Source organism: Neobacillus sp. NRS-1170, from assembly GCF_050468025.1.
In genome coordinates this window covers 57,672-115,342 of record NZ_JBITPF010000039.1, presented here as the reverse complement: position 1 = coordinate 115,342, position 57,671 = coordinate 57,672, and the positions used below count along the sequence as shown (strand labels likewise).

General features: G+C 39.6%; 54 protein-coding genes, 1 riboswitch and 2 other annotated features (2 of these 57 cut by a window edge). Of the genes, 48 read left to right on the top strand and 6 right to left on the bottom strand.

All coding sequences use genetic code 11. The features are described 5' to 3' along the window. A protein-coding gene (gene pyk, locus ACIFOT_RS18225; protein ID WP_430066761.1) for a pyruvate kinase crosses the window boundary here: on the top strand, window positions 1-1,264 show its 3' portion. 500 nt of this gene lie to the left of the window's left edge; the window shows 1,264 of its 1,764 coding nt (coding positions 501-1,764); its start codon lies off the left edge, out of view; it ends in the stop codon at window positions 1,262-1,264. A gap of 40 nt (window positions 1,265-1,304) precedes the next feature. Here pyk and ytvI read toward each other — a convergent pair whose 3' ends face one another. After that, window positions 1,305-2,420, bottom strand: a complete 1,116-nt coding sequence (gene ytvI / locus ACIFOT_RS18220) for a sporulation integral membrane protein YtvI (protein ID WP_430066760.1) — start codon at window positions 2,418-2,420, stop codon at window positions 1,305-1,307. Between the two features lie 211 nt (window positions 2,421-2,631). Here ytvI and ACIFOT_RS18215 point away from each other — a divergent pair, with 211 nt between their 5' ends. The 5 genes from ACIFOT_RS18215 to ACIFOT_RS18195 all read left to right on the top strand — a co-directional run bounded on the left by ACIFOT_RS18215 (window position 2,632) and on the right by ACIFOT_RS18195 (window position 7,438). Beyond that, on the top strand, window positions 2,632-3,093 hold the full coding sequence (locus tag ACIFOT_RS18215; RefSeq protein ID WP_430066759.1) for a DUF441 domain-containing protein: 462 nt from the start codon (window positions 2,632-2,634) through the stop codon (window positions 3,091-3,093). A 264-nt stretch (window positions 3,094-3,357) separates the two neighbouring features. Then, on the top strand, window positions 3,358-4,476 hold the full coding sequence (citZ, locus tag ACIFOT_RS18210; protein ID WP_430066758.1) for a citrate synthase: 1,119 nt from the start codon (window positions 3,358-3,360) through the stop codon (window positions 4,474-4,476). A gap of 127 nt (window positions 4,477-4,603) precedes the next feature. Then, complete coding sequence (gene icd, locus ACIFOT_RS18205; RefSeq protein WP_430066757.1) at window positions 4,604-5,872, top strand: NADP-dependent isocitrate dehydrogenase; 1,269 nt, start codon at window positions 4,604-4,606, stop codon at window positions 5,870-5,872. A 67-nt stretch (window positions 5,873-5,939) separates the two neighbouring features. Then, a complete protein-coding gene (gene mdh, locus ACIFOT_RS18200; protein WP_335442090.1) occupies window positions 5,940-6,878 on the top strand; it encodes a malate dehydrogenase in 939 nt (312 codons plus the stop codon). Between the two features lie 83 nt (window positions 6,879-6,961). Beyond that, window positions 6,962-7,438, top strand: coding sequence for a MaoC/PaaZ C-terminal domain-containing protein (locus ACIFOT_RS18195; RefSeq protein WP_430066756.1), 477 nt, complete (start codon window positions 6,962-6,964; stop codon window positions 7,436-7,438). Between the two features lie 939 nt (window positions 7,439-8,377). Here ACIFOT_RS18195 and ACIFOT_RS18190 read toward each other — a convergent pair. Next, window positions 8,378-8,737: a nuclease-related domain-containing protein gene (locus ACIFOT_RS18190; RefSeq protein WP_430066755.1), complete on the bottom strand. Its 360-nt coding sequence runs from the start codon at window positions 8,735-8,737 to the stop codon at window positions 8,378-8,380. Between the two features lie 376 nt (window positions 8,738-9,113). On the opposite strand from ACIFOT_RS18190, the gene ACIFOT_RS18185 reads away from it, so the two are divergent. From ACIFOT_RS18185 to ACIFOT_RS18075, 23 genes are all read left to right on the top strand, one after another. Then, window positions 9,114-10,658 (top strand): spore germination protein, encoded by a 1,545-nt coding sequence (locus ACIFOT_RS18185; RefSeq protein ID WP_430066754.1) that lies wholly within the window; start codon window positions 9,114-9,116, stop codon window positions 10,656-10,658. Between the two features lie 28 nt (window positions 10,659-10,686). Continuing rightward, window positions 10,687-11,778: a spore germination protein gene (locus ACIFOT_RS18180; RefSeq protein ID WP_430066753.1), complete on the top strand. Its 1,092-nt coding sequence runs from the start codon at window positions 10,687-10,689 to the stop codon at window positions 11,776-11,778. Next, on the top strand, window positions 11,775-12,980 hold the full coding sequence (locus ACIFOT_RS18175) for a Ger(x)C family spore germination protein (protein WP_430066752.1): 1,206 nt from the start codon (window positions 11,775-11,777) through the stop codon (window positions 12,978-12,980). The genes ACIFOT_RS18180 and ACIFOT_RS18175 overlap by 4 nt, the downstream gene beginning before the upstream one ends. Window positions 12,981-13,214: 234 nt before the next feature. Continuing rightward, window positions 13,215-13,931 carry a winged helix-turn-helix domain-containing protein gene (locus ACIFOT_RS18170; RefSeq protein ID WP_430066751.1) on the top strand — a complete coding sequence of 239 codons (717 nt, stop codon included), beginning with the start codon at window positions 13,215-13,217 and terminating at the stop codon, window positions 13,929-13,931. Next, the gene (gene pnpS, locus ACIFOT_RS18165) at window positions 13,928-15,340 is read left to right on the top strand and encodes a two-component system histidine kinase PnpS (protein WP_430066750.1); all 1,413 of its coding nucleotides are present in this window, start codon (window positions 13,928-13,930) and stop codon (window positions 15,338-15,340) included. Before ACIFOT_RS18170 ends, pnpS begins: the two co-directional genes overlap by 4 nt. A gap of 9 nt (window positions 15,341-15,349) precedes the next feature. After that, the gene (polA, locus tag ACIFOT_RS18160) at window positions 15,350-17,989 is read left to right on the top strand and encodes a DNA polymerase I (protein WP_430066749.1); all 2,640 of its coding nucleotides are present in this window, start codon (window positions 15,350-15,352) and stop codon (window positions 17,987-17,989) included. Window positions 17,990-18,006: 17 nt separating this feature from the next. Next, window positions 18,007-18,834 carry a DNA-formamidopyrimidine glycosylase gene (mutM, locus tag ACIFOT_RS18155; RefSeq protein WP_430066748.1) on the top strand — a complete coding sequence of 276 codons (828 nt, stop codon included), beginning with the start codon at window positions 18,007-18,009 and terminating at the stop codon, window positions 18,832-18,834. Window positions 18,835-18,925: 91 nt separating this feature from the next. Beyond that, the gene (gene ytaF / locus ACIFOT_RS18150) at window positions 18,926-19,561 is read left to right on the top strand and encodes a sporulation membrane protein YtaF (RefSeq protein ID WP_430066747.1); all 636 of its coding nucleotides are present in this window, start codon (window positions 18,926-18,928) and stop codon (window positions 19,559-19,561) included. 21 nt (window positions 19,562-19,582) lie between these two features. Next, window positions 19,583-20,188 (top strand): dephospho-CoA kinase, encoded by a 606-nt coding sequence (gene coaE / locus ACIFOT_RS18145; protein ID WP_430066746.1) that lies wholly within the window; start codon window positions 19,583-19,585, stop codon window positions 20,186-20,188. A gap of 163 nt (window positions 20,189-20,351) precedes the next feature. Then, window positions 20,352-21,383 (top strand): glyceraldehyde-3-phosphate dehydrogenase, encoded by a 1,032-nt coding sequence (locus ACIFOT_RS18140; protein ID WP_430066745.1) that lies wholly within the window; start codon window positions 20,352-20,354, stop codon window positions 21,381-21,383. Between the two features lie 281 nt (window positions 21,384-21,664). Beyond that, window positions 21,665-22,039: an adenosylmethionine decarboxylase gene (gene speD, locus ACIFOT_RS18135; protein ID WP_430066744.1), complete on the top strand. Its 375-nt coding sequence runs from the start codon at window positions 21,665-21,667 to the stop codon at window positions 22,037-22,039. A 108-nt stretch (window positions 22,040-22,147) separates the two neighbouring features. Next, complete coding sequence (locus ACIFOT_RS18130; protein WP_430066743.1) at window positions 22,148-22,528, top strand: hypothetical protein; 381 nt, start codon at window positions 22,148-22,150, stop codon at window positions 22,526-22,528. A 91-nt stretch (window positions 22,529-22,619) separates the two neighbouring features. Further along, the gene (gene nrdR / locus ACIFOT_RS18125) at window positions 22,620-23,081 is read left to right on the top strand and encodes a transcriptional regulator NrdR (RefSeq protein WP_430066742.1); all 462 of its coding nucleotides are present in this window, start codon (window positions 22,620-22,622) and stop codon (window positions 23,079-23,081) included. Window positions 23,082-23,127: 46 nt separating this feature from the next. Continuing rightward, the gene (locus ACIFOT_RS18120) at window positions 23,128-24,531 is read left to right on the top strand and encodes a replication initiation and membrane attachment family protein (RefSeq protein WP_430066741.1); all 1,404 of its coding nucleotides are present in this window, start codon (window positions 23,128-23,130) and stop codon (window positions 24,529-24,531) included. Window positions 24,532-24,544: 13 nt separating this feature from the next. After that, window positions 24,545-25,471, top strand: coding sequence for a primosomal protein DnaI (gene dnaI, locus ACIFOT_RS18115; protein ID WP_430066740.1), 927 nt, complete (start codon window positions 24,545-24,547; stop codon window positions 25,469-25,471). A gap of 139 nt (window positions 25,472-25,610) precedes the next feature. Then, complete coding sequence (gene ytxC / locus ACIFOT_RS18110) at window positions 25,611-26,489, top strand: putative sporulation protein YtxC (RefSeq protein ID WP_430066739.1); 879 nt, start codon at window positions 25,611-25,613, stop codon at window positions 26,487-26,489. A 405-nt stretch (window positions 26,490-26,894) separates the two neighbouring features. Beyond that, on the top strand, window positions 26,895-28,829 hold the full coding sequence (gene thrS, locus ACIFOT_RS18105; protein WP_430066738.1) for a threonine--tRNA ligase: 1,935 nt from the start codon (window positions 26,895-26,897) through the stop codon (window positions 28,827-28,829). A 164-nt stretch (window positions 28,830-28,993) separates the two neighbouring features. Continuing rightward, window positions 28,994-29,128, top strand: a sequence feature (ribosomal protein L20 leader region). Between the two features lie 146 nt (window positions 29,129-29,274). After that, window positions 29,275-29,778 carry a translation initiation factor IF-3 gene (infC, locus tag ACIFOT_RS18100; RefSeq protein WP_430066814.1) on the top strand — a complete coding sequence of 168 codons (504 nt, stop codon included), beginning with the start codon at window positions 29,275-29,277 and terminating at the stop codon, window positions 29,776-29,778. A 16-nt stretch (window positions 29,779-29,794) separates the two neighbouring features. After that, window positions 29,795-29,995, top strand: coding sequence for a 50S ribosomal protein L35 (rpmI, locus tag ACIFOT_RS18095; RefSeq protein ID WP_101649425.1), 201 nt, complete (start codon window positions 29,795-29,797; stop codon window positions 29,993-29,995). Window positions 29,996-30,032: 37 nt separating this feature from the next. Then, window positions 30,033-30,392, top strand: coding sequence for a 50S ribosomal protein L20 (gene rplT / locus ACIFOT_RS18090; RefSeq protein WP_289987911.1), 360 nt, complete (start codon window positions 30,033-30,035; stop codon window positions 30,390-30,392). Between the two features lie 62 nt (window positions 30,393-30,454). Then, complete coding sequence (locus tag ACIFOT_RS18085; RefSeq protein ID WP_430066737.1) at window positions 30,455-30,724, top strand: DUF1294 domain-containing protein; 270 nt, start codon at window positions 30,455-30,457, stop codon at window positions 30,722-30,724. Next, window positions 30,724-31,215 carry a dUTP diphosphatase gene (locus tag ACIFOT_RS18080; protein ID WP_430066736.1) on the top strand — a complete coding sequence of 164 codons (492 nt, stop codon included), beginning with the start codon at window positions 30,724-30,726 and terminating at the stop codon, window positions 31,213-31,215. The genes ACIFOT_RS18085 and ACIFOT_RS18080 overlap by 1 nt, the downstream gene beginning before the upstream one ends. Window positions 31,216-31,290: 75 nt before the next feature. Continuing rightward, window positions 31,291-32,376, top strand: a complete 1,086-nt coding sequence (locus ACIFOT_RS18075) for a M42 family metallopeptidase (protein WP_430066735.1) — start codon at window positions 31,291-31,293, stop codon at window positions 32,374-32,376. A 213-nt stretch (window positions 32,377-32,589) separates the two neighbouring features. On the opposite strand, the gene sspI is transcribed toward ACIFOT_RS18075, so the two are convergent. Further along, window positions 32,590-32,796 (bottom strand): small acid-soluble spore protein SspI, encoded by a 207-nt coding sequence (gene sspI / locus ACIFOT_RS18070; RefSeq protein WP_430066734.1) that lies wholly within the window; start codon window positions 32,794-32,796, stop codon window positions 32,590-32,592. A 116-nt stretch (window positions 32,797-32,912) separates the two neighbouring features. On the opposite strand from sspI, the gene ACIFOT_RS18065 reads away from it, so the two are divergent. The 4 genes from ACIFOT_RS18065 to ACIFOT_RS18050 all read left to right on the top strand — a co-directional run bounded on the left by ACIFOT_RS18065 (window position 32,913) and on the right by ACIFOT_RS18050 (window position 38,811). Continuing rightward, window positions 32,913-33,662, top strand: coding sequence for a TrmH family RNA methyltransferase (locus ACIFOT_RS18065; protein WP_430066733.1), 750 nt, complete (start codon window positions 32,913-32,915; stop codon window positions 33,660-33,662). Between the two features lie 60 nt (window positions 33,663-33,722). Next, window positions 33,723-33,968, top strand: a binding site (T-box leader). A 75-nt stretch (window positions 33,969-34,043) separates the two neighbouring features. Next, window positions 34,044-35,081: a phenylalanine--tRNA ligase subunit alpha gene (gene pheS / locus ACIFOT_RS18060; protein ID WP_430066732.1), complete on the top strand. Its 1,038-nt coding sequence runs from the start codon at window positions 34,044-34,046 to the stop codon at window positions 35,079-35,081. Between the two features lie 81 nt (window positions 35,082-35,162). Then, window positions 35,163-37,577: a phenylalanine--tRNA ligase subunit beta gene (gene pheT / locus ACIFOT_RS18055; protein WP_430066731.1), complete on the top strand. Its 2,415-nt coding sequence runs from the start codon at window positions 35,163-35,165 to the stop codon at window positions 37,575-37,577. Between the two features lie 349 nt (window positions 37,578-37,926). Then, a complete protein-coding gene (locus ACIFOT_RS18050) occupies window positions 37,927-38,811 on the top strand; it encodes an NERD domain-containing protein (protein WP_430066813.1) in 885 nt (294 codons plus the stop codon). Window positions 38,812-39,088: 277 nt separating this feature from the next. Here ACIFOT_RS18050 and ACIFOT_RS18045 read toward each other — a convergent pair whose 3' ends face one another. Both ACIFOT_RS18045 and rnhC read right to left on the bottom strand, forming a co-directional pair. Then, window positions 39,089-39,379, bottom strand: a complete 291-nt coding sequence (locus tag ACIFOT_RS18045; RefSeq protein ID WP_430066730.1) for a 4a-hydroxytetrahydrobiopterin dehydratase — start codon at window positions 39,377-39,379, stop codon at window positions 39,089-39,091. A 51-nt stretch (window positions 39,380-39,430) separates the two neighbouring features. Further along, a complete protein-coding gene (gene rnhC / locus ACIFOT_RS18040; protein ID WP_430066729.1) occupies window positions 39,431-40,354 on the bottom strand; it encodes a ribonuclease HIII in 924 nt (307 codons plus the stop codon). 115 nt (window positions 40,355-40,469) lie between these two features. On the opposite strand from rnhC, the gene zapA reads away from it, so the two are divergent. From zapA to ACIFOT_RS17975, 13 genes are all read left to right on the top strand, one after another. Beyond that, entirely contained in the window at window positions 40,470-40,730 is a 261-nt protein-coding gene (zapA, locus tag ACIFOT_RS18035) for a cell division protein ZapA (protein ID WP_430066728.1), read from the top strand. Window positions 40,731-40,735: 5 nt separating this feature from the next. Next, on the top strand, window positions 40,736-41,257 hold the full coding sequence (locus ACIFOT_RS18030) for a CvpA family protein (protein ID WP_430066727.1): 522 nt from the start codon (window positions 40,736-40,738) through the stop codon (window positions 41,255-41,257). A 94-nt stretch (window positions 41,258-41,351) separates the two neighbouring features. Next, window positions 41,352-43,070, top strand: coding sequence for a DNA polymerase/3'-5' exonuclease PolX (gene polX / locus ACIFOT_RS18025; protein ID WP_430066726.1), 1,719 nt, complete (start codon window positions 41,352-41,354; stop codon window positions 43,068-43,070). A 17-nt stretch (window positions 43,071-43,087) separates the two neighbouring features. After that, entirely contained in the window at window positions 43,088-45,445 is a 2,358-nt protein-coding gene (locus ACIFOT_RS18020; protein ID WP_430066725.1) for an endonuclease MutS2, read from the top strand. Window positions 45,446-45,463: 18 nt separating this feature from the next. Then, window positions 45,464-45,871 carry a DUF350 domain-containing protein gene (locus tag ACIFOT_RS18015; protein ID WP_430066724.1) on the top strand — a complete coding sequence of 136 codons (408 nt, stop codon included), beginning with the start codon at window positions 45,464-45,466 and terminating at the stop codon, window positions 45,869-45,871. Between the two features lie 232 nt (window positions 45,872-46,103). Beyond that, window positions 46,104-47,810, top strand: a complete 1,707-nt coding sequence (locus ACIFOT_RS18010; protein WP_430066812.1) for an AMP-binding protein — start codon at window positions 46,104-46,106, stop codon at window positions 47,808-47,810. A gap of 176 nt (window positions 47,811-47,986) precedes the next feature. Then, complete coding sequence (locus tag ACIFOT_RS18005) at window positions 47,987-48,571, top strand: TetR/AcrR family transcriptional regulator (protein ID WP_430066723.1); 585 nt, start codon at window positions 47,987-47,989, stop codon at window positions 48,569-48,571. A gap of 21 nt (window positions 48,572-48,592) precedes the next feature. Beyond that, a complete protein-coding gene (locus ACIFOT_RS18000) occupies window positions 48,593-49,366 on the top strand; it encodes an enoyl-CoA hydratase (protein WP_430066722.1) in 774 nt (257 codons plus the stop codon). A 114-nt stretch (window positions 49,367-49,480) separates the two neighbouring features. Further along, window positions 49,481-50,254 (top strand): electron transfer flavoprotein subunit beta/FixA family protein, encoded by a 774-nt coding sequence (locus ACIFOT_RS17995; protein WP_430066721.1) that lies wholly within the window; start codon window positions 49,481-49,483, stop codon window positions 50,252-50,254. 39 nt (window positions 50,255-50,293) lie between these two features. Continuing rightward, window positions 50,294-51,271: an electron transfer flavoprotein subunit alpha/FixB family protein gene (locus ACIFOT_RS17990; protein WP_430066720.1), complete on the top strand. Its 978-nt coding sequence runs from the start codon at window positions 50,294-50,296 to the stop codon at window positions 51,269-51,271. Between the two features lie 121 nt (window positions 51,272-51,392). After that, on the top strand, window positions 51,393-51,707 hold the full coding sequence (trxA, locus tag ACIFOT_RS17985) for a thioredoxin (RefSeq protein WP_430066719.1): 315 nt from the start codon (window positions 51,393-51,395) through the stop codon (window positions 51,705-51,707). Window positions 51,708-51,804: 97 nt separating this feature from the next. Further along, the gene (uvrC, locus tag ACIFOT_RS17980) at window positions 51,805-53,577 is read left to right on the top strand and encodes an excinuclease ABC subunit UvrC (RefSeq protein WP_430066718.1); all 1,773 of its coding nucleotides are present in this window, start codon (window positions 51,805-51,807) and stop codon (window positions 53,575-53,577) included. A gap of 70 nt (window positions 53,578-53,647) precedes the next feature. Next, a riboswitch (Lysine riboswitch) is annotated at window positions 53,648-53,825 on the top strand. Window positions 53,826-54,130: 305 nt separating this feature from the next. After that, the gene (locus ACIFOT_RS17975) at window positions 54,131-55,348 is read left to right on the top strand and encodes an aspartate kinase (protein WP_430066717.1); all 1,218 of its coding nucleotides are present in this window, start codon (window positions 54,131-54,133) and stop codon (window positions 55,346-55,348) included. A 39-nt stretch (window positions 55,349-55,387) separates the two neighbouring features. Here ACIFOT_RS17975 and ACIFOT_RS17970 read toward each other — a convergent pair whose 3' ends face one another. Then, window positions 55,388-55,840: a YslB family protein gene (locus ACIFOT_RS17970; protein ID WP_430066716.1), complete on the bottom strand. Its 453-nt coding sequence runs from the start codon at window positions 55,838-55,840 to the stop codon at window positions 55,388-55,390. A 448-nt stretch (window positions 55,841-56,288) separates the two neighbouring features. Here ACIFOT_RS17970 and ACIFOT_RS17965 point away from each other — a divergent pair, with 448 nt between their 5' ends. Both ACIFOT_RS17965 and sdhA read left to right on the top strand, forming a co-directional pair. Then, complete coding sequence (locus ACIFOT_RS17965; RefSeq protein WP_430066715.1) at window positions 56,289-56,897, top strand: succinate dehydrogenase cytochrome b558 subunit; 609 nt, start codon at window positions 56,289-56,291, stop codon at window positions 56,895-56,897. Between the two features lie 62 nt (window positions 56,898-56,959). Next, on the top strand, window positions 56,960-57,671 hold the beginning of the coding sequence (gene sdhA / locus ACIFOT_RS17960; protein WP_430066714.1) for a succinate dehydrogenase flavoprotein subunit. 1,040 nt of this gene lie beyond the right edge of the window; 712 of the gene's 1,752 nt are visible here — the first part of the coding sequence; it begins with the start codon at window positions 56,960-56,962; the stop codon falls past the right edge of the window.

The window sequence follows — 57,671 nt, the reverse complement described above, 5'->3', positions numbered from 1 at the left end:
ACTGCCGGGAATTACGGAAAAGGATCGACAAGATATCCTTTTTGGAATCGAACAAGGAATTGATTTTATTGCCGCTTCATTTGTTCGTACGGCCAAAGACGTGTTAGAAATCCGTCAGCTTTTAGAAGAAAATAATGCTGCACATATCCATATTATCCCTAAGATCGAAAACCATGAGGGTGTCGATAACATCGATGAAATTCTAGAGATTTCTGATGGTTTGATGGTGGCCCGTGGAGACCTTGGCGTCGAAATTCCTGCAGAAGAGGTTCCGCTTGTTCAAAAAATGCTCATTAAGAAATGTAATGCTCAAGGAAAGCCTGTCATTACAGCTACACAGATGCTGGACTCAATGCAGCGAAATCCAAGACCAACAAGAGCAGAAGCAAGCGACGTAGCCAATGCTATTTTTGATGGAACAGATGCCATTATGCTATCGGGAGAAACCGCTGCAGGACTTTATCCGGTGGAAGCAGTTCAAACCATGCACAATATTGCTTCAAGAGCAGAACAAGCTTTGGATCATAAGGAAATTCTCTCAAGCCGCAGTAAAGACACTGAGCACAATCTTACCGATGCGATTGGCCAGTCTGTAGCTCATACAGCTTTAAATTTAGAGGTAAATGCGATTATTACTCCGACAGAAAGCGGACATACTGCAAGAATGATTTCTAAATATCGTCCAAAAGCTCCGATTGTTGCGGTTGCTGCTGATGATTCTGTTTCCCGCCGTTTATCTCTTGTTTGGGGCGTTTATCCGCGTGTTGGAATAATGTGCGCAACAACTGATGAAATGCTTGATATTGCTGTTCAAGAAAGTTTAAACAGCGGGATTGTTAAAAGTGGTGATTTAGTAGTCATTACTGCAGGTGTACCAGTCGGTGAAGCTGGAACAACGAATCTGATGAAAATTCATGTTGTCGGCGATATTATCACTAAAGCTCAAGGAATTGGCCGAAAGTCTGCATTCGGTAAAGTGGTTATTGCTCATAATGCACATGAAGCTTTAGAAAAAGTAAAGCCAGGTTCGATTCTTGTGACAATTGGTTCGGATCGTGATATGGTTCCTGCGATTGAAAAATGTGCCGCTCTCATTACCCAGGAAGGCGGATTAACAAGCCATGCAGCTGTGGTGGGATTAAACCTAGGCATTCCAGTAATTGTCGGCGTAGACAATGTGATGGAATTATTGAGAGAAGGCCAAGAGATAACCGTCGATGCAACAAGCGGAGTTATTTATAACGGGCATGCAAGCGTCTTATAATAAGAAAGTCAGCTTCCTATAGGGAGCTGACTTTTTTATGCTATGCTTGCTTTCCTTTTATAAAGGACCATACATCATGAAAAACATTTGCACGATAAAGCGTGCTAATGATGACGAGAGTAACCGGCCCAACAATCAAGCCTAGAAAACCAATCAATTTAAAACCAACAAAAAGTGCAATCAAAGTGGCTAATGGGTCGAGGCCAATACTGGAAGAAAGAATTTTCGGCTCCATAATTTGCCTTTGAACTAAGACAATGATATAGAGGACGCCAAGTCCAATCGCAAGGCCCATATCACCGCCGATTGCTTCATAAATAATCCACGGTACAAACACAGCACCTGTTCCCAGGTATGGGATGATGTCAACGATTCCCGTAACTAATGCAATCGTAATCGCATAATCAACCCTTAAGACAAGCAGACCAATAAGAATAATAACAGTTGTAATAGAGATAAGTGTTAATTGTGCTCTTATAAAGCCAAATAAGGCCCTCTTTAAGTCAGCGAAAACCGTTCTGCCGCTCCTTTTTGCTTTTTCAGGTAAAAGCCTTCCTCCCATGGCTGATAAACGATACCAATCTTTGCTGATAAAGAAAGTAGCCAATAGCGAAAAAATGAGCACGGTTGCCACATTTGGAAACCAGGAAATGATATTTGGTATTTTTAAAAATAAATTTTGGATGAACGAGCCAACCGTAGAGCCGATTTTCTGTCCGACATTTTGAATATTGGTAATGATCGTATCCTGCTGTCCGGTTTCAAGCTTATTAAAAACACTCGTTAATTGATTGTAAAGCGGGAGAATTTGGCCTGTAAAATAATCCTCAAGATAGTTAATAAGTGTATCAAGATGTTCTGGAACTACCTTAGCTAAATAAGTGGCTCCAGACACAATCTCAGCTACCAATAGTGTAATTAAGCCGGCAAATAGGGCAAATATAATAATTAGGGCAAGGAAGACAGAAAGTACACGGGGCATTTTTGCCTTTTTTTCAAAAATATTGACGAGAGGGTTAATCATAAGAGCAATAATAAGGCCGATAATAAAGGGATAAGCCACCTTTGATACAAAATAAAAAGAAAAGAGTGCCAATACCACGACACCAATTACAATTAAAAATCTTAATGACTGATATATGTATTTAGGATTCAAGCATAGACCTCCTATTCATTACGAAATATTGGTTTTAGTTTACCATTTTATAAGCATTTGTGCATAATTTTCCAAACCTTAAACATTAATACGAAAGTAATGAATAAAAGTTTCAAAAATTTAGAGAACAAATCTTTCTTGTCAATTCAGGATTCTGCCCTTTTTTAAATATTATGGTACAATAATTTGTATGTGGAAATGGTGTGACAAAATGATAAGCAAGCCTGTTTTATTCCTTATTTTATTACTGGTAATTGGATTTCTTGCTAAAAATAGTTCATTAATGTTGGCTATAGCAGTCCTGCTCTTTTTAAAGCTAATCGGCATGGATTCTAAATCTTTCTCTTTTCTGCAAGCGAAGGGAATTAATTGGGGAGTCACCGTGATTACCATCGCAGTGTTAGCACCGATTGCATCGGGTGAAATTGGCTTTCGAGACTTAACAGGCGCTTTTAAAACTCCATATGCATGGATTGCGCTTGTCTCAGGGATGTTAGTAGCTTTGCTGGCAAAGGGCGGCGTAATCTTATTAGCAAATGATCCACAGATTACTACAGCCTTGGTTTTAGGTACCATTCTTTCTGTTTCCATCTTCAAAGGTGTGGCGGTAGGTCCATTGATTGGCGCCGGAATAGCCTATGCCTCGATGAAAATTTTCAGTTTTTTTACTTAGATTTTTTGTGAAATAATATTTTTTTTTCAAATTCAGGTCCTTTTCATTCACAAAGTTCTGATAATTGTTTATAATAGGCTTGTAAGCGTCACCTTTTTTACATAAACCATATATGTATACGGTATTACTTGTGAAAATTTTTTTACCATTTTGAATGAAAAGGCATTCAAATTTTTTATTCTTATCCTGAGCAGTCGCTCAATCAAATTTTTTTGTTAACAAAATGGGTAATGGGGAAAATAATATGTGAAGGAGAGATTAACTATGTCAGTAACACGTGGTCTTGAAGGGGTAGTGGCAACAACTTCATCAATTAGTTCAATTATTGATGACACACTAACATATGTTGGCTATGACATTGATGATTTAGCTAAAAATGCTAGCTTTGAAGAAGTCATTTATTTATTATGGCACCGCAAGCTTCCTAATTCCGAACAATTAGCGGAATTAAAACAGCAGCTTGCAGAAAGCGCTGCACTTCCAAAAGAAGTGATCGAGCATTTTAAAATGTACCCAATTCAAAAAGTACATCCGATGGCAGCACTTCGTTCAGCTGTATCTTTATTAGGCTTATACGATGAGGAAGCAGATGTTATGGATGCAGAAGCGAATTATCGAAAAGCTGTCCGCCTGCAGGCAAAAATGCCAGCAATTGTAACTACGTTTGCCCGCGTTAGAAAAGGTCTTGACCCAATCGCTCCAAGACAAGATTTAAGCTTTGCAGCAAATTTCCTTTATATGTTAACAGGCAATGTACCAGATGCAATTGCGGTAGAAGCAATTGATAAAGCATTGGTATTACATGCTGACCATGAATTAAATGCATCTACATTCACTGCACGTGTATGTGTGGCTACATTATCGGACGTTTATTCAGGTGTAACCGCAGCTATTGGTGCTTTAAAAGGCCCTCTTCACGGTGGTGCCAATGAAGCCGTAATGAAAATGCTGACGGAAATCGGTACATTGGAAAATGTTGAGCCATATGTACGCGGTAAGCTTGAAAACAAAGAAAAAATCATGGGCTTTGGCCACAGGGTATATCGTCAAGGCGACCCGCGTGCCAAGCACTTAAAAGAAATGTCAAAAAAATTAACAGAGTTAACAGGCGAACCGCATTGGTACGATATGTCAGTTAAAATTGAAGGCATCGTTACTGGAGAAAAGAAACTTCCACCTAACGTCGACTTCTATTCTGCATCTGTCTATCACAGCTTAGGAATTGATCATGACTTAATGACACCAATCTTTGCCGTAAGTCGTGTTTCCGGCTGGCTTGCTCATATTTTAGAGCAATATGAAAACAATCGTCTGATTCGTCCTCGTGCTGAATACACAGGTCCAGGAATGCAGAAATATATTCCAATTGAACAAAGAGGATAATATTTTTCATTTTTTTAAAAATTGTTGTAAAATAGGAGAGTATGAAAAGGTTAGGGACCTTGGTTCTCTAACCTTTGATTCAGTCCAACATTTTTAGTTTTCATACATAATAGGAGGGAGAACATCTATGCAAGGCGAAAAAATTACTGTAACAAATGGAGTATTAAATGTACCAAACAATCCAATTATCCCATTTATTGAGGGAGACGGTATTGGTCCTGATATCTGGGCTGCTTCCGAACGAGTTTTAAATGCAGCTGTAGAAAAAGCCTATAAAGGCGAGCGCAAATTGGTGTGGAAAGAAGTTCTTGCTGGAGAAAAAGCATTCAATCAAACTGGCGAATGGCTTCCAAAAGAAACTTTAGATTTAATTAGTGAATATCTAATTGCCATCAAAGGCCCACTTACAACTCCTGTAGGTGGTGGAATTCGTTCGTTAAACGTTGCTCTACGTCAAGAGCTAGATTTATTTGTATGCTTACGTCCCGTAAGATGGTTTGAAGGTGTTCCTTCGCCAGTTAAGCGTCCTCAAGATACGGATATGGTTATCTTCCGTGAAAACACAGAAGATATTTATGCTGGTATTGAGTATGAAAAAGGAACTGAAGCAGTTAAAAAGGTCATCGAATTCCTTCAAAACGAAATGGGTGTAAATAAAATCAGATTCCCAGAAACGTCTGGTATCGGTATTAAACCTATTTCTGAAGAAGGTACAACTCGTCTTGTCCGTGCTGCTATTAACTATGCTATTAAAGAAGGCCGTAAATCAGTTACCCTCGTGCATAAAGGAAATATCATGAAATTCACTGAAGGCGCGTTTAAAAACTGGGGTTATGAGCTAGCTGAAAAAGAATTCGGCGATAAAGTCTTTACATGGGCTCAATATGATAGCATTAAAGCTGAGCAAGGTACAGATGCTGCTAACAAGGCACAAGCTGATGCTGAAGCTGCAGGCAAAATCATTGTTAAAGATGCGATTGCTGATATCTTCTTACAACAAATCCTAACTCGTCCTCGTGAGTTCGATGTTGTTGCAACAATGAACCTAAACGGTGACTTCATTTCCGATGCACTTGCAGCACAAGTTGGTGGTATCGGTATTGCTCCTGGAGCTAATATCAACTATGAAACTGGACATGCCATTTTTGAAGCAACTCACGGAACTGCTCCAAAGTACGCAGGTCTTGATAAGGTAAACCCTTCATCAGTTATTTTATCTGGTGTATTATTGCTTGAGCACTTAGGCTGGAACGAAGCGGCTACAATGGTCATTAAATCAGTGGAAAAAACTATTGCATCTAAAGTTGTAACTTATGACTTTGCCCGCTTAATGGACGGAGCAACTGAAGTGAAAACTTCTGAGTTTGCTGACGAGCTAATCAAAAACATGGAGTAATTTTTCGAGGGCTGTTTTTAACAGCCCTTTGATTAAATATTTATAACGGAAAAAGGGGAGAGCTAATATGTCATTAAAGCGTAAAAAGGTTTCTGTAATCGGTGGCGGATTTACTGGTGCAACTACTGCATTTTTACTTGCACAAAAAGAACTTGCTGACGTTGTTTTAGTTGATATCCCGCAAATGGAAAACCCAACCAAAGGTAAAGCATTAGATATGCTTGAAGCTAGTCCAGTTCAAGGCTTTGATGCTAATATCACAGGTACTTCCAATTATGAAGATACAAAGGATTCTGATATCGTTGTTATCACAGCAGGGATTGCCCGTAAACCAGGCATGAGCCGAGACGATTTAGTGCAAACCAACCAAAAAGTAATGAAGAGTGTAACACAGGAGATTGCAAAGTATTCTCCAAACTGCACAATTCTTGTATTAACAAACCCGGTTGATGCAATGACGTATACAGTATTCAAAGAATCTGGCTTCCCTAAGAACCGTGTAATCGGTCAATCAGGTGTTCTTGATACAGCTCGTTTCCGTACATTTATTTCACAAGAATTAAACCTTTCCGTAAAAGATATTACCGGTTTCGTATTAGGCGGACATGGTGACGACATGGTTCCTCTTGTTCGTTACTCTTATGCCGGCGGTATCCCGCTCGAAACTTTAATTCCGAAAGATCGTCTTGATTCAATCGTTGAACGCACCCGTAAAGGCGGTGGCGAAATCGTAAACCTTCTTGGAAACGGAAGCGCTTACTATGCTCCTGCAGCCTCTTTAGTGGAAATGTGTGAAGCGATACTTAAAGACCAACGCCGCGTTCTTCCTTCAATCGCTTATCTTGAAGGCGAATATGGTTACGATGGAATTTACCTTGGTGTACCAACGATCCTTGGTGCAAACGGTATTGAAAAGATAATCGAGCTTGAGTTAACTGCAGACGAAAAAGCAGCATTAGACAAATCTGTTGATTCTGTTCGCAACGTAATGAACGTATTAGCTTAATAGATTGTTGTCGAATTCGGGGTTTTGGACCCCGAATTTTCTCTATATTTTTTTGGAATCGCTTACAAAGGGGTGTGTTTTAGATGCTTTTAGGGAAAAAAAGAAAACTAGGGAGAAGAATTGAAGAAATAACCGTTGGGGAAAAATTAACTTTAACTGAAAAGATTGAAGATAAAGATTTACTTCTTTATTTAGGTTTAACCGATGACGCCAACCCGCTCTATATTCAACATGACTACGCATCGCAAACACCATTTGAAAAACCAATTGTTCCAAGTATTATGCTGACCGGCATGATCACTTCGGCCATTTCAAAATATTTACCTGGTCCGGGGAGCCATATTTTAAGCCAAAATCTTGAGTTCCCTAAGCCTGTTTATCATTACGGAACCGTCGAGTTTTTATTCGAGATTATTAATGTGGACAGGGATGACCATACTGTTTTAATTCAAGTGGCAGCTGTCAACGAAAAAAATGAAACTGTCATAAATGGTACCGTAAAAGTTTGCCCGCCGCATCGATTGCAGGAAATTCATGGGACTGCTTTAGATAATTTTTAAGAAATATTTACTTATTATAAATTCATTGCCCGTTACTTTCAAAAAAAGAGTTCCGCGGTCAATAAAAGAGCATTTCATTGCCCGTACCAGGTAAAAAGGTGTCTTCAAGGTAAATGAAAGAGCATTTCATTGCCCGCAACCGGTAAAAAGAGGTCTTCATGGTAAATGAAAGAGCGTTTCATTGCCCGTACCAGGTAAAAAGGTGTCATCAAGGTAAATGAAAGAGCATTTCATTGCCCGTAACCGGTAAAAAGAGGTCTTCAAGGTAAATGAAAGAGCGTTTCATTGCCCGCAACCGGTAAAAAGAGGTTTTCAAGGTAAATGAAAGAGCGTTTCATTGCCCGCAACCGGTAAAAAGAGGTCTTCAAGGTAAATGAAAGAGCATTTCATTGCCCGTAACCCTTTAAAAAGGGATATTACGGGCAATGAATATACAATAATCACAGCTTAGCAATCACGACTTTATTAATAAATATTGTAAATTTATATTTACTCAAAATAACGATCCTTTTTCTCACCCAAAGCCTTAAAATTCCTCTTAAGTATTCGCCTAATTACCTTCTTTGACACAGCTCCCCTACACCACTCAAAAACACAATTCGTTGTTATTTTTTTATCCGGAAACAATAGCCTTATTTCCTCGACACACCTTAAAATCGCAGAATCAACCTCTTCCTCGGATTCACAATCTTTACAGAACATTTTCCCTCCGGAAACTGAAACCTTAAAAGAATTGCAGAATTCACAGATATGCCCCTTCCGTATTTTTTCAAAAGAATAAGCGGGCAAAGACGTATATGGTGATTCAACCTGGTGCAAAGAAGCTAGTTTCTCCGCTAGGATTTTATGCTTGTTAGATAGTTTTGACGGCAGGGAATTTAATTTTTTCATGAACTTTTTTAATTGTGTCGGATGAATAATAGGCTCGTTAGGGGGCGATTAATATAAGGTGAACTCGGGGTTAATAAATACAACGTAGCCCTTAATGGGGAAATTATATCCCATATTTTGGAGTAATTGACGGAGCAGTAAAGTATTCTTATTCAGCTGATCCAATGGATTCTGATATTCCTCCCCAGAAAATGATTCCAACCTGTTAGTTTTGAAAATAAGTTCGTATTCATAATTTTTTACCTCAAATAGATGGATTGTTTCTTGAAAAAGAATCACTGAATCATTTTGGAAACTAGTATTACCTACCTTAAGCAGCAAATCATTTAAAATATAGCATTCATTCTGGAGCTGCTCTGTTAATAAATCAAACTGAACCTCTTCTTCAAAGCCCTTCTTAAGGTTCAATAGTGCCTCTTTTCTTCCGCTGTTAATTCCATCCTTGTGTTTAAAATTCTTAATATCCTTAATTCCTTTGATTCAATGCGAGGTTTAAAGGCCATAACCCACTTCCTTTCCAGTTTTAACTTTAATATTACTTAAAAATACCTCCGCTTTTGGCAGAAATCATGACTATTTTGTTAAACTTCCACCCGGATTATTTTCTCGAATAAAAGGAAAGATAAAAATAAATCATGGAAGGAAATGGTGAGTATGTGGAAAGCTGTAGTCGATTATCTTCCTGACTGGAAAGTTTTTATCCAAGCCTTCATTACCTTCCTTATCCCTTTTACAATTTCACGATTGTTTAGTTGGATACGTTCTTCTAAGGAGAGGTTTGAAATTGAAAAGACGGAAGATCGAGATAAAGTTCCCCGAACAACAGACCAATCGAATTGAAAAGCAGACGGAGGATGCAACACTTCCATTTACAGGTAGAATCACCATTGATTTAGACCAAATCAGGAATGAACTTGGTCATAACTATGACGTGAGTTTTCGCGAGTTTTATTTAGGAAACACAGGTATTAGAGCGGCTATTATTTTTCTTATAGGACTAACAGACAAAGAGCTCATCAATAATCAAATTTTATACTCACTTATGGCCAATTTTCCAGAAAGACATGAACACCGTGAAGTCAGTTTAAAAGAATTTATTACTAATCAAGCTCTTTCAATTAGTGACTTAACAGAAGTAAATAATTTGCAAGACTTACTTTCTGAAATATTGACAGGTTGTACAGCGCTTTTAATCGATGGTATACAGGAAGTCATCATTCTCGGCACTACAAAAGCGAAAGCGCGCAATATCGAAGAGCCTGTTTCAGAAGCTTTGGTTCGCGGACCAAGGATCGGATTTACAGAAACGTTATGCGATAATACGGCCATTTTACGACAGGTTGGTTGTAATCACAATTTATCCATTATCCAATTTCGAGTAGGTGTTAGAGCTAAAAAGGAACTTGTTATCGCTTTTATAAAAGATATTGCAGATCCATCATTGGTGGACGAGGTCAAAAAAAGAATTAAGACAATTAATATCGATGAGCTGGCGGAATCAGGCTATGTGGAGCAGCTGATTGAGGATAATTTCCTCAGCCCATTTCCCCAGGTGCAGAATACGGAGCGTCCAGACCGGGTTTACAGTGCTTTGATGGAAGGCAGAATTGCGATTTTATTAGATGGCTCACCTTTTGCTTTGATTGTTCCATTTACCTTTAGCATGCTGCTGCAATCACCTGAGGACTATTATGAACGCTGGATTCCTGGTTCATTAATCCGACTCTTACGCTTTTTAGCTGCATTTTTATCTCTTTTTGCACCTTCGATGTATATTGCTTTTATCTCGTTTCACCCAGGGTTAATACCGACCAAGTTAGCATTATCTATTATTGCATCAAGGGAAGGCGTACCTTTTCCAGCACTGATAGAAGCACTAATTATGGAAATATCGATTGAAATATTGCGGGAAGCAGGTCTCCGTCTGCCTAAACCGATTGGCCCTGCAATGGGGATTGTCGGAGGATTAATTATTGGTGAAGCTGCAGTACAAGCAGGGATCATCAGTCCTATCATGGTAATTGTGGTGTCATTGACCGCCATTTCCTCCTTTGCAATCCCACAATATAGCGCCGGGATAACGTTAAGAATCCTGCGTTTTGTAGCAATGTTCTGTGCTGCCGTGTTTGGTTTGTATGGAATTGCATTGTTTTTCCTCATGCTTTGCAGTCATTTGGTGAAATTAAAAAGCTTTGGAGTACCATATGTCAGTCCGGCCGTTCCTTATCGAATAAGTGACTGGAAAGATTTTATCGTAAGAATGCCGCTATTTATGATGAAACGCCGTCCGAAAATGCTAAATACAAAAGATTCCATTCGGAAAGGGTAGCTTACTTTAAAAGGGGGATGAACCAGCGATGAAAGTTAGTCCTAAGGACCGTATTACTACTCCACAAGCAGCAATTGTCCTCATCAATTATATTCTTGCAGCTGGAATCCTCACCCTTCCGCGGACTTCTGTAGAGAAGGTGAAAACCGCTGATGTTTGGATGTCCGTCATAATAGGTGGATTGATTGCAATAATTGCAGGAGTCATCATGGTCAAATTAAGTCATCAGTTTCCTGAAAAAACCATTTATCAATACAGCCAATTATTAGTGGGGAAATGGGTTGGCAGTTTAATCAGTCTGCTTATTGTAGGCTACTTTTTTAGCCTTGCCGCCTTTGAAGTTAGAGCACTGGCTGAAGTAACAGGTTTTTTTTTGCTGGAAGGCACCCCTGTTTGGGCCATCATTATGCCGTTTATGTGGATAGGTCTCTATTTAGTCATGGACGGAATAAACCCGATTGCCCGGCTGTTTGAAATCATTTTTCCGATTACAGTAGTTATTTTTTTACTTGTTACCTTTTTGGGATTCAAAATATTTGAGATGGATAATCTTCGACCTGTCCTAGGGCTAGGACTGATTCCCGTATTTAAAGGTATTAAAACAACGGTTCTAGCATTTTTAGGACCGGAAATTATGTTGCTCCTAACAGCATTTATGCAAAAACCAAATAAAGCCACCAAGGTTATTCTCGTTGGAATTGCCATTCCTATGATTTTTTACATCATAACCGTTATTATGGTCATCGGAGCTTTATCAATTGATGGAGTGGTTTTGAGAACATGGCCCACCCTTGACCTCATAAGGAGCTTTGAAATCCAAGGTTTGATTTTTGAACGCTTTGAGTCGTTGTTACTAGTTATTTGGATTATGCAAATATTTTCCACTTTTACGATCACGTATTATGCCGCTTCCCTGGGTTTGTCCCAAATTTTTAAAATGAAGATGAATCCATTAATGTATGGTTTATTATTCATTATTTATGTCATAGCTTTGATTCCAAAAAATTTAAACGACCTTTTTAAATTTGGAGATTTAATTGGAAATGCTGCGTTAGTGTTATTTGGTGTATTGCCGCTGCTACTATTGTTAATTTCAAAAGTTAAGGTTGGGAAAACATGAAACGAAGAAATTTTTTTCGATTTCTCAAGGGTTCCCTAATCCTTCTGCTGGTGCTGCAGCTTACTGGATGCTGGAGTAGTAAAGAAATTGAGGAGTTGGGTCTTGTTGCAGGTACAGCACTGGATTTAGAAAAAAAAGCAGACTTAAGTGAAGAAATTGAGGGACAAGAGGAAAGGTATCCAAATAGGGTGATGATTACGATAACTAACCAATTAATAACTTCTCAGACAACAGACACTGGGAAAAAAACAGGTGCCCCGCAGCAAAAATCTTACAAAAATGTATCGGAAACAGGAGATTCCATTCTTCCTATATTACGTAAGATGATATTGAAAATTGATAAACGTGCATTTGCTCAACATTCAAAAGTTATTGTAATTGGAGAGGATCTTGCACGTACTTTGAATCTACAACAGATATTGGATTTTTTTCTTAGAGAACAAGAGATGCGGTTAAGCGGTCTAATACTTTTCGCTAAGGACAACGCTAAAAAAACTTTAGAATCGCAAGAAACAACCGTTATTCCAGCCTTTCATCTTTTTCAGATTACAAAAAGTCAAGAAAGAACAACGAAGATTTTACCTTCCTTAACACTGGCTAAAGTAATGGGTAAGTTGCATTCTGGATCCAGTTTTCTTGTACAGACTGTGGTCTCGGAGAATGGTGAAGTCAAATTTGCAGGAGCGGCTGTAATAAAGGGGAAGACCAAAAAACTGCTCGGGTTTTTGAATGAAAAAGAATTAGAGGGTATAGTATGGCTAACGGGTAAAGGAAAAGGCGGTGTTGTGAAGAGCTTTGATAAAGAGACCAGTCAGCCGATTATTTACGAGATAAAATCAATGAAGAGTAAAATTCAGCCTCGGGTTGTGAACAATAACATTTCATTCGATGTAGAGATTAATTCCGAAGGAAGTATTGCCGAACATTGGGTTCCTTCGGGAAAACCATTTGAAAATAAGTTTTTAAAAAAAGCGGAAAAAACGACTGAAAAAGAAGTGGAACGTTTAGTTAAACATATATTAGTCAAAACCCAACAAAACTATCAGGTTGATGTTGCAGGTTTTGGAAACAGATTGAGGATTGAATACCCTAGAGTTTGGGAGAAGGTTAAAAAAGATTGGGATCACACGTTTAGTAAGATTCCTATCAAGTATAATGTAAATTTAACTGTAAAGGATTATGGGACAAGTGGGTCAAATTAACTTTTCAGCAATACCAAAATATATATATGAAGCCTAATTTTTCCTTTAGAGATAAATTAGGCTTTGTTAAGTTTTCGTAAAGATAATCCCGATAAAACTTTAACGAATGCCCAGACTTAGGTTTTTAACGATTTTTTTAGCGTAAGCGATACTAATATAGTTCAGCCCATTAAACTAGATAATCCGCATAATTTATTATTATAATGAAGGTAACTTATGTAGGTGGGGGATATAATGAAAAATAAAATACTAGTAGTCGATGATGAACAGTCAATAGTCACCCTGCTTCAATATAATTTGGAGCAGGCTGGGTTTGAAGTTGTAACAGCAATGGATGGAGAAGAAGGAAAACGATTAGCGGAAATAGAATCGCCTGATATTATCGTTCTCGATTTAATGCTTCCAAAGCTGGATGGGATGGAAGTGTGCAAGCAGCTTCGCCAAGAAAAAATCATGACGCCTATCTTAATGCTGACTGCCAAAGATGATGAACTCGATAAAATATTGGGCCTCGAGCTTGGTGCAGATGACTACATGGTCAAACCATTCAGTCCAAGAGAAGTGTTAGCAAGAGTAAAGGCCATCCTCAGAAGGACGCAAGTTCAACAAGAAAATTCTGAAGAAAGCGTTCAAGATGAATCACAAATTTTGATTGGAAATTTAACGATTCATCCAGAAAAATATGAGGCCTACTTCAAAGAGAATCTTATCGAGTTAACCTTAAAAGAATTTGAACTGCTTCTTTATCTCGCACAAAATAAGGGACGAGTATTAACCCGTGATCAATTGCTTAGTGCTGTTTGGAATTATGACTTTGCTGGCGATACTAGAATCGTGGATGTACATATCTCACATTTAAGGGAAAAAATTGAGGAAGACACAAAAAAGCCAGCCTATATTAAAACCATTCGCGGCCTTGGCTATAAATTAGAGGAGCCAAAAGGAGAATGATAAAATTTCGGACCAGAATGATCATTGCTCTAATCACCTTAATTATAATTGTATTAGTTGGAATAGGATTATTGCTTGGTCAGTTATTTAAAATCTATTTTTTGGAATCACTTAATGTTCACTCGAAAATAGTCATCTTGTGGAGCATCTCTTTATTTCTGGGGATTGCTTTAATTGTCATCATCATTATTGGATTAAGAATAACGTCGAGGTATACGAAGCCGATTGTCGAAGCGACCAACGTTGCGATTGAATTGACAAAAGGAAATTACCGGGCGAGAACAAGGGTTGATCGGCTTGATGAAACCGGTATGCTGGGCTCATCGATAAACAGGCTCGCTCAAAACCTCCAAGAGCTTGTGAAAACACAAGAAATGCAGCATGATCGTTTGAAGGTATTGATTGAAAATATGGGTGCCGGATTAGTCTTCATTGATAGCCGCGGGTACATCAATTTAATTAATAAAGGCTTTATTGATATTTTCCAAGTCAGCCCGTCTGATTACTTAAATAAACTTTATTATGAAGTCATTGAAGAAGAAGAAATTAGTGGAATAATTGCAGAAGTATTTCGAACTGAGAAAAAGGTTAATAAACAAATATTAATTCCTTTATTTATTGAAAGAAAATATTTTGTCGTATATGGTGTGCCGATTATTGGAACCAACAATGTTTGGAAAGGGGTTTTGCTCGTTTTTCATGATATTACAGAGCTGAAAAAACTCGAGCAAATGCGGAAGGATTTTGTGGCGAATGTTTCCCACGAATTAAAAACTCCTGTTACTTCTATTAAAGGGTTTGCGGAAACACTCCTCGATGGAGCGATGAATAATAAAGAGACTTTGGAAGCCTTCCTTTCTATTATTTTAAAAGAAAGCGACCGGCTGCAAACGCTCATTCAGGAATTATTAGATCTTTCAAAAATTGAGCAGCAGGGCTTTCAATTGGCCATGCAGGATTTAGATTTACATACATTACTAGAAGAAGTTATTACACTCCTAAATGGTAAGGCACAAACAAAGGGAATTCATCTGGAACTTATAAATAAACAGCAGCAAGTATTCATAAAAGGTGATGTAGACCGATTAAAGCAGGTATTTATCAATTTAATTGCCAATGCCATTACATACACCCCGGCTGGGGGAGAGGTAAAAGTTATCTTGCTTGAGCATGGGGAAACTGTTCGGATCCATGTGAAGGACTCTGGAGTAGGAATTAAAAAAGAAGAAATTCCCCGTATTTTTGAGCGCTTTTACCGTGTAGACCGTGCTAGAAGCAGAAATTCGGGCGGAACGGGACTAGGGCTTGCCATTGTTAAACATTTAATAGAAGCTCACCATGGGCAAATCAGTGTAAGAAGTGAGCTTGGTGAAGGAAGCGAATTTATCATTGAACTAAAAAAATATTAGAGGGTGAAATTGTTGGAAAAGAAAAAGCTTGTCCTGATTGACGGCAATAGTATTGCCTACCGTGCTTTTTTTGCACTGCCGCTGCTTAATAATGATAAGGGGATCCACACCAATGCGGTATACGGCTTTACGATGATGCTAATGAAAATACTCGAAGATGAAAAGCCGACACATATGCTTGTTGCTTTTGATGCCGGTAAAACGACCTTTCGACATAAAACTTTTGGGGAATATAAAGGCGGAAGACAAAAAACGCCGCCTGAATTATCGGAGCAATTTCCGTTCATTCGTGAACTGCTCGATGCCTATGGAATTTCAAGATATGAACTGGAAAATTACGAGGCCGATGATATAATTGGAACACTTTCGTTGTCAGCGGAACAAGACGGCTACGAAGTGAAGGTTATTTCTGGGGACAAGGATTTAACACAGCTTTCCTCCTCCCATACAACGGTTGGAATCACAAGAAAAGGGATTACCGATATTGAAGAATATACACCAGGGCACATTTCGGAAAAATACGGACTGACCCCAGAGCAAATTATTGATATGAAGGGATTAATGGGTGATAGCTCCGATAATATTCCAGGTGTTCCAGGGGTAGGAGAAAAGACGGCGATTAAGCTGCTTAAGGAATTTTCAACGCTAGAGAATTTGTTAAACTCGATTGATCAAGTCAGCGGGAACAAATTGAAGGAAAAGCTCGAGGAATTTAAAGACCAGGCATTGATGAGCAAAGAACTTGCGACGATTGAAAGACAAGCACCTGTAGAAGTAGATTTAGATAGCATCCATTACGAAGGAATTATTCGCGAAAAACTAGTTGCTTTCTATAAAGAATTAGGCTTCAATTCGCTTTTGGACAAACTGGGTGAGGATACACCTGTAACCGAGGAGAAGGAGCTTGAGGATGTTGAAGTCAATATCCCGCAAGAAATAACGAAAGACATTTTTGCAGACAACAATTATTTTTACGTGGAAATGCTTGACGATAATTATCATTACGCTGATATTATTGGCTTCTCTATTGTAAATGAAAATGGCCATTTCTATCTGCCAACAGAACAAGCATTGCAATCGGAAGCTTTTAAAAATTGGGCCGAGGATGAAAGCAAGAAAAAAACGGTCTATGATGTCAAACGTTCCGAGGTTTCATTAAGGAGACATGACATCCATTTAAAAGGGGCCGATTTTGATATTTTGATGGCTTCCTATATCATTAATCCCTCTGAAAACATCGAAGATCTCGCCGCGATTGCGAAACGCTATGACTTACATAACATCCAATCAGATGAATCGTTTTTTGGAAAAGGGGCAAAACGAAAAGTCCCGGAAGCAGTTAAGCTGGCGGAACATCTTGTTCGCAAAAGCCTGGCTATGTCCGATTTAAAAGAAAGATTGGAAGATGAATTAAGACGTAATGAACAGTATGAATTGTTTACCGAGCTCGAAATGCCATTATCGCTAATCTTAGCGGATATGGAATCTTGCGGTATCAAAGTTGAGCGGGAACGACTTGAAACGATGGGTAAGGAACTAAATGAACGGTTAATTGATATTGAGGAGAAAATATGTGAATTAGCAGGCGAAAAATTTAATATTAATTCAACCAAACAGCTGGGTGTTATTTTATTTGAAAAGCTAGGTCTCTATTCATTTAAGAAAACGAAAACGGGACACTCCACATCCGCTGATGTTTTAGAAAAATTAGCAGGTGACCATGAAATTATTGAGCATATATTGCTCTACAGGCAATTGGGCAAGCTTCAGTCAACCTATATCGAAGGGCTGCTTAAATTTATTAATCCAAATACTGAAAAGGTTCATACGCGATATCAACAAACGTTAACAGCGACAGGCCGATTAAGCTCGATTGATCCCAATCTGCAAAATATTCCTATCCGACTTGAGGAGGGCCGCAGGATTCGACAGGCTTTTGTCCCGTCTGAACCAGGCTGGGTTATTTTTGCCGCCGATTATTCACAGATTGAGCTCCGCGTTTTGGCTGACATTGCCGGTGATGAAAAATTGATACAAGCCTTTAAAGAAGACCTGGATATTCATACTAAAACAGCGATGGAGGTCTTCCATGTCGGCAAAGATGAGGTAACCTCAAATATGCGCAGGCAGGCAAAGGCAGTTAACTTTGGAATTGTTTATGGAATAAGCGATTATGGTCTGTCACAATCGTTAGGAATAACAAGAAAGGAAGCGGGCGAATTTATTGAGCGCTACCTTGAGACCTACCCGGGTGTAAAGGAATATATGGATGACATTATCCATTCAGCAAGACAGAAGGGGTATGTTACAACACTTTTGCATAGACGGAGATACCTACCTGAAATAACAGCCCGAAATTTCAATCTTAGAAGTTTTGCAGAGAGAACAGCGATGAATACACCAATCCAGGGGACTGCCGCAGATATTATAAAAAAAGCAATGATTGATATGGCAGAGGCCTTAAAGGATAAAGGCTTAAAAACCCGTCTATTACTTCAGGTACACGATGAATTAATTTTTGAGGCACCTGAAGAGGAAGTAGAAATTCTTAAAAGCTTAGTGCCGCTAGTTATGGAAAATGCGCTCGAATTAAAAGTACCATTAAAAGTCGATTATGCGTATGGTCCAACTTGGTTTGACGCGAAATAAAAAGGGGGCCAAACGAAGTGCCAGAGCTTCCAGAAGTAGAAACAGTCAGGAAAACATTAGAAAAACTAGTTGTACATAAAACAATCGAAAGCATTTCGGTCTACTGGCCAAAAATCATAAAAAATCCTGTCGAGGTGGAGCAGTTTATCGATGCTTTAAAAGGTGAATCGATTCTGGATGTCGGCAGACGAGGGAAATTTTTAATTCTGTATACGGACCAATTTGCCATGGTATCCCATTTGCGGATGGAAGGTAAATATGGACTATACCCTAAAGATGAGCCATTTGATAAGCATACTCATGTAATTTTTCATTTTACAGATGGAACTGAATTAAGGTACCGTGATGTTCGGAAATTTGGAACGATGCATCTATATAAAAAAGGCGAGGAATTCCTCAAGCCGCCGTTAATTGAACTGGGTCCGGAACCCTTTTCCGAGGAGTTTACGGAAGAGTATTTAGCTGAGAAATTGAAAAAAACGAATCGGAAAATAAAACCGGCTTTACTAGATCAGAAGCTCTTTGTAGGCCTTGGAAATATCTATGTCGATGAAGCCCTTTTTCGTTCAGGGATCCATCCTGAGAGGATTGCCAGCACGCTGAACAAGAATGAAATATCCATTCTTCACCGTGAAATTGTCGCGACTTTAAGTGAGGCGGTAAAAAAAGGCGGCAGCACCATTAGATCTTATGTGAACTCTCAAGGTGAAATCGGTATGTTTCAGCTTGAATTATATGCATACGGACGAAAAGGCGAGGAATGTAAACGATGCGGGACACCCCTTGAAAAAACAACGGTAGGCGGCAGAGGCACCCACTATTGCCCAACCTGTCAAAGACTTTAAGTTTGTAAGAGTGGAGGATAATTGAATAACATCGGATAGGCTCCTGCCATATACTATCTTAGTGATTTTGGAGGAAGGAGTCCTAGACGTCATGGTTCAGTTGTTCTCACTTCTAATACTGGCATTTGCCCTCAGCCTTGACAGCTTTAGCGTAGGTTTTACCTATGGATTAAGGAAAATGGTAATGCCGTTAAAATCAATTATTATTATTGCAACATGCTCGGCAGTTTCTTTATTAATTGCCATATCAATCGGACATGGTCTTGAACGGGTTTTGTCCCCGAGGATCACCGCAAGCCTGGGAGGTTTCATTCTGATTGCTCTTGGCGCTGGAGTGCTCTATCAATTTTTCCGGCCTGAGAAAGAAAAAGAAATCCTTAAACACGAAAAAACAATTGTGAATTTTGAAATACGCTCACTAGGGATAGCCATTAATATTTTGAAAAAACCTATGTCAGCCGACTTTGACCAATCCGGCACCATTACGGGAATAGAAGCCTTAATGCTGGGTTTAGCCCTTTCACTTGACTCTTTTGGAGCAGGAATTGGCGCAGCTATGCTTGGATTCTCTCCGTTAATTTTATCCTTTACCGTAGCAATAATGAGTTCCCTCTTTGTTCTATTAGGGATAAAAAGCGGAACCTTCTTTCATAAATTTGAATGGATTCAAAAATTTACGTTCATTCCTGGTATCTTATTAATTATAATTGGAATATGGAAATTATAATAATCGAGAAAGGATAAGAGCATGTCACTAATTATCGGTTTAACAGGCGGAATTGCCAGTGGAAAAAGTACCGTATCAAATATGTTCAAGGAAATGGATATTACAGTTGTCGATGCAGACGTTGAAGCACGCCTGGCGGTCATGAAGGGAGAATCTGCTTATAATCAAATTGTTGAAGAATTTGGTAAGGAGATTTTGCTTGAGGACGGTGAAATCGATAGGCAGAAATTAGGCTCGATAATTTTTCACCAAGCTGAAAAAAGACATCAATTAAATCAAATAGTTCATCCGGAAGTACGGAAAAGAATGAACTTAATGGTTGACGATGCTAAACATCGTAATGAGAAAGTTGTGGTACTAGATATTCCATTATTATTTGAAAGCAAGCAAACTTATATGGTGGAGAAAACCATCCTCGTTTATGTTGACAAAGAAACTCAATTAAAGCGATTAATCGAGAGAAATAATCTTTCAATAGAGGATGCGGAAGCAAGAATTCATTCACAAATGCCGCTCTCTGATAAAGTCAAATTAGCCGACGCCGTAATAGACAATAATGGATCAATTGCGGATTCAAAAAAACAGCTTATCGAGATTTTATCCAGCTGGGGAATCAAGCATAAATAATCAAAGAAGGAGCAAATCCTTCTTATTTTTTTTGCATAAAAAGTCAGAATAATAAAACATTAAAAAATCCGCTTTTTATTCATCACAATTACGTTTAAATGTGTTATACTAATTACATCAAAGGGAACTAAAAGTATAACGTTAATACGGAAGGGGTCATACAATGAAGACAAGAGTTGCAATTAATGGGTTTGGGAGAATCGGAAGGATGGTTTTTAGAAAAGCGATCCTTGAAAATAAACTTGATATTGTAGCGATAAATGCAAGCTATCCAGCCGAAACGTTAGCTCATTTATTGAAATATGATACAAACCATGGACCTTTCCAAGGAGAAGTCATTTCTTTAGATAATGAATTAATTGTTAATGGAAAAAGAATTAAACTGTTAAACAATCGTAATCCTGAAGAACTGCCTTGGAGAGAACTAGGGATTGATATTGTCATTGAAGCTACAGGGAAATTTAATGCTAGAGAAAAAGCTGCGCTTCATCTAGAAGCAGGAGCAAAAAAAGTAATCTTAACTGCACCAGGTAAAAATGAAGATGTAACAATCGTTATGGGTGTTAATGATGAAATGCTCGATATCACAAAGCATGATATTATTTCAAATGCGTCTTGTACGACAAACTGCCTTGCACCTGTTGCAAAGGTATTAGATGATAAATTTGGAATTGAAAGCGGTTTGATGACAACCATTCACGCCTATACAAATGATCAAAATAATATCGATAACCCGCACAAGGACCTAAGAAGAGCTCGTGGATGCGGACAATCTATCATTCCAACTACAACGGGAGCTGCAAAGGCTTTATCCCTAGTGCTGCCTCAGTTAAAGGGAAAATTGCATGGAATGGCACTAAGAGTTCCGACACCAAACGTATCATTAGTGGACTTAGTGGTTGATTTGAAACAAGATGTAACTGTTGATGATATCAATAGAGCGTTTACCGAAGCGGCTGATGGTCATTTAAAAGGAGTTCTAGATTTGACAATGGAACCGCTGGTATCTGTGGATTTTAATACAAACGAGCATTCCGCTATTATTGATGGACTTTCCACCATGGTAATGGGTACAAGAAAAGTAAAAGTCCTTGCTTGGTATGATAATGAATGGGGCTATTCTTCACGCGTAATCGATCTTACATTATATGTAGCAGAGGAAATTGCCAACTTATCAAAGGTCAAGGTCGGGTAAAAAAAGCTGTCGATTGACAGCTTTTTTTGTTGCCATATTGCCTATTTTGAATATCATTAAATGGAATTATTTAATACTTGCAAAAATTTTATTTTGATAGGTTGCAAAAAAAATATAAACAAAGTATACTAGTCATCGTGAACTTCTTGAAATTGGGAGTGGATAATTACTTAAAGGGTTAGGACCTCTCTGGACTAACTTTCCCCCGTGGTAGTTGTTCTGTACCGTCAATAACAGAATTTCAAGAAAGGATCTGAAAAAGGTTAGAGGGGGAATTGAATATGGAAACAATGGGTCGTCACGTAATCTCTGAATTATGGGGATGCGACTTTGAAAAACTGAATGACATTGACTTTATTGAACAAACTTTTGTAGAAGCGGCTCTTAAGTCAGGTGCAGAAATTCGCGAAGTAGCTTTTCATAAATTCGCTCCACAAGGTGTCAGCGGGGTAGTCATTATTTCTGAATCACATCTAACCATTCACAGCTTCCCTGAGCACGGCTATGCAAGCATTGATGTGTATACTTGCGGTGATTTAAATCCAAATATTGCAGCGGATTATATTGCTGAAGCGTTAAATGCTGAAACACGCGAGAACATTGAAATTCCACGCGGAATGGGTCCTGTTCGAGTTAAACAAGCAAGAGTTCTTTAAATTCTAATAAAACTAAAAATCGTAAGAGGTGTATTCAGTACACCTCTTTTTATATTTTTGGTGTAATGTTGTACACTATAATAAAAGTGTAATTTGCAGGGGGTTTTTATGGCTAATTTATTTACTCGATTTAAAAGAGAAATTGAAACATCTGACGGGAACTCTGATACTTCACTGAAAACACATTATTATAAAGCTACTTTTAATCAACTATTTGAATCAGCAGAAAAAATGTTTCGGGAAGACGCTGATTGCCGGATAACGACCGTTTCAAAAGAACATGGAGAAATTGCCGTTGAAATCCATAAACCATTCTCCTGCTTCCTTATTGCGACAATCGTTTCTGTAAAACCAATGCAAACAGCTGTTGATTTTAATATTTCATCCGAGAAATTCTCCCTGCTGGGCATCTATCCGGACTTGAAAAAGCGGATCAACTCTTATTACGAGCGAATGAATCAATTACATACGACTATAAAAAACTCTTAATACTTCTACTTGTGAAAAGGTATTCTTTTTTATAAGATAATAGTAAGGATGTTGAACGGATTTATTGTTTAGAGTTGGAGTTGATTAGCAAATGAAATGCCCTTCATGTCAAAATTATGGAACTCGTGTGCTTGATTCTCGGCCTGTTGATGAAGGACGAGCGACAAGACGACGAAGAGAATGCGAAGAATGCGGCTATCGTTTTACTACTTTTGAGAAAATCGAAGAAATTCCTTTAATTGTCGTGAAGAAGGAAGGCACTAGGGAAGAATTTAGCCGTGATAAAATACTTCGCGGATTGATAAAAGCTTGTGAAAAGCGTCCTGTTGCCCTAAAGGAACTAGAGGATATTACACATGGAGTGGAAAAGGCACTTCGCAGCCAGGGTATTTCAGAGATCAAAAGTGAAGCAATTGGCGAAATGGTTATGGACAGATTGGCACATGTCGACGAAGTAGCCTATGTCCGCTTTGCTTCGGTTTACCGTCAATTTAAGGACATTAATGTTTTTATTGAAGAATTAAAGGAACTAATAAATAAAGAGAAATCATAAGGGAGCTATCGCTCTCTTTTTAAATTGAAGGGAGTGGTAAATGGGTATGGCGCAGCATTGGCAGGAAATTCTTCCAATCGACCGTTACCGGGTAGCGGCAAATGGGCTCTTGCATGAGTATGACCGAAAAGTGCTGACGTTCTTATATCAGCCCTTAATTGGATCAGTCTGTTTTAGCCTATATATGACACTTTGGTCAGAGCTTGAGGAAAATAGACTGTGGTCGGAACACTCTACACACCATCTCTTAATGAACCTGTTAGGGATGAATTTAAAGGATATTTATGAAGCGCGCTTAAAGCTTGAAGGTATAGGTTTATTAAAAACATATGTGAAGATGGATGAAGGTGAAAGATCCTTTATTTATGAGCTTCACCCTCCCTTAAATCCTGAACAATTCTTTTTAGATGGAATGTTAAATATTTATCTCTATCGAAAAATCGGAAAAAAACACTTTAACAGGCTTAAACACTTTTTTTCCGATCAGAAAAAACCAAACAGTAAAGAATTCCAGGATGTAACGAAAGCTTTTCAGGATGTGTTTGTTTCCGCCACACCAGGGAGTCTGCAGTATTTACAGGATACTTCGGAAGATTTGGAAGCGAAAGAAAATCAGCAATTTATTGGCCGTAATGAGCAAAGAGGAATCCAAATTGATGTTGGAACCTTCGATTTTGATTTGTTAATGGCTGGGTTAAATGAATCATTAGTCCCAAAGAAGGCATTAACCCCTAAAGTAAAAGAGGTTATTAGCAATTTGGCTTTCCTTTATACAATTGACCCGCTGCAAATGAAAAATATTATTTTCAGTGCATTAAATGAGTCCAATGAAATTGATATTGAAGAATTAAGAAAGGGCGCCCGCGATTGGTATCAATATGTCAATCATGATCAACTTCCTAACTTGGTTGAACGGGTTCAGCCGGCTATTCATCAGGTTCAAATAACCGAGCCCAAAACACAGGAAGAGCAATTGATTCGCTATTTGGAGACAACCTCTCCATTGCAATTTTTAATAGACCTTTCAGGGGGAGCAGAGCCTTCAAAATCGGATATCCAAATTATTGAAGAGGTTATGTTCAAACAAAAGCTTCTTCCTGGCGTGATTAATGTCCTCATTCATTTTGTCATGCTTAAAACCGATATGAAGCTGACAAAAGGCTATGTTGAAAAACTCGCTAGTCACTGGGCAAGATTGCAAATGAAGACCGTAAAAGAGGCAATGGACCTGGCGAAAAAGGAACACCGAACCTACCTCGGCTGGACGGAAAATAAAAAATCCGGCGGAAAAGGGACAACAAACAAAAAGCCTATTCGGACAGAACTTATTCCAGATTGGTTTGATGAAAGCTCTAATAATTCTGCTAATGATAATCCACAAGCAAATATTTCTGAAGATGAGGCCAAAAAACGCGCCATCGAAGAGAAATTAAAAGCTTTTCGAAAATAGGGGGTGACAAAGGATGGAGAGAATTAATAAAACATTGCAGCGTCTCTCGGGAAATGAAAACTTTCAAAAACGGTTTGAAGAACAGCGTCAAGAGGTGCTCCAAAATCCTGGTGTAAGAGCCTTTTTGATGGAGCATCAGGATGAAGTGACGCATGACATGATTAATAAGGGCATGATAAAATTATTTGAATTCACCAAACAAAGCATTGGTTGTAATAAATGTCCAAGTCTTGATGGCTGTGTCAATATGATGAAGGGCTATCACCCGGAATTAGTAATAAATCGCGGCTCCATTGATGTTGTTTATAAAAGATGCCAAAGAAAAGTAATCGCAGATGAAAAGCGGAAAAACGAACAGCTCATCAAAAGCTTGTATGTCCCACGAGATATATTGGAAGCATCCTTCGAGGATTTTGAAGGAGATTCGGGCAGGCTGGATGCCGTAGATAAAGCAGCTACTTTTTTAATGAACTATGAAAAGGGAAAGAAACAAAAGGGATTATATTTTTACGGCAAATTTGGTGTGGGAAAATCCTATTTGCTAGGAGCCATTGCCAATGAACTTGCAAAGAAACAGATTTCCTCGATGATTGTTTATGTGCCAGAACTGCTAAGGGAAATGAAAGGTTCCATTGCTGATTCCACCTTAAATGAAAAAATTGAAGCGCTAAAAAAAGAACCAATCCTAATGATGGATGATATTGGTGCAGAAGCGGTATCCAGTTGGACGAGGGATGAAGTATTGGGGCCGATTTTACAGTTCCGGATGCTGGAAAGCCTGCCGACATTTTTTACTTCAAACTTTGATTTTGCGGGGCTCGAGCACCATTTGACCTATAGTCAGCGCGGCGAAGAGGAGAAAATGAAGGCGCGCAGGATCATGGAGCGGATTCGGTCCTTGAGTGAACCTGTTCTGGTGGACGGGCCGAACCGTCGTTAATAATATTTATTTGGGATTGCCTAAGATAGGGCAGTCCTTTTTTTATCTAAAATACAAATGCATCCATTCGCTAACTTCTATTTTGGCCAAGTCCCCCATATATATTTAAAACAAAGATTTGGTTAAAGGGGGGATTTGGTTGGTTGAAATCATTTTCCAAAGTAAGATGGATGCAATGAGGTTTTATAACCACTTACAAAAGTGTTTAAATAATAAATTGGAATGTGAAAATATTCTTCTTTTTGAAGATCGACATATAGTAAAAATTTTAAATGGCTCTTTTAGCGATAACTTTTTTGAAACAATAAAAAATGCATTTTATGAGTTTATTACCGTCATTAAACGCGATGATTGGTTTTGTGATATTTTGAAGAATCAATATTATTACGAGGATCGAGAAGAACAGCAGCAAATATTAGAGATTATTTATTCCATACTTGAAGATCAAAGAGAAGACTTTAAAGGTTTATTGAAGGAAACGAGTGAGGAACCGAAAATTAAGGAAGCAATTGAGCAAATTTTTCACGACAATGTCTCGTTTTCATTTGATTCATTGTTGAAGTTTCGCCTGCGGCCCTATCTCCAGCTGCTTGAAAGCTATGTGGAGATTTCAATTGACGAATATAAAATGGAGCAGGAATATCAAATGTTTGTCCAAATGCTCAGGGATTTTTTAGCGAACCGGGAACCGAAAATGGACGTACTTCACATTTTGTTTGATGAAGAAATCACTTTTTACAATGAGCAATTAGTTGAAATGAAAAGAGGAGAATTAACAAGATTGATTGATCGGAAGCTGCTTGTTAATCATCCAGTTTATGTGGATTCTGCTTCGATCGCACCGCTTTTATCCATTGCGCCGAACTCTATTTTTATCTATACAAAAAACGCAGAAGAGCTATTAGTTAGAACCATTAAAAATATTTTTGAAGAAAGAGTGTCGATTCATTCATATGATGCTCTTAGGGGAACAAAAAAATGGACAGCAGATACAAATTCTTCAGAAAATCATGCATAGGAAAATAAAATTTTGTCAATATTTAGTTTTATGTACCTTGATTTTTCAAAAATAAATCATTATAATAACCTACATAGCAAAATACTACAGTAAAAGTAATGATGAGGATAACAGTATTTCTTTACGGTTTAATAGAGAGGGAGTCCAGCGGCTGAAAGTCTCCTAACACGGAAAAAATACTTACCACCTTTAAACTTCGGCAGTCAACACTTCATTTTTTGAGGTCAGTAATCGCCGACGGCTTTCAACCGTTACCCAATCCTAAAGTCATGTTAATGAAGGATTTTAACATGAAAAATTGGGTGGAACCACGTGTTTATCAAACTCGTCCCTTTTCCAGGGGCGGGTTTTTTATTTTTCAAAAGCGAACCTATAATGGCGCACAAAATGAATGGAGGAATTGTTATGTCAGACGTTGTGAAGATTTCGTTTCCTGATGGGGCAGTAAAGGAGTTCCCAAAAGGAACAACAACGGAAGATATCGCCGCATCCATCAGCCCAGGCCTTAAGAAAAAGGCAATTGCGGGTAAATGGAACGGAGAAATGTATGATCTTCGCCGTCCAATCCTTGAGGATGGTCCTATAGAAATTGTTACACCAGAATCTAAAGATGCTTTAGAAGTGTTACGTCATAGTACAGCACACTTAATGGCTCAAGCTGTAAAAAGACTTTTTCCCAACGTTAATCTTGGTGTTGGTCCTGTAATTGAAGGCGGATTCTATTATGACATGGATTTAGAGGAATCATTAACGCCTGAAGACCTGCCAAAGATTGAAAAAGAAATGGCGAAAATCGTCAATGAAAATATAGAAATTGTCCGTAAGGAAGTCAGCCGATCCGAAGCCGTTCAGATTTTTAAAGAAATGGATGATCCATATAAGCTTGAACTTATTGAAGCGATTCCAAATGAAGAGACTGTAACTATTTATCAGCAAGGTGAATTTTTAGATCTTTGCCGTGGTGTTCATGTTCCATCAACTGGAAAAATTAAAGAATTTAAGCTATTAAGTATTGCCGGTGCCTACTGGCGCGGCGACAGCAACAATAAAATGCTGCAGCGCGTTTATGGAACTGCCTTTTTCAAGAAAGAAGATTTGGCTGAACACCTTCGCTTGCTAGAAGAAGCAAAAGAGCGCGACCACCGCAAAATTGGTAAAGAATTGAGCCTTTTCACTAATACACAATTGGTTGGTCAGGGCTTACCAATTTGGCTTCCTAAAGGAGCAACAATCCGCCGTATTGTTGAGCGCTATATTGTTGATAAGGAAGTCCGTTTAGGATATGACCATGTATATACTCCTGTAATGGGCAGTGTCGATTTGTATAAAACTTCTGGTCACTGGGATCATTATCAGGAAGACATGTTCCCGGTAATGGACATGGATAACGAGCAGTTGGTATTACGTCCAATGAACTGTCCGCATCATATGATGGTTTATAAAAATGCGATTCACAGCTATCGTGAGCTTCCGATCCGAGTTGCTGAACTTGGTACAATGCACCGCTACGAAATGTCCGGCGCATTATCCGGTTTGCAGCGCGTACGCGGAATGACTTTGAACGATGCCCATATCTTTGTTCGTCCAGATCAAATTAAAGATGAATTCAAACGGGTTGTAAACCTGGTCTTGGATGTTTATAAAGACTTTAATCTGAATGACTATTCCTTCCGGCTTTCCTATCGTGACCCGCAGGATACTGAAAAGTATTTTGACGATGATGCCATGTGGGAAAAGGCGCAGGGCATGCTGAAGGAAGCAATGGATGACCTTGGACTCGATTATTATGAGGCAGAGGGAGAAGCAGCTTTCTATGGTCCTAAGCTCGATGTTCAAGTTAAAACTGCATTAGGTAAGGACGAAACACTTTCAACTGTTCAATTAGACTTCTTACTACCAGAACGCTTTGATTTAAACTATGTAGGAGAAGACGGCAAACAGCACCGTCCGGTAGTTATTCACCGTGGTGTTGTGTCTACAATGGAACGTTTCGTGGCCTTCTTAATTGAAGAATACAAAGGAGCCTTCCCAACATGGCTCGCACCTGTTCAAGTTCAAGTAATTCCTGTTTCTCCAGGCGCGCATTATGACTATGCCCGCAAGGTTCAAGAGCATCTTCAAAATGAAGGATTCCGTGTGGAATTAGATGGCCGTGATGAAAAGATCGGCTACAAAATCCGAGAAGCCCAAATGCAAAAAATACCATATATGCTCGTTGTTGGTGACAAAGAAGTTGAAAACGGTGACGTTAACGTCCGTAAATATGGCGAACAAAACTCAGAAACAAAGCCATTTGCAGACTTCCTTGCTTCCATCAAAGCAGAAGTGCAAAAAGGTTAATGTTTTAGTAAGGGAGGTTTTTCCTCCCTTTTTTTATTAAAAAAACTATTGAATAATTTTTTATTTCTTGCTAAAATAAATTTCGTTGTCATATGAAATGTTCATTTGACATCACATCTTTGTTTATGTTATAGTTACTAAGGTAAAAATTGAATACGAGTTTTTGGGAAAAGAAGAAGCACCCGCTTCTCACCTGATTTGACGCTGTTTAAGCAGTTGGCAGGTTTTACGTGAACTTTTTTGTTTATTACTTATGTTTCGTAAAGTGTGGGTGTGTTCATCCGCACTTTTTTATTTGTGTACTTAATGAAAAGCTCTGCTTGATCCTGTCGATTCAACATGGTGTCACAAATCAAGGTTCGAATGGTGAGCCTTTCAAATCTTCTTGGACCCGATAAAAGTATTCGTGATTAAACCTTGGAGGTGGCTAATTATTAGCAAAGATATGTTGTTAAATGAGGGCATTCGATCTCGTGAAGTTCGCTTAATCGATCAAAATGGTGAGCAGCTAGGAATTAAATCCAAAAACGAGGCGCTTGAAATTGCTGGAAGAGTAAATCTTGATTTGGTACTTGTTGCACCAAATGCAAAGCCTCCGGTAGCCCGGATCATGGACTATGGCAAATTTAAATTCGAGAATCAAAAGAAAGAAAAAGAAGCTCGAAAGAATCAAAAAATCATCACTACAAAAGAAGTTCGTCTAAGCCCAACGATTGATGAGCATGACTTTAATACAAAGCTTCGCAATGCTATTAAGTTTTTGGAAAAAGGCGACAAGGTAAAAGCTTCAATCCGTTTCAAGGGCCGGGCGATTACCCATAAAGAAATCGGTCAGCGTGTGTTAGACCGTTTTAGTGAAGCGTGCAAGGAAGTTGCAACGATTGAATCTCATCCTAAAATGGATGGACGAAGCATGTTCCTCGTTTTAGCACCGAAAAACGATAAGTAATAAGGAGGATATCCCAATGCCAAAAATGAAAACTCACCGCGGCGCTGCAAAGCGTTTCAAGAAAACAGGTTCTGGTCAATTAAAGCGTGACCACGCTTATACAAGCCACTTATTTGCTAACAAATCAACAAAAGCTAAGCGTAAACTTCGCAAAGGAACTCTTGTTTCTAAAGGCGATTTCAAGCGCATTCGTCAATTATTAACTTACGTAAAATAGTCTCGGACAGATTGATTTATTATAGGAGGGAAATTACATGCCACGTGTAAAAGGCGGTACTGTTACTCGCAAACGTCGTAAAAGAGTTCTTAAATTAGCTAAAGGTTATTTCGGTTCAAAACATACATTATATAAAGTTGCTAACCAACAGGTTATGAAATCTTTAATGTATGCATTCCGCGATCGTCGTCAAAAGAAGCGCGACTTCCGCAAACTTTGGATTACTCGTATCAATGCAGCAGCTCGTATGAATGGTCTTTCATACAGCCGTTTAATGCATGGTTTAAAGCTTGCTGGTATCGAAGTAAACCGCAAGATGCTTGCTGAATTAGCAGTTAGCGATGCAAACGCATTTGCTGAATTAGCAAACGTTGCTAAACAACAAAATAACAAGTAATATTTCATAAATGCCATTCTCTTTGATGAGGATGGCTTTTTCTATAAGGGGGAAATGACTGAATGACAATATTATTCGTCGCCTATTTCATTATAAATATTATTGGACTCGTGATAATGTGGGAAGATAAGAGGCGGGCTAAAAAGCATGAATACCGAATCCGCGAAAGAACTTTGTGGCTGGTAGCTTTGTTTGGCGGTGCAGTGGGGACGACCGCAGGTATGCAGCTTTACCGTCATAAAACAAAGCATTTATCGTTTAAACTCGGATTTCCCTTTCTTGCAATACTAGAGATAATTCTGTTTATAAAAGCACTAGGAGTGATTTCATAATGAATCTTGAAAAATTGTTTCAAATGCAAAAAGCGCTGGATGCTCATATTGAAGAAAAACATCAATTACAAAATGAAGATTTATTCAACCGAAAGGTGCTCGCCTTGCTTGTAGAATTAGGCGAATTGGCAAATGAAACACGCAGCTTTAAGTTTTGGAGCGTGAAACCTTCATCACCAAAGGATGTCATTTTAGAAGAATATGTTGATGGCGTTCACTTTATTTTATCGCTTGGGATTGAATGTGGATTCAATCAACAGGAATTAGATTTGTCCATGAAGCCATCATTGTTGACTGTGACAGATCAATTCTTAAAGATGTATGTAGGAATAAGTATGTTTCAAACCAATAGAAGCATCCATGATTACATAAGATTATTTGAGGCATACTTAGAATTAGGATTTTTACTAGGAATTACCTCTGAAGAAATGGAAAAGGCATATTTTCATAAAAACGAAGTAAATTATCAGAGACAGCAGAATAACTATTAACAGTTAAATTTGTTAATATACCAGAGGGTTCGGTATAATGAAAGCTGTACATACATAAAAAGGGGGTCTAAAAGAATGGCAAAATTAGATGAAACATTGACGATGTTAAAAGATTTAACCGATTCCAATGGAATTCCTGGGAATGAGCGTGCCGTACGCGAAGTCATGAAAAAATACATAGCTCCTTATGCGGACGAAATCACTACTGATGGCCTCGGCAGTTTAATTGCTAAAAAAGTAGGTAAAGAAGGCGGACCGCGGATCATGGTGGCAGGCCACTTAGATGAAGTCGGCTTCATGGTTACTCAAATTGATGATAAAGGTTTTCTTCGTTTTCAAACTGTCGGCGGCTGGTGGGGACAGGTTATGCTCGCACAGCGCGTCACGATTGTTACAAGAAAAGGCGATGTGACAGGTATTATCGGCTCAAAGCCGCCGCATATTTTATCTGCTGAAGCCCGCAAGAAACCAGTTGAAATTAAAGATATGTTTATCGATATTGGTGCTTCAAGCCGTGAAGAAGCGATGGAGTGGGGTATCCGTCCTGGTGACATGGTCGTGCCTTACTTTGAGTTCACGGTGATGAACAATGAAAAAATGTTGTTAGCCAAAGCTTGGGATAACCGTATCGGCTGTGCGATTGCGATTGATGTATTAAAGCAGCTTAAAGGTGTTGAGCATCCAAATGAAGTGTATGGAGTAGGAACGATTCAAGAGGAAGTTGGCACTCGTGGTGCTCGTACGTCTGCTACTCAAATTGAGCCGGATATCGGTTTTGCTGTGGATGTAGGTATCGCCGGAGATACACCAGGAATTTCAGAAAAAGAAGCGATGAGCAAAATGGGTAAAGGTCCGCAAATTATTCTATATGATGCAACCCTTGTTTCTCATAAAGGCTTACGCGACTTTATTACCGATCTTGCCGATGAATTGAACATTCCTTATCAATTTGATGCTATTCCAGGCGGAGGAACCGACGCTGGTCCGATTCATATAACTCATAATGGCGTTCCAGCGCTGGCTATTACGATTGCGACTCGTTATATTCATACACATGCCGCAATGCTTCACCGCGACGATTATGAAAATGCCGTTAAGTTGATTGTTGAAGTGATTAAGCGTTTAGATCATGAAACGGTTTATAAGATTACGTTTGAGTAAAAATTGGTGTTGGTCCCCGGCTGGGTTTGCCGGGGATTTTTAGATTCGCAAATAAAACCTGCTGATTCGCAAATAAAACCTGCTGATTCGCAAATAAAGGGCCCAGATTCGCAAATAAAACTAGATTTTCCGCAAATAAACAGGGAAGTACCTCAAAAAATCCTAAAAAAAGCCGCCGACCGCACTCGGGTCGACAGCACTAATAAAAAACTATCACTTCAACCCGCTTTCCAGGGTAGAGAGCATCTCTTTTTTCTCTTCTTCTGATGAATTTTTCCAAATAACTTCAAACAAAACTCCCAATCCTGGAAGCATTTTTTCTTCGCCATTTTGAATGGCATCTACGATTGTATCTTCTAACTCTGCTTGGGAATTACCAGAAACATTGTGAATAACAGCATTTCGTAAATTTAAGTTCATAACTGCACACTCCTTTTTAATCCTGAATTACTTTCTTAGCATTACTATAATTTGGTTTTATTATGTATCTTAATTAGGCTATAATGAGAAAATCAATAAAGTAAGGAGAACCAGTTTTGAAACACATTGAATCTGTCAATAATCCTAAGGTAAAACAATGGAAAAAGCTATTAACAAAAAAAGAACGTGATAAGTCTGGGACATTTATAGTTGAAGGCTTTCATTTGGTTGAGGAAGCTTTGAAGCAAGGTGAACAGGTTTTAGAATTAATTATCTCTGATAAAATAGGCCTGCCTCCGCGCTGGGACACAGGCAGTACACCAGTAACCCTTGTTACTGATGAAATCTCAAATTCGCTGTCGGAGACGGAAGCACCCCAGGGGATTTATGCAGTCTGCCGCCTGCAGGATCAAGGAGCTTTAGATGCAAAAACTTACCTGCTCATTGATGCCGTTCAAGATCCGGGCAATCTCGGCACCATGATTCGTACTGCCGATGCGGCAGGAATTGATGCGGTAATCGTCGGCCGCGGCTGTGTCGATATTTTTAATTCAAAAGTTTTAAGGTCTGCACAGGGTAGCCATTTTCACCTGCCAATCATCAGAGGGGACCTGCATGAATGGACCAACAAGCTTAAAGAAAAAAATATTCCTGTTTACGGGACAGCACTTGAAGGTGCTTCTGCATATACTGATACTTCAACTGGAGAATCCTTTGCCCTAATAGTTGGAAATGAAGGCAGCGGTGTGAACAAGGAGCTTCTCCAAAAAACCACAGCGAACCTTTATATACCGATTTTCGGAAAAAGCGAATCACTAAACGTGGCCGTTGCCACCGGTATTCTTTTATACTATTTGAAAAAATAACTGAAAACTTGTTTGAAACGGTTGAATTTTAGTATATAATATTTAACAATGTTGATAATTTTAAAGACAATGACGGAGAAAAGTATCTTGCCTGATGTCCATTTAGGGAGAAAGTGCCGCGACTGAAAGCACTTTTATGGAAAAGACAAGAGAAGTTCACCTCCCGAGTCGGCATCGGGACCATTTCAGTAACGAAATGTAAAGATGCATCGGCATATGCCGTTATCCGAATGAAGCGAACACTAGTGTGTTTTACATATGGTGTTTACAAGGGTGGTACCGCGAATTCTAAACCTCGTCCCTTTCCAGGGATGGGGTTTTTTTATTTTTCAAAAAAGCTCATTCGACCCATTATCATAAAGAATTTAAGGAGGAATCTACATGCAAGAACGTTTAAAGGAATTGCAGGAAGAGGCTATTCAGAAAATTGAACAGTCTGCAAACTTAAGAGAATTGAATGACATCCGCGTTGCTTATTTAGGCAAAAAAGGGCCAATTACTGAAGTGCTGCGCGGCATGGGCAAACTTTCAGCAGAGGAGCGCCCGGTTATGGGAGCACTAGCTAATGAAGTTCGCGAAGCAATCGCTGTTAAAATCGAAGCAAAACAAAAGGGCTTAGAAGAAGCGGCTGTCTTAGAAAAATTAGCATCTGAAAGCATTGATGTAACCCTGCCAGGACGTCCAGTAAAGGTTGGGAACCACCACCCGCTCACTAGAATTATTGAAGAAATTGAAGATTTATTTATAGGAATGGGCTACCAGGTAGCGGAAGGTCCTGAGGTTGAGCAGGATTATTATAACTTCGAAGCTCTGAATTTACCGAAAGGCCACCCAGCCCGAGATATGCAGGATTCCTTCTATATTACTGAAGAAATCTTACTTCGCACCCATACATCTCCGGTTCAAGCACGAACAATGGAAAAGCATCAAGGCAAAGGGCCAATCAAAATCATTTGTCCTGGTAAAGTGTATCGCCGTGATAATGATGATGCGACACACTCCCACCAATTCATGCAAATTGAAGGTCTGGTTGTCGGCGAAAACATTCGCATGAGTGACCTTAAAGGAACATTAGAAGTATTCGCGAAAAAAATGTTTGGTGAAGACCGCGAAATCCGCTTACGACCTAGCTTCTTCCCATTCACAGAGCCATCTGTCGAAATGGATATTTCTTGTAAAATTTGCGGTGGCAGCGGCTGTAATGTTTGTAAGCAAACAGGCTGGATCGAAATTCTTGGTGCCGGTATGGTTCATCCAAACGTACTTGAAATGGCAGGCTACGATTCAAAAAAATACACTGGCTTCGCTTTTGGAATGGGACCAGAGCGGATTGCGATGCTGAAATATGGTGTTGATGATATCAGACACTTCTATACAAATGATGTAAGATTTTTAAAACAGTTTTCAAAACACGAGTGAATAAAAGCGGAAGCGCCTTGAACAGGGGCTTATGACCTCGAGCCCCTAGGCGCTGTAGCTAGATAATAGGAGGATGACGACATGTTCGTTTCATATAAATGGCTTCAGGATTATGTAGATTTAACTGGAGTTTCGGCAGTTGAATTAGCTGAAAAGATTACCAAAAGCGGGATTGAAGTTGAAGGCGTAGAAGTCCTTAACGACGGAATTAAAGGTGTTGTTGTTGGTCACGTGGTAGAGCGTGAACAGCACCCCAATGCCGACAAATTAAGCAAATGTCTTGTGGATGTTGGTGAAGGGGAGCCTGTCCAAATTATTTGCGGAGCACCAAATGTTGCCCAAGGACAAAAAGTTGCAGTGGCAAAAGTGGGTGCAGTTTTACCGGGCAATTTTAAAATTAAAAAGGCGAAGCTTCGCGGCGAAGAATCAAATGGGATGATTTGCTCTCTTACAGAGCTTGGCATGGAAGGAAAGGTTGTACCAAAGGAATATTCTGAAGGAATCTTTGTTTTTCCAGCAGATGCTGAGATTGGTACTGATGCCCTTGCGCAATTAAACCGAGACGATGAAGTTCTTGAGCTAAGCTTGACGCCAAACCGTGCTGATGCGTTAAGTATGCTTGGGGTTGCCTATGAAGTGGCTGCAATTTTAGGCAGAGATGTAAAGCTTCCAGAAACTAATCTGCAGGCTTCAACTGAAAAAGCATCTGATTATGTCAAGGTTGTTGTTGACGCTAAAGAAGACAATCCTTTATATGTAGCTAAAATGATTAAAAATGTAAAAATCGGCCCATCGCCGCTGTGGATGCAAACTCGATTAATGTCAGCGGGAATCCGTCCGCACAACAACGTGGTCGATATTACCAACTATATTTTATTAGAATACGGACAGCCGTTGCATGCGTTTGATTATGACCGTTTAGGATCGAAAGAAATTCTCGTGCGCCGTGCTGTTGATGGCGAAAAATTTGTCACTCTTGACGATGCTGAACGGACTTTAACATCTGACCATTTGGTGATTACAAATGGCGCGGAGCCGGTTGCTCTTGCTGGTGTCATGGGTGGAGCCAATTCAGAGGTTACTTCTGACACAACAACAGTGTTATTAGAAGCAGCATACTTCAACGGGGTTGCAGTAAGAAGAGCATCAAAAGACCATGGTTTAAGAAGTGAAGCGAGCGCTCGTTTTGAAAAAGGTGTTGATCCTAACCGCGTGCGTGCAGCAGGCGACCGTGCTGCTTATTTAATGGCGAAGTATGCTGGCGGTGAAGTTTTAGAAGGAACTTCCGAAGTAGATACACTTACAGTAGAACCGGCAGTTGTTTCAATTACGCTTGAAAAAATCAACCGTGTTCTTGGAACAGAACTTGTAATGAAGGATGTAGAGGAAATCTTCGGCCGTCTGCAATTCTCTGTATGCGTTGAGGGAGACTCTATTACCGTTACAGCACCAACACGCCGCGGTGATATTAAAATTGAGGAAGACCTTGTTGAAGAAGTTGCTCGTTTATATGGTTATGACAACATTCCTAAAACGTTGCCAATCGGCTCTTCCACTCCTGGCCGCTTGTCTGCTTACCAGAAGAAACGCCGTGTCGTACGCCAATATCTAGAAGGAGCAGGCTTATATCAGGCGGTTACGTATTCTTTAACTAGCGAGGAAAAAGCTACACAATTTGCGATGGAAAAGCGTGACACGATTCGCTTAGCAATGCCAATGAGTGAGGAACGCAGCATCCTTCGCCTAAGCATCTTGCCTCAGTTATTGGAAGTAGTAAAATACAATAGCGCTCGTCAAAACGACAGCTTAGCAGTATATGAAACTGGCGCAGTATTCTTATCGAATGGTGCTGACGTACTTCCAGTTGAGGAGGAGCATTTAGCAGGAGCAATTACAGGGCTCTGGCATTCTCACTCCTGGCAGGGAGAGAAGAAGCCAGTTGACTTCTTCGTTGTAAAGGGAATTTTAGAAGGCATGTTTGCGAAACTTGGTCTATCTGAACAAGTTGCGTACGTTCAAGCTCAGGTGGAGGGCATGCATCCAGGCCGGACAGCAGAGGTTTTATTGAATGGCGAGAAAATCGGCTTTGTCGGTCAAGTTCATCCAAGCGTTCAAAAAGAGCTTGATTTGAAAGATACCTATGTTTTTGAGCTTTCATTAAAAGCAGTCCTTGAAGCAGATGCACCAATTTTACAATATGAATCTATCCCACGCTTCCCATCAATCACAAGAGATATTGCCCTTGTGGTAAACAGAGAAACGGTGTCAGGCACCTTAAAGGAAATCATCCTGACGGCAGGTGCGCCATTATTGAAAGAGGTTCAGGTGTTTGACCTATATGAGGGCGATAAGATGGAAGCAGGTAAGAAATCTATCGCATTCTCGATGAAATATGTTGATCCTGAGCGTACGCTGACGGATGAAGAAGTAACAAAGGTACATGAAAGAGTGCTTGGAGCTTTAGAAGAAAAGGCAGGCGCGGTATTAAGAGGTTAATTTAAGTTGGCCAGCTCGAGATTTCGGGCTGGTTTTTTCTTTTTTGGGGGAGGGAAATTCCGATTCGCTGATAAATTGTCCGAATTCGCTGATAAACTAGTCAAATTCGCTGATAAATGGTCCCAATTCGCTGATAAGCCGCTAAAAAGCGCTGATAAATTAATTAGACAAAAAATGTTAACAAATTTCAGCAAAATTCAGCAGGTATTTCGTTCGTTTTTTTGAATTTGATAACCAAATTGAAAGGAGTGATAAGTTTGATCATTAAAAAAAGGACAATTCCACTAGTAATTCTAATTTAGAGGCATTATGCCGGCGTCTCCCATTAAATTACCCCAAATATCAGCAAATTTTAGAGGAACTCGGCAGAAGGCAAGCTGGATACCAAGGAGAAGTAGCTCTTGATTATTATTTGCGTCTCCTTCCGATTGACAAGTACATGATACTCCACGATTTAAATCTTCCAGATGGCGACTACAACTGCCAAATTGATACACTTCTCCTTACTCCAGAATTCGCTCTAATTGTTGAAGTGAAAAATATGGCTGGAAAATTAATTTTTGATACAGAAAATGAGCAGTTCACTCAAATAAACAATGACAAGGAAAAAGGTTACCCCGATCCAATCGCTCAAGCGGAAAGGCATAAACAGTACATACAGAAACTAATGGCTGGACATAAGTTTCCACAAGTTCCCGTTGATTACCTTGTTGTTATTAGCAATAACTATTCTTCGTATGTCGTGACGGGAAAAAACGCTTTTAAAGTCAAACCGCGAGTATGTAAGGCAGATGCTTTTACTAACAAAATTCAGTTTTTCGAAAAAATGTATACCAATCCACTTCTCACTGCAAAAGACCTCCGAAAACTTGGCCGCCTTCTCGTAAAAATGAATACAATCCCGACGAGCTATATTTTGAATAAGTATGGAATAAAAAAGGAGGATATAATAACCGGTGTATTTTGCCCTAATTGTAATCAGCATGCTCCTCTTATTCGAAAAAAACAGAAATGGTATTGTCCTTCTTGCGACATTTTTTCGAAGGCTGCTCATTTAAATGCCATTAAGGACTATTTTTTATTAATAGATTCGAAAATTACGAATCGGGAGTTTCGTGACTTTGTTAATTTAAAATCGCATGATGCTGCAAAACGATTACTTCTGTCTGCAAATTTGAATTATTCTGGTTTAAAAAAGGTACGTGTTTACTACCCTAAGACTTTTCCTTGGTAAATTTCAATTCGCTGATAAAATCAAATAAACGCTGATAAACTATAAAAATCCGCTGATAAACACTCCGAATTCGCTGATAAAATCAAAAAAACCGCTGATAAATAAACTTGTGATGTTAATTACCTCAATTTTTGTAAAAAAATAGGTCTTAAAATTATTTAAAAGTTTAATTCTATAAAAATCATTTCTATTTAGATGAAAATTTCTCAAAAAACCTAAAAAAAGGCTGCCCACATCACCAAAATTTCGGGGCAGCCTCCCAGATTATCGCATTAGATTAAATTTTTCCATAAATCTCATCATAATTCTGAGCCAATGCCACATCCAAGTCCGTCAATCCCCCTGCATTCCAGGAAGTTAACCTTAATGTCACCAATTTATAGTCAATCGCGATAAAAGGGTGATGGTTTTTATCTTCAGAAAGCTGGGCGATTTCATTCACGAATGTCACACCTTTTAAAAATTCCTGAAAGCGATACTTTTTGACAATAAATTTTCCGTCTAATTTCCAGCCAGGTAATGCAGCTACAGATTCATTAATTTCAGTTTCGTCTAGTCTTCTAACCACCTAGATCCCCCCAATTGTTTTTCCTCATATTTTATTCTCTAAAGAAGAAAATTAACGCTTTTTATTAACAATTGCCAACGCTTTATCGGTATTCGCAAAGTGCAGCTTCACAAACGATGGCAGAACATCACGCCCTTTACTCAAAATAAGCTTAGCGGCGGCTACATCCACCTGAGCCCCGGCACCCTTCGGAATCTTAAATCCGGCAGCCTCACTTAGCTTATCAATATATTGAATGAACGCATATCGCGCAAGAATGCTCGCCGCTGCAACCGCCAGATGAATGCCCTCGGCTTTGGTGCTAAAATAAACGTTTTCCTTCGCCACAGCTTTTTGACTTTTAACATGCTGAAAATAGGTACCAGCCTGAACAAATTGGTCGATTAGAATAGCCTCTGGTTTTTCCGGAGAAATCTTACCCAACACATTTAAAATCGCCTGATTATGTAGGATTGCTTTCATTTTCCCCTGCGACATCCCCGATTGCTGCACCTGATTATATTTTTCATTTTTCATCGTCATCAAGCTGAAGGGGACAACATCTTTGATAACCTTCGCAATCTCAATAATTTTTTCGTCGTTTAAATCCTTGGAATCCCTGACCCCCAATTCTTTTAATAATGGTATATGTTCTTTTTTTACATAAGCGGCAACAACGGTTATTGGTCCGAAAAAGTCTCCAGTACCTACTTCATCAGAGCCGATGACAGACATCCCCCCAATGCCTGCTGGAAGATCTCCTTTTGCAACTTTCGCAGAAGCCGGAGCCGGATTGCCTCCCCATCTACCAGCCTCTTGTTCACTACCATTCCCTTGGAATAATACTTTTCCAGATTTATAAGCGGTGATCATGCAGGAAGGGGTTTTCGCCGCAAACACACTCCCAGGAGGTAATTTATCAACTAGATGCATACTATAATAGCTTTTCATTTCCAAAATCTCTTTCATTCCAACATTAATGACTACATTACCCAAATTAAAAGCACCACATTTCTATTAAATATATCATTTGCCAATTGGTTTAACTTTTCCACTTATATCTGTTCGTGTTATGATATAGTGTAGGATTCTTTGAATGGAGGCATTTGCGTTGTCAAATACAGAAAAAAATCGAACAACCGTAGATATTTACGGACAACGGTACGTTATAGTAGGTACGGAAGGCTCGGGTCACGTAAGATATGTTGCATCATTGGTTGATGACAAAATGCGGGAAATCAGCTCCAAGAATCCTTTATTAGATGCAGGCAAGCTTGCTGTTTTAACTGCCGTCAATGCAGTGAATGATTATATTAAAATTAAAGACGAGCTAGAAAGGCTGCAAGCAGAACTACAAAAAGAAAAGGACTAAGAATCATGTTGGATTTAGCTATTTTATTATTTCTTATTATCGGATTTTTTGTTGGCCTAAAAAGAGGCTTTATCATGCAGTTTGTCCATATAGCAGGCTTTATTATTGCATACATCGTCGCATATTCATACTATGATGAGCTAGCACCAAAGCTTACACTCTGGGTTCCGTATCCGAACTTTGGAGAAGGGACGACTTTAAAAATCTTAACCGACTCTAGTAGTGCGGAAACAGCATTTTATCGAGCAATTGCATTTGTTATTATCTTTTTTGCCGTAAAAATACTGATGCAAATCATTGGTTCGATGCTCGACTTTATTGCCCATCTTCCTATTTTAAGACAGTTAAATATTTGGGCAGGGGGCATATTAGGCTTTTTGGAAATCTATTTAATTATTTTCATTGTATTATATATAGCAGCCTTAATTCCAATGGAACTTTTCCAAAACCCTCTAGACAATTCATTTTTAGCAAACGCGATTGTGAATCACACACCAATTCTTTCACAGCAGATTAAAGGCTTGTAGAATGAATAGACTGCAGCATGAACTTCTCTGTAGCAGAGAAGTTTTTCTTTATGCTGGAAAAAAGGTTAAAATGTACTCAAGGCAGGTGGATTTTATGGAAGTAAACAAAAAAGAAATCATTCGTCTATTAGAAATGATTGCGATTTATATGGAATTAAAAGGCGAAAATACGTTTAAAGTTTCGGCCTTTCGAAAAGCAGCAAATGCCTTAGAAACCGATGAACGCAGCTTAACAGAGATTGAGGACTTTACATCGATATCTGGAATCGGCAAAGGTACAGCGGCCGTAATTGATGAATACATAAAAGAGGGGGGTTCATCCTCTGTTTTAAAAGAGCTTAAAGAGGAAGTTCCAGCCGGACTGATTCCTCTGCTTCAGCTTCCGGGTCTTGGCGGGAAAAAGATCGCTAAACTCTATCAAGAACTTGGAATCGAGGATGTCACAACTCTAAAAGAGGCCTGCGAGGCAGGCAAGGTTCAAGGTCTCGCCGGGTTTGGCAAAAAAACTGAAGAAAAAATCTTAAGTGCCATTGCTAATGTTGGCTCAAGGCCGGAACGGCTTCCACTTGCCTACATGCTCCCTGTGGCCGAGCAAATTGAAGCTAGACTTTCTCAAATGCCAGACATAGATCGATTCTCAAGGGCCGGCAGCCTACGCCGGATGCGAGAAACGATTAAGGACCTTGATTTTATAATCGGAACCCAAAACCCTGAGTCAGTTAGACAGCAGTTACTAGAATTGCCTTATATAAAAGAGGTAATTGGCGCAGGGGACACGAAAGTATCAGTAGTATTTGAACTAGAATATGATGTTTCGGCTGATTTTCGTTTGGTGAAACCGGAGGAATTTATCACTACCCTGCACCATTTTACAGGATCAAAAGACCATAATGTCCGGATGAGGCAGCTCGCAAAAGAGCGTGGTGAAAAAATAAGTGAATATGGTGTGGAAAACGTGGAAACAGGAGAAATCCGCACTTTCTCATCCGAAGAAGAGTTCTTCAAGCATTTCGATCTTCCGTTTATTCCGCCGGAGGTTAGAGAGGATGGCAAGGAAGTAGATACTTTTTCACACAATCAAGAGTTAATCGAGCTTGAAGATATTAAAGGCGATCTTCATATGCATTCCACTTGGAGCGATGGTGCACATACGATTGAAGAAATGGCAGAAACCTGTCGCGCCAGAGGCTATCAATATATGGCGATCACGGACCACTCGCAATATTTAAAAGTAGCGAATGGGCTGACGCCTGAAAGATTATTAAAGCAAAAAGAAGAAATTAAGAAATTAAATGAAAAGTATGATGATTTTCTCATTCTATCAGGTGTCGAGATGGATATTTTACCTGATGGAACCCTGGACTATGACGATGAACTTCTAGCTGAGATGGATTTTGTCATCGCGTCCATCCATTCAGCTTTTTCCCAGCCGAGGGAAAAAATTATGGAACGACTGAAAACAGCCTTAACCAATGCCCATGTCGATTTGATTGCTCATCCAACTGGCAGAAAAATTGGCCGCCGCGAAGGCTACGATGTTGATATCGATATGCTGATTGAGCTGGCAAAAGAGACGAACACAGCGTTAGAATTAAATGCGAACCCTAATCGGCTTGACCTGGCAGCAGAATACCTAAGAAAAGCCCAGGATGCAGGCGTTAAAATTCTCATCAATACCGATGCCCATATGGTCGATACTTTAAAACATATGGCAATCGGCGTATCAGCGGCTAAAAAGGGCTGGATACAAAAATCATCGGTGATCAACGCCCTTGATAAAAATGACCTGCTAGAATTTTTGCATAATAGATAAAAAGGAGGCTCGACCTCATGCAAGATAGAGTTTTAAAAGTATTAGAATTCACCAAGGTGAGGGAGCAGCTGTTAGAACATGCTGCATCTTCACTTGGAAAAGAAAAAATAAAGCATTTAGTGCCGTCGACTGATTTTGAAGAAGTCGTTAAGCTTCAGGCGGAAACGGATGAAGCGGCCACTGTTTTTCGGATTAAAGGGAATGTCCCGTTATCCGGGATTCATGATATTCGTGCCCATATCAAGCGCTCCGTCATTGGCGGCGTTTTAAGCCCGCATGAATTGGTGCAAATCGCCAGCACGATTCACGCAAGCCGGCAAATGAAGCGATTCATTGAGGAAATCGCAGAAGAACGAACGGAAGTTCCAATTTTATTAGAGCAAGTGGATAGAATCATCCCGCTGACGAATCTTGAACAAGCGATTAAATATGCCATCGATGAAAGCGGCGAGGTGCTCGATGGGGCCAGTGAGCTGTTACGGTCTTTACGACATCAGCTTCGTTCCAACGAAGCGAGGGTGCGCGAAAAATTAGAAAGCATGATTCGCTCCTCAAGTGCTCAAAAAATGCTGTCCGATGCGATTATCACAATCCGCAATGACCGTTTTGTTATCCCTGTAAAACAGGAATATCGCGGTCACTATGGCGGAATTATTCACGACCAAAGCTCATCAGGACAAACGCTGTTTATCGAACCGCAGGTTATTGTTCAGTTAAACAATCAGCTGCAAGACATCCGCGTCAAGGAACAGCTTGAAATTGAACGAATTCTGACGGAGTTATCTGCGAAAACGGCTGATCATGAAAGTGAGCTTCAGGTAATCGTAAAGGTTCTAGCTAATTTAGATTTTATTTTTGCAAAAGCTAGATACGGGAAAAAAATAAAAGCCACTATGCCCAACATGAATCATGAGGGAAGAATCACATTATTTAAAGCGAGGCATCCGTTAATTCCAATTGACGAAGTAGTGGCGAATGACATTATGCTCGGGAAAGATTTTACGACCATAGTCATTACGGGTCCGAACACCGGTGGTAAAACGGTTACCTTAAAAACACTTGGCTTGTGTTCCTTAATGGCGCAGGCAGGACTGCAGGTCCCCGCGCAGGACGGATCTGAACTTGCCGTTTTTGACGCTGTTTATGCCGATATTGGCGACGAACAGTCCATCGAGCAGAGCTTAAGTACGTTTTCTTCCCATATGGTGAACATTGTCGATATCTTAAATAAAGTGGATTTTAATAGTCTTGTTTTGTTTGACGAGCTTGGAGCAGGAACTGACCCTCAGGAAGGAGCGGCACTTGCCATCTCCATTCTGGATGAGGTCCATAGAAGAGGGGCAAGGGTCATTGCTACCACCCATTACCCGGAATTAAAAGCCTACGGCTATAACCGTGAAGGTGTTCTCAATGCCAGCGTCGAGTTTAATGTCGAGACATTAAGCCCAACCTATAAACTCTTGTTAGGTGTACCCGGAAGAAGTAATGCATTTGAAATTTCTAAGAGACTTGGCCTTAACGACCGGGTAATCCAGGCTGCACGCTCGCATGTGAGTGAGGATACGAACCAAATTGATAAAATGATTGCCTCCTTGGAAGAGAGCAAGCGGAGGGCTGAAATCGAGCAGCAGGAAGCCCGCGATTATTTAAAACAGGCGGAAAAGCTTCATCAGGATTTACAAAAGCAAATGATGGAGTTTTATGAGAAAAAAGACTCGATGCTGGAAAAAGCGGCCGAGAAAGCTGAAGAGATTGTAGAAGAAGCAAAAAGTGAAGCAGACAAGGTTATCCGCGACCTTCGAAAAATGAGAACAGAAAAGCATGCCGAAATAAAAGAGCATGAATTAATTGATGCCAAACGCCGCCTCGAAGAAGCGGCACCGGAAATAAAGAAATCTGAAAAACTCATTAATAAGAAAACGAAAAAGGTTTCCTACATGCCTGGGGATGAAGTAAAGGTTCTGACCTTTGATCAAAAAGGCACCCTGGTTGAAAAAGTGACCGACAACGAATGGCAGGTTCAAATTGGGATTTTAAAGATGAAAGTGAAAGAAAAGGACATGGAATATTTGGGGACTCCGAAACAAGTAGAAACACGTCCGATGGCTATTGTTAAAGGCAGGGACTCTCATGTTAAACTAGAATTGGACCTGCGTGGTGAAAGATATGAGGATGCCCTCCTGAAGGTAGAGAAATACATTGATGATGCCCTCTTGTCAAGCTATCCCCGCGTATCCATTATCCATGGTAAGGGTACGGGAGCTTTACGGCAGGGTGTTCAAGAGTATTTAAGGAACCATCGTTCTGTTAAGAAAATCCGCTTTGGAGAGGCCGGAGAAGGCGGTTCAGGCGTCACTGTCGTTGAATTTAAATAATGTCCGGGGAGAATGGCAATGGACCAGTTTTGGGAAAACGAGTATATTCAAATAGCTGCTTATTATAGTGTAGTCATTTTGTGTATGATTGTCTTTTTAGCCATTTTTGAGGCTGTAACGAAATACAAAAATTGGGAAGAAATCAAAAAGGGGAATATCGCGGTGGCTATGGCTACGGGAGGGAAAATTTTTGGCGTTGCCAATATTTTTCGCCACTCAATAGAACACCAATCTTCCGTTCTGACAATGGTTGGCTGGGGGATTTATGGTTTTGTTTTGCTATTGGCCGGCTATTTTATCTTTGAATTTTTAACACCCAAATTTAAAATTGACGACGAAATCCAAAATGATAACCGGGCAGTTGGTTTGATTTCAATGATCATTTCGATTGGATTGTCATATGTGATTGGTGCAGGAATTTCGTAAGGGGAGAATGAACAGTGGAGACATTAGCTAAGGTACTTCTCGGATTATGCGGCTTGTTTTTGCTAATAGGTGTCATATATCTTGTTTTCTTTTAATTAAAATCATCGCTGAACAAGTTTCAGCGGTGATTTTTTTTGGGCCTGCCTTCAATTGTTAATTGTGAAATACTGTATTATAATAGAATAAGAAATGAGAATATTTTAAATTATTTTATCAAATAAGGAGGTTTATTATTGTGGAGTCCAAACCATGGCTGGCTCTTTATCCAAAGGAAATTCCTGCCACTATTGAATACTCCTCAGAATCCGTACAAACATATTTGGTCAATGCTGCCGAGCACTATCCGGACAAGATTGCCGTTCATTTTATGGGGAAAGATTTGACCTATAAACAGCTTTATGAGGATGCGTTGAAATTTGCCGGTTACCTCCAGGAGAAACTTGGCATTACAAAAAGTGACCGCGTAGCTATCATGCTGCCCAATACTCCTCAGGCAGTCGTTTGTTATTTTGGTATATTAATGGCTGGTGGAATCGTCGTTCAAACCAACCCGTTATACACCGAACGAGAACTTGAATATCAAATGAAAGATTCCGGTGCTAAAGCCATCATCACACTAGACATCCTCTATCCCCGTGTTTCTAAAGTATTGCAGCAAACTGATTTGCAGCATATTATTGTAACCGCCATCAAAGATTATCTCCCATTTCCAAAAAATCTCGTCTATCCTTACATCCAGAAAAAACAATATGGAATTGTCGTCAATGTAAAGCATGAAGGAAGCAGCCATCTGCTTACGGAAATTTTAAGAATAAAACCTAAAAAACTTACCAGCTATGAGGTCAACGTAGAAGAGGACTTGGCTTTACTTCAATATACAGGCGGGACCACTGGATCCCCGAAAGGAGTCATGCTGACCCACAAAAATTTAATTACAAATACAAGCATGAGCGAGAAGTGGATTTACAAGTGTAAGCCTGGGGAAGAAAGTCTTCTTGCCATCGTACCGTTTTTTCATGTCTATGGAATGACAGTGTGTATGCTATTATCCATCAAAATGGCGTGTAAATTGATCTTACTTCCTAAATTTGATGCACTGACAACGTTAAAAACGATTCAAAAGCAGCGGCCAACCCTTTTTCCGGGAGCTCCAACCATTTACATCGGTTTATTAAACCATCCTGATCTAAAAAAATATGATTTATCATCTATTGCAGCATGTATCAGCGGCTCAGCTCCACTTCCGCTTGAAGTGCAGGAAAACTTCGAGAAGGTTACAGGAGGAAAGCTGGTTGAAGGCTATGGTTTGTCAGAGGCATCCCCGGTTACCCACTCCAACTTCTTGTGGGACGTTGAGAGAGTAAAAGGCAGCATAGGTGTCCCTTATCCTGATACGGAGGCAAAAATTCTTTCCACGGATACCGGAGAACCGATGCAAGTAAGGGAAATTGGCGAAATCGTCATCAGAGGGCCGCAAATCATGAAAGGCTACTGGAATCGTCCTGAGGAAACAGCCGAAGTCTTGAAAGATGGCTGGCTCTATACAGGCGACCTTGGCTATATGGATGAGCAAGGCTATTTTTATGTTGTCGACCGCAAAAAAGATATGATTATTGCAGGCGGTTATAATATTTATCCGCGTGAGATCGAAGAAGTGTTGTATGAGCACCCTGATGTACTCGAAGCGGTTGCTGCGGGGATTTCTGACCCATATCGCGGGGAAACCGTTAAGGCTTATATTGTTTTAAAAGAAGGTTCAAGGGTTACCCATGAAGAAATGAACCAATTCGCTAGAAAGTTTTTAGCAGCCTATAAAGCGCCTCGAGTATATGAATTTAGAAAAGAATTGCCAAAATCGGCTGTTGGAAAAATTTTAAGAAGAATGCTGGTTGAGGAAGAGAAACAAAAAATAGAAGAAGAAAGTAAAAAACAAGCTTAGAAGTATTTTTTTTTGAAAGTTAAGGCTTGTCTAAAAAATAATATCAAGAAGTCTATTCAGTAGTTCTTGACAGAAGTACATATAAAAATTATTATTAAAATATGAATGATGATTCATTCATATTTTTCTTTTTACATACTTAGAGTATAGCAGTTTTCTTCAAAGGGGGGATAGCATTGAAAAAAAGCAAGCCAAAGTATATGCAAATCATTGATGCAGCAGTCATCGCCATTGCTGAAAATGGCTACCACCAAACGCAGGTATCAAAAATTGCGAAACAGGCAGGAGTGGCTGACGGCACCATTTATCTCTATTTCAAAAACAAGGAAGATATCCTTATCTCTCTCTTTGAAGAAAAAATGGGTTATTTCGTTGAAAAAATAGAAGAAAAAATTGCAGGAAAAAACTCAGCGGCAGAGAAATTATTAATGATGGTTGAAACTCATTTCCAAGCATTATCTGATGATCATCACTGGGCAATCGTAACCCAATTGGAATTACGTCAATCCAATAAAGAACTCCGTTTACGAATTAATGATGTTCTTAAAGGCTATTTGCAGGTGATCGATAAAATCCTTATTGAAGGAAAAGAAACTGGAGAGTTTTCAAGTGACCTCGATGTTCGTCTTGCCCGGCAAATGATTTTCGGTACGATTGATGAAACCGTTACATCCTGGGTGATGAATGAGGAAAGGTATGATTTGAAGGCATTAGCAGCCCCAGTCCATCGTCTTTTGATCAATGGCTGCGGAGTCCGATAGTTTAAGTTAGGAGGGGGATTAATGGAATATTTAAAATGGTCTCACGAGGACAGCATTGCTACTATTACTTTGGAACGTCCACCGGCAAATGCCCTTTCATCAGGTCTATTAAGGGAACTATCTGCCGTACTGGATGAAATCGAACCAAACCGTGAAATTAGAGTTGTGGTCATTCATGGGGAAGGACGCTTTTTCTCAGCAGGTGCTGATATTAAAGAATTTACCACAGTAACTTCTTCAGAGGACTTTTCTAAACTGGGACAGTTTGGACAAGATTTGTTTGATCGGATGGAAAAATTCCCAAAACCGATTATTGCGGCGATTCACGGTGCAGCACTTGGCGGAGGTTTAGAGCTTGCAATGGCTTGTCATATTCGTTACGTCAGTGAAACGGCTAAACTTGGTCTTCCTGAACTGCAATTAGGGTTAATCCCAGGGTTCGCAGGCACACAACGTCTGCCAAAATATGTAGGTGTGGCAAGAGCAGCCGAAATGCTGTTCACTTCTGAGCCTATTACTGGATTGGAAGCGGTCCAATATGGCTTAGCAAACCGTGCCTTCCCAGAGAATGAGGTTTTGGAACAGGCGAATAAATTGGCTGAAAAAATTGCCAAGAAGAGCCCAGGTTCCATAAAAGCAAGTATCGAGCTTTTAAACTATGCTAAAACAGAAGAATTCTATCAAGGTACAAAAAGAGAAGCTGAACTTTTTGGCAAAGTGTTTGTCTCCAATGACGCAAAAGAAGGCATCCAAGCCTTCATTGAAAAAAGAGTGCCTCATTTTAAGGGTGAATAGGCTTCCATTAACTGGGCTTGACCAATTGTGAAGCTTTTAATAAAATTTTTTTGAAGACAATTTTCTTAATCTTTCAAACTGAGCGAATGCTCGAAATTATCTAGGAGGGTAACCATGAATATTTATGTATTAATGAAAAGAACATTTGATACTGAAGAAAAAATTACGATCTCCGGCGGAAAAATCAACGAGGATGGCGCTGAATTTATCATCAACCCTTATGATGAATACGCGATTGAAGAAGCAATCCAAGTTCGCGATGCGAATGGCGGAGAAGTAACGGTTATCTCTGTAGGCACTGAAGAAGCAGAAAAGCAATTGCGTACTGCACTTGCAATGGGTGCTGATAAAGCAGTCCTTATTAATACAGAAGACGATGTGGAAAACGGCGATCAATTTACTACTGCAAAAATTCTTGCTGAATACTTAAAGGATAAAAATGCTGATTTAATCCTAGGTGGAAATGTGGCTATTGACGGTGGTTCCGGTCAAGTTGGTCCGCGTGTAGCTGAACTTCTCAATATTCCTTACGTAACAACAATTACAAAACTTGAAATCGATGGCACAAATGTAACCGTTACCCGTGATGTTGAAGGGGATTCAGAAGTTATCGAAACAAGTCTTCCGCTTTTAGTTACAGCTCAACAAGGACTTAACGAGCCGCGCTATCCATCTTTACCAGGTATCATGAAAGCGAAGAAAAAGCCGCTTGATGAATTAGAATTGGATGACCTCGATCTTGAAGAAGATGATGTGGAAGCAAAAACAAAAACAATCGAAATCTACCTGCCAGCGAAAAAAGAAGCAGGAAAGGTTTTATCCGGCGATTTGAATGATCAGGTTAAAGAACTGGTTCACCTACTTCATACTGAAGCAAAAGTAATTTAATCGAAATTTCATAAAAATTGTTTGCAGGAGGGAAATGGAATGTCTAGAAAAGTATTGGTATTAGGGGAAGCTCGTGACGGTTCATTACGTAACGTATCTTTCGAAGCAATTGCTGCCGCAAAAACGGTTGCAGAGGGCGGAGAAGTTGTTGGAGTTTTAGTTGGCGAAGCTGTAAGCGCTTTAGGGACAGAATTAGTACAATATGGTGCTGACCGCGTCGTGGTTGTGGAAGACGAAAAATTAAAGCAATATACTTCTGATGGTTATGCACAAGCCCTATTAGCGGTTATTGACCAAGAAAAGCCAGAAGGGTTGGTTTTCGGTCATACAGCACTTGGAAAAGACCTTTCTCCAAGAATCGCTGGAAAACTTCAATCAGGACTTATCTCAGATGCTACAGCTATTGAAGTGGCTGGAGGCAATGTTGTATTTACAAGACCAATTTATTCAGGTAAAGCATTTGAAAAGAAAATTGTAACGGACGGATTAATTTTTGCAACCGTTCGTCCAAATAACATCGCACCTTTAGCAAAGGATGAGAGCAGAAATGGTGAGGTTGCTTCCCTATCTGTTGAAATTAAAGACCTTCGTGCGATTATCAAAGAAGTGGTACGTAAAGCAAGCGAGGGTGTTGACCTAAGCGAAGCTAAAGTCGTTATTTCAGGTGGACGCGGTGTGAAGAGTGAAGAAGGTTTTGCCCCGCTAAAAGAATTAGCGCAAGTTTTAGGTGGCGCGGTGGGAGCTTCCCGTGGTGCATGTGACGCCGAATATTGTGATTACTCTTTACAAATCGGCCAAACTGGTAAAGTTGTAACTCCTGACCTTTACATCGCTTGCGGAATTTCCGGCGCGATTCAGCACTTAGCTGGTATGTCTAACTCTAAAGTAATCGTAGCGATTAACAAAGACCCTGAAGCAAATATCTTTAAGGTAGCTGATTACGGAATCGTTGGCGACTTATTCGAAGTAGTTCCATTATTAACAGAAGAGTTTAAAAAGCTTAAAGTTCATTCATAATAATAAAGCGAGCGGAATGTTCCGCTCGTTTTTATTAGCGAGTCAGATTATTAGCTTGAGTAAAAAAACGATGTTATACTTTCGGTAGTGTTTCATTATTCATTAGGAGGGCAATATTAAAATGGCTATTTCACATTTAACAGATCAAAACTTCTCGTCTGAAACAGGTTCAGGTCTTGTACTTGTAGATTTCTGGGCACCATGGTGCGGACCTTGCAAAATGATCGCTCCAGTATTGGAAGAACTTGATTTAGATATGGGCGATAAAGTAAAAATCACAAAGCTTGATGTAGATGAGAATCCTCAAACAGCCGCTAATTTTGGCGTAATGAGTATTCCAACTTTATTAGTATTCAAAGATGGTGAAGTTGTCGATAAAGTAGTCGGCTTCCAGCCAAAAGACGCATTAGCAAGCGTATTAGGAAAGCACGTTTAAGATGATTAAACCCTTAGTCAGAAATTTTCTGGCTAAGGGTTTTTATTTTTGTTAAAATTTTAAAGATAAATATAAAATGAAGCGAGGAGTGGCCGGAATGAATGAAACCATTAAGCAAAAACTGACACTGCTGCCTGATCAGCCTGGCTGCTACTTAATGAAAGACCGTCAGGGAACGATTATTTATGTGGGGAAAGCTAAAATATTAAAGAACCGGGTTCGGTCTTATTTTACCGGGTCACATGACGGAAAAACGCTAAGGCTTGTTCAGGAGATCGAAGACTTCGAATACATTGTCACCTCCTCTAATATAGAAGCACTCATTTTGGAATTAAACCTAATTAAGAAATACGACCCAAAATATAACGTCATGCTCAAGGATGACAAAACCTATCCATTTATCAAGCTGACAGCCGAAAGACATCCGAAACTGATTATCACGAGAAAAGTAAAGAAGGATAAAGGCAAATATTTCGGTCCCTATCCCAATGTTATGGCTGCTAATGAAACGAAGAAGCTGCTAGACCGTATTTATCCGCTTCGCAAATGTGCAACCCTTCCTGATCGGGTCTGCTTGTATTATCATCTAGGACAATGCCTGGCACCATGTGTCAATGAAGTAACGGAACAACAGTATAAGGAAATGACTGATGAAATTACCCGCTTTTTAAATGGCGGTTATAAAGAAATTAAAAAAGATTTAACCGAAAAAATGACCTCAGCGGCAGAAGAGCTGGATTTTGAAAGAGCGAAGGATTTCCGTGATAAAATCATCCATATTGAAACGATAATGGAAAAGCAAAAAATCACGATGACCGACTTTACTGACCGCGATGTATTCGGCTATGCAGTTGATAAAGGGTGGATGTGTGTTCAGGTCTTTTTTGTACGCCAAGGGAAGCTAATCGAACGAGACGTATCAATGTTTCCACTCTACAATGAACCAGAGGAAGAAATCCTCACATTTTTAGGCCAATTTTATCAGAAGACAAACCATTTCAAACCGAAGGAAATTCTCATTCAGGATGAAGTCGACTTAAATATGGCGGAACAGCTTCTTGAGGTAAAAGTGTTACAGCCGCAGCGGGGGCAAAAAAAGGATCTCATCAAAATGGCAATCAAAAATGCGAAAATTGCCTTAAATGAAAAGTTCTCGCTTATTGAAAAGGATGAGGAACGAACCATTAAGGCAGTGGAAAACTTGGGGGAACTCCTCGGAATTTATACGCCGCACCGCATCGAGGCCTTTGATAACTCTAATATCCAAGGAACCGATCCCGTATCGGCCATGGTTGTGTTTACGGACGGTAAAGCAAACAAACGCGAATACCGCAAATATAAGATTAAGTCAGTAAAAGGTCCCGATGATTATGAATCAATGCGGGAAGTTACTCGAAGAAGGTATTCGAGGGCGTTAAAGGAAGAACTGCCGCTTCCTGATTTAATTATTATTGATGGCGGCAAGGGGCATGTAGAGGCCGTCAGGGATGTTTTGGAGAACGAGTTAGGGCTCGATATTCCCCTTTCAGGTTTGGTGAAGGATGAAAAGCACCGCACCTCCCAGCTTTTATACGGCAATCCATTAGAAATTGTCCCATTGCAACGGAACAGCCAGGAATTTTATCTTCTTCAAAGAATTCAAGATGAGGTTCACCGCTTTGCAATTACCTTCCATCGCCAGATTCGCGGCAAGAGTGCTTTCCAATCATTGCTTGATGAGATTCCAGGAATTGGCGAGAAGCGGAAGAAATTATTGCTTAAGCAATTTGGATCTGTGAAAAAAATGAAGGAAGCTGGTCTTGAAGAGTTTAGGGCAATTGGAATCCCTAAAGACGTGGCGGAAGAATTAATAAAAAAACTTCAGTCATAAGGATTGTCAGAGTAATGTTATCATGCTATAATGAGTGAAAATTTAATTTACTGTCACTTTTACGTACTAAAGTGAAGGTAGAGGTGCGAGCTTCAAGAGTAAAGGTTCTGAGAAGGATGAGCTTCCAGGACGAGCCTTGAAAGGGGATGTTCGCCGAAGTGAAGGAAGTCTCATTTCTTTCTTTGCTGGTCCTGTATTGAATAAATGCTGGATTGTCAAGGCAATTGCCTTGGAGAGCTATCTAACCTTGTAGGCGCAAGATTTTTTTGTGTTTATAAAGCAATGAGATACTCTCTCATTGCTTTTTTTATTTTTTGGCACTGTTAAACTTCGTCTGTTGATTTCCGCTCCAGGCGCGTGCGGTTCGCGTGCGGTTCGGGGAGCCTCCTCGGCGCTTTAGCGCCTGTGGGGTCTCCCCAGTCCCGTACTCCCGCAGGAGTCTCGCGCCTTCCGCTCCAATCAACAGAATGGCAAAATCAAAAATGAGTTTTAACATAGCCTATTTTTTCTAGGGAAAACTATAGCAATCACTTGAAAGTAGGGGAAAACGAACATGGGGCTTATTGTACAAAAATTCGGGGGGACTTCCGTTGGAAGTGTCGAGAGAATTTTAAATGTAGCAGAATGTGTTAGAGAAGAAACAGAGCGGGGAAATAAGGTAGTTGTCGTCGTTTCGGCAATGGGAAAGTCAACGGATCAGCTCGTTAGCTTAGCAAAGGAAATCTCCGCTCAGCCTAATAAGCGGGAAATGGATATGCTTCTTTCTACCGGCGAGCAGGTGACCATCGCGTTATTGAGTATGGCCTTAAATCAAAAAGGCTTGGAGGCTGTTTCGTACACTGGCTGGCAAGCAGGAATCGTGACAGAACCTGTTCATGGAAATGCACGGATTTCAAAAATCAATACCCAGGCGATTGAAGCCCAGCTTAATAATGGGAAGGTCGTCATTGTTGCCGGCTTCCAGGGAATTACCGAAGATGGTGAAATTACCACTCTCGGACGCGGAGGCTCTGACACGACCGCAGTGGCTTTAGCTGCTGCTTTAAAAGCTGATAAATGTGATATTTATACAGATGTTACCGGAGTATTCACAACGGATCCTAGATATGTGAAAAACGCTCGTAAATTACTATCGGTCTCTTATGATGAAATGCTTGAGCTTGCTAATTTAGGTGCAGGCATTTTACACCCTCGAGCGGTGGAATTTGCCAAAAACTATAATGTCCGATTAGAAGTCCGTTCTAGTATGGAGAAAATTGAAGGAACTGTAATTGAGGGGGAAGCTACAATGGAACAAAACTTAGTCGTCCGCGGAGTCGCATTTGAAGATGAAATTACACGGGTAACCGTATTAGGACTTAAAAATTCATTAACAAGTCTTTCAACTATTTTTACAACACTTGCACAGAATCACATAAATGTCGATATTATCATTCAAAGTACAACCGAAACTGGTACAGCTAATTTGTCTTTCTCTATTCACACAAATGATTGGGTTGACACGTTAAAAGTTTTGGAAAACAATAAGACAGGCTTAGGCTATGAGCAGCTTGATGCAGAGAATAAATTAGCGAAGGTATCAATTGTAGGTTCTGGTATGATCTCCAATCCAGGAGTTGCCGCAAAAATGTTTGCCGTGCTGGCTGAGAACAATATTGCTGTAAAGATGGTCAGCACTTCTGAGATAAAAGTTTCCGCTGTTGTAGAAGAAAAAAATATGCTGAAAGCGGTAGAAGTATTGCACGACGCTTTTGAACTTGGAAACAACTAAAAAATAGTGAAAGGCACCTCGATGGTGCCTTTCACTATTTTAAATTGGATCTTTCTTATCCCATTTGACAGTGAAGCGGACGGTGTTAGATTTTTTGACTGGATGTTCAAAGGTTTCGGCAATGACTTCCTTTTGCATCTCAATTTGCTGTGCAAGGAAACCGGCTTCCAGTTGAAAAAAGTTTTCTGCCTTTGATTTGACACGTGATACTAGAAGTGGACTTGATAGTTCAAATTCTATCTCATTTTTAATTTCATGATTGATGGTTAACTGTCCCCAGGAAGCATTGGCAAAAAATTCAACCATTTGACCATAATCGGATAAAGGAAATTTACGTGCTAGCCGTTTGCCGGCCCAATATAAAATTTCTGGCGTATCTTTTCCTAAAATCTCGGGCAAAAGAACTTCTCGGATCAGTTCATAACCGAAGGTGGTTATGGTTCTTGGTTCTTCAATAGGCTGCTTGAGCTCAACGACTGTACTATCTTTCACTTGTTTCCCCTCTTTCTATCATTCTATTATATACAAACTATGTTACAATTCAGTACCGTTTTTATAAAATAGGGCTAACATTTTGAAGGGATTTTTTGTTATTTTGCAATATCATCACTTGTTTACTATCATAATTATTATTTCCTAAAAATTTGATATTCCAACCGTAAGATGTTGGTAATTTGAATGTAAAAATCTAGATTATTTTTCAAAAAAAACCAATATAAAATGAATGCGCTTTCATTCTATTATAATATCAATATATTTTAAAAACTTTATTTTTTACCAAAGATTTGTGTATCCGGTTTCTTGACGCTCTATGATGATGAGAGTAAAATGGACATGTCACATTATTGTCACAATGGTGCTAGGTTACATATTCTTTAAAAAGGATTGAAAAAAGGTAAGAACTTAACATCATTTTTACAAATTAAAAGGGGGTAAATGTATGGCGAGTAATCGAGAGTTTTTTAATCGGAGATTGCATTCATTGCTGGGAGTTATTCCTATCGGGATCTTTCTCATGCAGCACCTAGTAGTTAACCATTATGCAACAGTGGGAGTCGAGTCTTTCAATAAGGCTGCGAACTTTATGGGGGGTCTTCCTTTTCGCTATGTCTTAGAGACTGTAATTATTTATTTACCATTGTTATTTCATGCAATTTATGGGCTTTATATTGCTTTTACTGCCAAAAATAATACTAGCAGATTCGGATTCTTCAGAAACTGGATGTTCTTGCTGCAACGTATCACAGGCGTCATCACGCTGATCTTTATTGCTTGGCATGTATGGGAGACCCGTGTTGCTGCCGCTTTCGGGAATGAAGTTAATTTTCAAATGATGCAGGATATTCTTTCATCACCATTCATGTTTGGATTTTATGTTGTTGGGATTATTTCAGCAATTTTCCACTTTGCAAATGGATTATGGTCATTCATGGTTAGCTGGGGCATCACTGTATCGCCACGTTCACAAGTCATTGCTACATATGTGACAATCGTGATTTTCTTAGCACTTTCTTATGTTGGAATTTCTACTTTGTTAGCATTTGTATAATAGTTCACATTTACGATTGATCGGAAAAAATAATTGGATTTTGGATTAAGGGAGTGAGTCAAATGAGTAAAGGTAAGGTAGCCATAGTCGGCGGCGGTTTAGCAGGCTTAATGGCAACAATTAAGGTAGCGGAATCCGGAACACCAGTAGAATTGTTTTCGCTTGTTCCTGTGAAACGCTCTCACTCTGTTTGTGCCCAAGGCGGTATTAATGGAGCAGTAAATACTAAAGGTGAAGGTGACTCCCCGTGGATTCACTTTGACGATACCATTTATGGCGGAGATTTCTTAGCAAACCAGCCGCCTGTTAAGGCAATGTGCGATGCCGCACCTGGAATCATCAATTTATTTGACCGGATGGGAGTTATGTTTAACCGTACTCCTGAAGGACTTTTAGACTTCCGTCGTTTCGGCGGTACACAGCACCACCGTACAGCTTTTGCCGGTGCAACAACTGGTCAGCAGCTTCTTTACGCATTGGACGAGCAGGTTCGTCGTCATGAAGTAGATGGATTAGTAACGAAGTACGAGGGTTGGGAATTCTTAGGGACAGTAATCGATGACGAAGGCACTTGCCGCGGGATTGTTGCTCAAGACCTAAAAACAATGGAAATCCGGTCATTTGCCGCTGATGCAGTCATTATGGCATCAGGCGGACCTGGGATTATTTTTGGAAAGTCTACTAACTCTGTCATTAACACTGGTTCTGCTGCTTCTATCGTGTATCAGCAAGGTGTTTATTATGCGAACGGTGAAATGATTCAAATTCATCCTA

Bases quoted from the DNA above. Each gene is read 5' to 3' on its own strand.
- ACIFOT_RS18215 (WP_430066759.1), top strand. From the start codon at position 2,632: ATGATAAGCAAGCCTGTTTTATTCCTTATTTTATTACTGGTAATTGGA.
- citZ (WP_430066758.1), top strand. From the start codon at position 3,358: ATGTCAGTAACACGTGGTCTTGAAGGGGTAGTGGCAACAACTTCATCA.
- icd (WP_430066757.1), top strand. From the start codon at position 4,604: ATGCAAGGCGAAAAAATTACTGTAACAAATGGAGTATTAAATGTACCA.
- mdh (WP_335442090.1), top strand. From the start codon at position 5,940: ATGTCATTAAAGCGTAAAAAGGTTTCTGTAATCGGTGGCGGATTTACT.
- ACIFOT_RS18195 (WP_430066756.1), top strand. From the start codon at position 6,962: ATGCTTTTAGGGAAAAAAAGAAAACTAGGGAGAAGAATTGAAGAAATA.
- ACIFOT_RS18180 (WP_430066753.1), top strand. From the start codon at position 10,687: ATGAAAGTTAGTCCTAAGGACCGTATTACTACTCCACAAGCAGCAATT.
- ACIFOT_RS18175 (WP_430066752.1), top strand. From the start codon at position 11,775: ATGAAACGAAGAAATTTTTTTCGATTTCTCAAGGGTTCCCTAATCCTT.
- ACIFOT_RS18170 (WP_430066751.1), top strand. From the start codon at position 13,215: ATGAAAAATAAAATACTAGTAGTCGATGATGAACAGTCAATAGTCACC.
- pnpS (WP_430066750.1), top strand. From the start codon at position 13,928: ATGATAAAATTTCGGACCAGAATGATCATTGCTCTAATCACCTTAATT.
- ytaF (WP_430066747.1), top strand. From the start codon at position 18,926: ATGGTTCAGTTGTTCTCACTTCTAATACTGGCATTTGCCCTCAGCCTT.
- coaE (WP_430066746.1), top strand. From the start codon at position 19,583: ATGTCACTAATTATCGGTTTAACAGGCGGAATTGCCAGTGGAAAAAGT.
- ACIFOT_RS18140 (WP_430066745.1), top strand. From the start codon at position 20,352: ATGAAGACAAGAGTTGCAATTAATGGGTTTGGGAGAATCGGAAGGATG.
- speD (WP_430066744.1), top strand. From the start codon at position 21,665: ATGGAAACAATGGGTCGTCACGTAATCTCTGAATTATGGGGATGCGAC.
- ACIFOT_RS18130 (WP_430066743.1), top strand. From the start codon at position 22,148: ATGGCTAATTTATTTACTCGATTTAAAAGAGAAATTGAAACATCTGAC.
- nrdR (WP_430066742.1), top strand. From the start codon at position 22,620: ATGAAATGCCCTTCATGTCAAAATTATGGAACTCGTGTGCTTGATTCT.
- ACIFOT_RS18120 (WP_430066741.1), top strand. From the start codon at position 23,128: ATGGCGCAGCATTGGCAGGAAATTCTTCCAATCGACCGTTACCGGGTA.
- dnaI (WP_430066740.1), top strand. From the start codon at position 24,545: ATGGAGAGAATTAATAAAACATTGCAGCGTCTCTCGGGAAATGAAAAC.
- thrS (WP_430066738.1), top strand. From the start codon at position 26,895: ATGTCAGACGTTGTGAAGATTTCGTTTCCTGATGGGGCAGTAAAGGAG.
- infC (WP_430066814.1), top strand. From the start codon at position 29,275: ATGTTGTTAAATGAGGGCATTCGATCTCGTGAAGTTCGCTTAATCGAT.
- rpmI (WP_101649425.1), top strand. From the start codon at position 29,795: ATGCCAAAAATGAAAACTCACCGCGGCGCTGCAAAGCGTTTCAAGAAA.
- rplT (WP_289987911.1), top strand. From the start codon at position 30,033: ATGCCACGTGTAAAAGGCGGTACTGTTACTCGCAAACGTCGTAAAAGA.
- ACIFOT_RS18085 (WP_430066737.1), top strand. From the start codon at position 30,455: ATGACAATATTATTCGTCGCCTATTTCATTATAAATATTATTGGACTC.
- ACIFOT_RS18080 (WP_430066736.1), top strand. From the start codon at position 30,724: ATGAATCTTGAAAAATTGTTTCAAATGCAAAAAGCGCTGGATGCTCAT.
- ACIFOT_RS18075 (WP_430066735.1), top strand. From the start codon at position 31,291: ATGGCAAAATTAGATGAAACATTGACGATGTTAAAAGATTTAACCGAT.
- sspI (WP_430066734.1), bottom strand. From the start codon at position 32,796: ATGAACTTAAATTTACGAAATGCTGTTATTCACAATGTTTCTGGTAAT.
- pheS (WP_430066732.1), top strand. From the start codon at position 34,044: ATGCAAGAACGTTTAAAGGAATTGCAGGAAGAGGCTATTCAGAAAATT.
- pheT (WP_430066731.1), top strand. From the start codon at position 35,163: ATGTTCGTTTCATATAAATGGCTTCAGGATTATGTAGATTTAACTGGA.
- ACIFOT_RS18030 (WP_430066727.1), top strand. From the start codon at position 40,736: ATGTTGGATTTAGCTATTTTATTATTTCTTATTATCGGATTTTTTGTT.
- polX (WP_430066726.1), top strand. From the start codon at position 41,352: ATGGAAGTAAACAAAAAAGAAATCATTCGTCTATTAGAAATGATTGCG.
- ACIFOT_RS18020 (WP_430066725.1), top strand. From the start codon at position 43,088: ATGCAAGATAGAGTTTTAAAAGTATTAGAATTCACCAAGGTGAGGGAG.
- ACIFOT_RS18015 (WP_430066724.1), top strand. From the start codon at position 45,464: ATGGACCAGTTTTGGGAAAACGAGTATATTCAAATAGCTGCTTATTAT.
- ACIFOT_RS18000 (WP_430066722.1), top strand. From the start codon at position 48,593: ATGGAATATTTAAAATGGTCTCACGAGGACAGCATTGCTACTATTACT.
- ACIFOT_RS17995 (WP_430066721.1), top strand. From the start codon at position 49,481: ATGAATATTTATGTATTAATGAAAAGAACATTTGATACTGAAGAAAAA.
- ACIFOT_RS17990 (WP_430066720.1), top strand. From the start codon at position 50,294: ATGTCTAGAAAAGTATTGGTATTAGGGGAAGCTCGTGACGGTTCATTA.
- trxA (WP_430066719.1), top strand. From the start codon at position 51,393: ATGGCTATTTCACATTTAACAGATCAAAACTTCTCGTCTGAAACAGGT.
- uvrC (WP_430066718.1), top strand. From the start codon at position 51,805: ATGAATGAAACCATTAAGCAAAAACTGACACTGCTGCCTGATCAGCCT.
- ACIFOT_RS17975 (WP_430066717.1), top strand. From the start codon at position 54,131: ATGGGGCTTATTGTACAAAAATTCGGGGGGACTTCCGTTGGAAGTGTC.
- ACIFOT_RS17965 (WP_430066715.1), top strand. From the start codon at position 56,289: ATGGCGAGTAATCGAGAGTTTTTTAATCGGAGATTGCATTCATTGCTG.